Origin of the sequence: Serratia sp. T13T92, from assembly GCF_047530105.1 — a bacterium.
GTDB classification, from domain to species: Bacteria; Pseudomonadota; Gammaproteobacteria; order Enterobacterales; family Enterobacteriaceae; genus Chania; species Chania fonticola.
In genome coordinates this window covers 57,672-115,342 of the sequence record NZ_JBLJAK010000006.1, presented here as the reverse complement: position 1 = coordinate 115,342, position 57,671 = coordinate 57,672, and the positions used below count along the sequence as shown (strand labels likewise).

Sequence of the window (57,671 nt, the reverse complement as noted above, 5' to 3'; positions counted from 1 at the left end):
GCTTTATCTCATGAGAGATAAGGATTGTCATTAGTCGCGAGGATGTAGTGAGAAGGTCAGTGAACCACAGGCGTGTCGAGTCGAAGAACGATTGCGCGCCACCAATTAAGGATTAAATTTTGCTGACTCCGATTATTCGCAAATTCCAGTATGGCCAACACACCGTGACGCTTGAGACCGGTATGATGGCACGTCAAGCCACTGCTGCCGTGATGGTGAGCATGGATGACACCGCAGTATTCGTCACCGTAGTAGGCCAGAAGAAAGCCAAACCAGGCCAGAGCTTCTTCCCTCTGACCGTGAACTATCAGGAGCGTACCTACGCTGCTGGCCGTATCCCGGGTAGCTTCTTCCGTCGTGAAGGCCGTCCGAGCGAAGGCGAAACCCTGACTTCCCGTCTGATTGACCGCCCGATCCGCCCACTGTTCCCAGATAGTTTCCTGAACGAAGTGCAAGTGATCGCCACCGTGGTTTCCGTGAACCCACAGGTAAACCCAGACATCGTAGCGATGATCGGTGCCTCTGCTGCCCTGAGCCTGTCCGGTATTCCGTTCAATGGCCCAATCGGTTCTGCTCGCGTGGGTTACATCAACAATCAGTACGTACTGAACCCAACCACTGACGAGCTGAAAGAAAGCAGCCTGGATCTGGTGGTTGCCGGTACCGCTGGTGCAGTACTGATGGTGGAATCCGAAGCTGACGTGCTGAGCGAAGATCAGATGCTGGGCGCAGTCGTGTTTGGCCATGACCAACAGCAAATCGTTATCGAAAACATTAACGCTCTGGTTGCTGAAGCAGGCAAGCCGAAGTGGGATTGGCAGGCACCAGCGGTTAACGAAGCGCTGCATGCGCGCGTAACCGAGCTGGCCGAAAGCCGTCTGGGCGATGCTTACCACATCACCGAAAAACAAGAGCGTTACGCTCAGGTTGATGCGATCAAAGACAGCGTAGTGGAAACTCTGCTGGCGCAAGACGAGACTCTGGACGCGTCTGAAATTCAGGACATCCTGGGCACCGTTGAGAAAAACGTCGTACGTAGCCGTGTGCTGCGTGGCGAGCCGCGTATCGATGGCCGCGAGAAAGACATGATCCGTGGTCTGGACGTGCGCACTGGCGTTCTGCCACGTACCCACGGTTCCGCACTGTTCACTCGTGGTGAAACTCAGGCGCTGGTTACTGCCACTCTGGGTACCGCGCGTGACGCACAGAACATCGACGAGCTGATGGGCGAGAAAACCGACAGCTTCCTGTTCCACTACAACTTCCCTCCGTACTCTGTTGGTGAAACCGGCATGGTTGGTTCGCCGAAGCGTCGTGAAATCGGTCATGGTCGTCTGGCAAAACGTGGCGTTTTAGCTATGATGCCTAAACCAGAAGATTTCCCGTACACCGTGCGTGTGGTGTCCGAAATCACCGAATCCAACGGTTCTTCTTCAATGGCTTCCGTTTGTGGTGCTTCTCTGGCACTGATGGATGCAGGTGTGCCAATCAAGGCAGCCGTTGCGGGTATCGCAATGGGCCTGGTGAAGGAAGACGAAAACTTTGTCGTACTGTCTGATATTCTGGGTGACGAAGATCACCTGGGCGACATGGACTTCAAAGTGGCCGGTAGCCGCGATGGTATCACCGCGCTGCAGATGGACATTAAAATTGAAGGTATCACCCGCGAAATCATGCAGGTGGCTCTGAATCAGGCCAAAGGTGCTCGTCTGCACATTCTGGGCGTGATGGAACAGGCTATCAGCACGCCACGTGGCGATATCTCCGAGTTCGCACCGCGTATTCACACCATCAAGATCAATCCAGACAAGATCAAAGATGTGATCGGTAAAGGTGGTTCAGTCATCCGTGCGTTGACCGAAGAAACTGGCACCACCATCGAAATTGAAGATGACGGTACAGTGAAGATTGCTGCGACCGACGGCGACAAAGCGAAGTTCGCTATCCGCCGCATCGAAGAGATCACCGCTGAGATCGAAGTTGGCCGTGTGTATCAGGGTAAAGTGACCCGTATCGTTGATTTTGGTGCCTTCGTGGCCATCGGCGGCGGTAAAGAAGGCCTGGTGCATATCTCTCAAATCGCCGACAAGCGCGTTGAGAAAGTGACCGACTATCTGCAGATGGGTCAGGAAGTACCGGTTAAGGTAATGGAAGTTGATCGCCAGGGCCGTGTGCGCCTGAGCATCAAAGAAGCTACAGCGCCAGAATCCGCTGCGGCTCCAGCACCAGAAGCAGAATAACTGTATCAACAGTTTTACAGCTCCCTGCCGTAGGGCAGGGGCTGTTCTTATCACGTGGGTAGGATACTCGCGTATTAGCAAGCGGAGGACAGGACGTTCATCCAATGTTTGTCTTCGGGAGTGGGAAATGAAGCCTTTCTTGCGCTGGTGTTACGTTGCGACAGCACTATTGCTGGCAGGATGCAGCAACCATGATTGGCGTAAAGACGAAGTTCTGGCTATTCCGTTGCAGCCCACGCTGCAGCAGGAAGTGATCCTGGCGCGCATGGAACAAATACTTGCCAGCCGGGCATTAACGGACGATGAGCGAGCACAGCTTTTATATGAGCGCGGTGTGCTGTATGATAGTCTTGGTTTACGTGCTCTAGCGCGCAATGACTTTTCACAAGCGCTAGCGATACGTCCTGATATGCCAGAAGTTTTCAACTACCTGGGCATTTACTTAACGCAGGCAGGCAATTTTGATGCTGCCTATGAAGCGTTTGATTCTGTACTAGAGCTTGATCCAACTTACAATTACGCGCGTTTAAACCGGGGCATCGCACTGTATTATGGCGGCCGCTTCCCGTTGGCGCAGGATGATCTGCAGGCGTTTTATCAAGACGACCCAAACGATCCCTTCCGTTCGCTGTGGCTTTATCTGGTGGAGAGAGAAATCGATCCCAAGATGGCTACCGTATCGCTCCAGCAGCGCTATGACAAATCGGACAGAGGGCAATGGGGATGGAATATTGTCGAATTCTACCTGGGCAAAATCAGCGAAAAAACGCTGATGGAACGCCTCAAGGCAGATGCAACGGATAACACTTCGCTCGCTGAGCATCTCAGTGAAACTGACTTCTATTTAGGTAAGCACTACCTAAGTCTGGGGGACAAGGACACCGCTTCGGCGCTGTTCAAACTGACGGTGGCTAACAATGTTCATAACTTTGTTGAGCACCGCTATGCATTGTTGGAATTGGCGCTGTTGGGCCAAGAACAAGACGACCTATCGGAATCGGACCAGCAATAGCTGACGGACATTTATCAGCCTGATTTACATTGGTTTTTTGACCAAAGTAATCGCCTTAACGGGCGAGGGCTTTTTTGTCTGTTTTATAATCTAATTTGAGCCGGTTCACACTTTTCAATGAAAATGACTGAAAATTTTCTCGACGAGTTATGTAGACTGGCTGCCATTATTAATGAGGCACGTGTACATGACTACTGAGCTTGAAACCTCTTTTGCTGACCTGGGGCTGTCTGCTCCGATCATTGCTGCCCTGACCGATCTGGGCTACGAAAAACCATCACCGATCCAGGCTGAGTGTATTCCTCACCTGTTGAACGGCCGCGACGTGCTGGGCATGGCGCAGACCGGTAGTGGTAAAACTGCGGCGTTCTCGCTGCCCCTGCTGCACAACCTCGATGCAGCCCTGAAAGTACCACAAATCCTGGTATTGGCTCCAACCCGCGAACTGGCGGTTCAGGTCGCTGAAGCCATGACCGATTTCTCCAAGCACATGCATGGCGTTAACGTGGTGGCCCTGTACGGTGGCCAACGTTATGACGTGCAGCTGCGCGCTCTGCGTCAGGGCCCGCAAATCGTAGTAGGGACCCCGGGCCGTCTGCTGGACCACCTGAAACGTGGCACCCTGAACCTGTCTGGCCTGAAAGGCCTGGTTCTGGACGAAGCCGACGAAATGCTGCGCATGGGCTTTATCGAAGACGTAGAAACCATCATGGCGGAGATCCCGGCTGAACATCAGACCGCGCTGTTCTCTGCGACCATGCCGGAAGCGATCCGTCGTATTACCCGTCGCTTCATGAAAGATCCACAGGAAGTGCGCATTCAGTCCAGCATCACCACTCGTCCGGACATTAGCCAGAGCTACTGGACCGTACAGGGTATGCGTAAAAACGAAGCGCTGGTGCGTTTCCTGGAAGCTGAAGATTTTGACGCGGCGATCATCTTCGTACGTACCAAAAATGCGACCCTGGAAGTGGCCGAAGCGCTGGAGCGCAGCGGTTACAACAGCGCCGCACTGAACGGTGATATGAACCAGGCGCTGCGTGAGCAGACCCTGGAGCGTCTGAAAAATGGCCGTCTGGATATTCTGATCGCCACCGACGTTGCCGCTCGTGGTCTGGACGTTGAACGTATCAGCCTGGTAGTAAACTATGACATCCCTATGGATTCAGAGTCTTACGTTCACCGTATCGGCCGTACCGGTCGTGCTGGCCGTGCTGGCCGCGCGCTGCTGTTCGTCGAAAACCGCGAACGCCGCCTGCTGCGCAACATCGAACGCACCATGAAGCTGACCATCCCTGAAGTAGAGCTGCCAAACGCAGATCTGCTGGGTGAGCGCCGCCTGGCCAAGTTTGCCGCTAAAGTTCAGCAGCAGCTGGAAAGCAGCGATCTGGATATGTACCGTGCGCTGTTGGCTAAGCTGCAGCCGGGTGAAGATCTGGATATGGAAACGCTGGCCGCTGCACTGCTGAAAATGGCGCAGGGCGAACGTCCTCTGATCCTGCCACCAGATCCAGTGTTCAAACCGCGTCAACGTCGTGAGTTCAACGACCGTGATGATCGCGGTGGCGAGCGTAGCAACGACCGTCGTCGTGATGCACGTCCAGACAGCCGTGATGGTGGCGCTGAGCGTCCACGTCGCGAACGCCGTGACGTTGGTGAAATGCAGCTGTACCGCATTGAAGTAGGCCGTGATGACGGCGTGGAAGTTCGTCATATCGTTGGCGCGATCGCTAACGAAGGTGACATCAGCAGCCGTTACATCGGTAACATCAAGCTGTTTGCTTCCCACTCCACCATCGAGCTGCCAAAAGGCATGCCGGGCGAGATCCTGAATCACTTCACTCGCACTCGCATTCTGAACAAGCCGATGAACATGCAATTGCTGGGCGATGCGCAGCCGCATGAACGTCGTGAGCGTCCTGCCGGTGGTAACGGTGGTGAGCGCCGTGGCGGTGCCCGTCCATTCAACGGAGAGCGTCGCGAAGGTGCACCAGCACCACGCCGTTCTTTCGGTGAGCGTCGTGAAGGCGGTAATGCTGCCGGTGGCGAACGCCGTGGCGGTAACTTCAACCGTGACAAGCCAGCACCACGCCGTGACGATGCAGCAGCTCCTGCCGCACCACGTCGCCGTTTCGGTGATGCATAATTGCTGACAACCCCTTACGGGTTAACAGCGTAGGGGCGCCGCATGCTGCGCCCTGACATTGATACGTTGTCAGTATGATCAAACCAGTCTTCGGACTGGTTTTTTTTTGCCTGGCATCTCAGTTAATACCGCTAAAGGGCGTATCATTCGCAAGGTTTATCTTACGGATGCACAGGAGCTGCCGTGAACTGGCAACAATTCAAATCTCAATACCTGGTGCGCTTTTGGGCGCCCCTACCGGCGGTGATTGCCGCCGGGATCCTCTCGACCTACTATTTCGGCATGACCGGCACCTTCTGGGCGGTTACCGGCGAATTTACCCGCTGGGGTGGCCATATCTTGCAGTGGTTTGGCTTCCACCCCGAGCAGTGGGGCTACTTTAAGGTGATCGGCCTACAGGGCACACCACTCGACCGTATCGATGGGCGCATGATTATCGGCATGTTTGCGGGGTGCATCGCTGCTGCGCTGTGGGCCAACAACATCAAATTACGTATGCCGCAGCACCGTATCCGCATTGCACAGGCGTTGCTGGGCGGCATTATTGCCGGTTTTGGCGCGCGTTTGGCGATGGGGTGTAACCTGGCGGCCTTCTTTACCGGTATTCCACAGTTCTCTTTACATGCCTGGTTTTTTGCCCTGGCAACGGCGGCCGGTTCTTACTTCGGTGCCAAATTTACCTTGCTGCCGATGTTCCGTATTCCGGTCAAGCTGCAAAGAGTGAAAGCGGCCTCACCGTTGACGCAAAAACCCGAGCAGGCACGCCGTCGTTTCCGTTTGGGTATGGTGGTTTTCTGCCTCACGGTGGCCTGGTCATTATGGACGCTGTTTGATGCGCCGAAACTCGGCATCGCCATGCTGTTTGGTATCGGTTTTGGTCTGCTGATTGAACGGGCACAGATCTGCTTTACCTCGGCGTTCCGCGATCTGTGGATCACTGGCCGTACGCATATGGCCAAGGCCATTATTATCGGCATGGCGGTCAGCGCCATCGGCATCTTCAGCTATGTGCAACTGGGCGTCTCGCCGAAGATCATGTGGGCCGGGCCCAACGCGGTACTGGGCGGCCTGCTGTTTGGCTTCGGTATTGTGCTGGCGGGCGGCTGCGAAACCGGCTGGATGTATCGTGCGGTGGAAGGGCAGGTCCATTACTGGTGGGTGGGGTTGGGTAACATTATCGGCGCTACGCTGCTAGCCTACTACTGGGACGATCTGGCACCAGCCTTGGCGACCAATTACGACAAGATTAACCTGCTGGACACCTTCGGGCCGATCGGCGGTTTGCTGGTGACCTATCTGCTGCTGGCCATCGCCTTTGCCGCGATGCTGTGGTGGGAGAAACGTTTTTTCCGCGCCAAGCCAGATGCGCAGGTGGTGAACTTAAGGAGTGAAGTATGAAACAGACAGAGATCGTGCCGGATTACCGGTTGGATATGGTGGGAGAGCCTTGTCCTTATCCGGCGGTGGCCACGTTAGAGGCTATGCCGCAGTTGAAGCCGGGCGAAATACTGGAAGTGATCAGCGATTGCCCGCAGTCGATCAATAATATCCCGCTCGATGCCCGTAACCACGGCTACAAGGTGCTGGATATTCAGCAGGATGGGCCAACCATTCGTTACCTCATCCAGCGCTGAGCCCCCTCACCCCAACCCTCTCCCGAAGGGAGAGGGAGCTGATAGCCCCTGCTCGTTTGGCCGTAAAGAGATAATCCCAGCAAACTCGATCGTCTCCTCATTCAAGGTGAGTCAATACAATCTCAGCAAACCCGATCGCTTTCTCATCAAAGGTGAATCACACTAATTTCAAACATACTCGATCGGTTCCCTCTCCCTGTGGGAGAGGGTTAGGGTGAGGGGCGTCACCAATATGTAACCCCTATCCCTTCACTAAATCGCCTTTCACCCCGGCAACAATCTCAAACGACCGTAAACGCGCCTGATGATCGAAAATCTGGCCGTTAACCATGATCTCATCCGCATCCGTCTCGCGCAGCAGGCTTTGCAGGCCATGGCGGATGGTACTTTCGCTACCGACGATCGACATGCGTAGCGCCTGATCGACGCCATACTGCTCACCAGCGCTCCACAGCGCATGGATATTATCGACCGGCGGCGGCAGTGGGCCTGGTGAGCCACGGCGCAGGTTGATAAACTGCTGCTGCATAGAGGTGAACAGGAAGCGGGCGTTTTGGTCGCTGTCTGCGGCGACCACGTTGACACACACCATCGCGTGCGGCTGCTGGCACTGCTCAGACGGCTTAAAGTTCTCACGGTACACATTCAGTGCCTGGAACAGCATATCTGGCGCAAAGTGCGAGGCGAAGGCAAACGGCAAGCCGAGCTGTGCCGCCAACTGCGCACTGTACAGGCTGGAACCCAACAGCCAGATTGGCACATGTAACCCTTGGCCCGGTACGGCCTGTACCGCTTGCCCCGGCTGTACTTCGCCAAAGTAATGTTGCAGTTCCTGCACGTCACGCGGGAAGTTATCTACCTCGCCAGAAAGGTGGCGACGCAGCGCCATCATGGTGCGTTGGTCGGTACCCGGTGCACGGCCAAGCCCCAGATCGATACGCCCAGGATAGAGTGATTCCAAGGTGCCGAACTGTTCGGCGATCACCAGCGGCGCATGGTTTGGCAGCATCACGCCACCTGAACCGAGGCGAATGCTTTGGGTACCGGAGGCTAAATAACCCAGTAATACCGACGTCGCGGCACTGCCGATGCCGGTCATATTGTGGTGTTCCGCTAGCCAGTAGCGCTGATAGCCCCACTTTTCGGCATGTTGCGCCAAATCCAGCGAGCAGTGAAACGCATCGCGTGCCTTGGCTCCCTGAGGGATCGGGGATAAATCCAGTACCGAAAGCGGTACCCGTGTGTGTTCAGTCATTTCATCGTCCATTGTGCTTATCAGGTTGATCGCTTAAAGGGCGATTGCAGGGATCTGCAACTAAAAAAGCGATTATGCTTTTTGTGTTAAAAGCATAATCGAAAATACGGTTATAAAAGGGGATATATGTGCTCGCAATATCCTTATGAGAATAATGGTTTTTTTACAGCTATGATGGTTTTTGTTTGCACGCTGATGTTCAAGGGGCTGAAGTAATGAAAAAGAAGACGCTGTTTACCCTGCTGCTGATGGGGATAGCTATCGCCATGGCGGTGCTATTCCGCGCGCATAATCAGGATTTGTTGTTGCAGGGCGAAGTGGATGCCCCCGAAGTGATCGTCGCTTCCAAAGCCAAGGGCCGGGTGATAGAGCGCCTGGTAGAGCGTGGGGACGATGTGAAAACCGGGCAACTGCTGCTACGGTTGGAAAGTCCGGAGCTGATGGCCCAGCTACGTTCAGCGCAGGCGTCAAAGGATGAGGCCCAAGCGCAGTTGGACCAATCGCTGCATGGCACCCGTGAAGAAAGCATCCGTAACCTGCGCGCCAACCTGGCACAGGCCGAGGCGCAATACCAGAATGCCCAACACGATTACGACCGTAACCTGAGCGTCGCCAGCAAAGGCTACGTCTCCAAATCTGAATTGGACAGCTCGCGCCGTGCGCGTGATACCGCCTATCAACAGGTGCAGGCCGCCAAAGCCAATTTGGACGAAGGCATCAACGGCGATCGTATCGAACTGCGGCAGAAATATGAAGCAGCACTGAGGGCCTCCGAGCAAGACCTGCTAGAAATTCAGGCCCAGACCGACGACTTACTGGTTAAAGCTCCGGTTGATGGCGAAGTGGGGCCAATCCCGGCAGAAGTGGGTGAGCTGCTCAACGCCTCCAGCCCATTGATGACGCTGATCCGCGTACCTGACGCCTATTTCGTGTTTAACCTGCGGGAAGATATTCTGGCGCATGTCCGCAAGGGGGATAAGGTCCAACTGCGCGTCCCAGCGTTGAAAGACCAAACGATTGAGGCTGAAGTGCGCTATATCGCCCCTCTGGGTGATTACGCCACCAAGCGGGCCACGCGGGCCACCGGTGACTTTGATCTGAAAACCTTTGAAGTTCGTTTGTATCCGTCGCAGCCGATAGATGGCCTGCGCCCAGGGATGAGCACCTTATGGCAATGGAAAGAGTAAGGGCAGGTTGGCGCTGCTTCAGCCATGCGTTCAGCAACGAGTGCCGCATCGCTTTTCGCCGGCCGGTGGTGCACTGGCTGGGGTGGATCTTCCCATTGATCCTGTTTGGCCTGATCAGCAGTAACTTCTCGGAAGGGACCTTGCTCGATCTGCCGGTCTCGGTGGTGGATAACGATCATAGCCCGCTATCCAAAAACCTGATCCGCAAGCTGGATGCGGGTTCTCATGCCCATGTGCAAGCCTATGACGGCGGTCTTGATGAGTCGTTGCGCCGTCTGCGTAGCGCGCAGGACTACGCTTTGCTGTCTATCCCGGCCGATTTTGAGGCGGACGCGCTGGCGGGCAATCAGCCAAGCGTGGTGCTGTATTACAACGCGCTGTTTTACGGTGCTGGGCTGTATTCCACCCAGGATTTCAGCGGCCTGATGGCTGAGGCCAACGCCAATTACCGCTCGATCATTGCCGGGGCCATGGGCAAGTCGCTGCCACCGCTGGCGGATGTCACCCTCAACTACGGCAGCCTGTTCAATGCCAGCGGCAGCTATATCTATTATCAGCAGTTTGCCGCCACCATTCATATGCTGCAGCTGTTTGTGGTGACCTGCATGATTTACGTGATGGCGCGCAGTAAGTCCTTGCTGAAAGCCAAGCCCTTTAGCCTGGCGCTGCTGGGGAAACTGGCTCCCTACACCCTGTGTTTCACTACCTTGCTGATGGTGGAGATTGCCGCGCTGGTGGGCATTTTTGACGCTCGCGTCAGCGGCAACCCGCTGTTTATGCTGATGATTGGCTTCTTCTATGTGATGGCAGCACAAAGCATCGGCCTGTTGCTGTATACCTTTACCGGCAGCGCCATTACTGCCTACACCCTGATTGGCATGTTGGTGAGTATTGCACTGACTTTCTCTGGCATGGCTGTGCCTGAGCTTTCCATGCCGCTACCGGCGCGCATCATCTCTAATATCGAGCCTCTTACCCACGCGCTGTACGCCATGTTCGACGTCTTCCTGCGGCAGGTGCCCGCCAGCGCTATCCTCAGCGTGTGTGCGCTGTTGGTGGTTTACCCGTTGGTGACTGCACTGTTGGTGCGTAACCGGCTGCTGAAGCGGCTGGCAAAAGAGGAGACGGTAGGATGAAAAGCTATTGGCTCACTTTCCGCAAAGTATTGACGAGCATGTTGGAACGGCCGATGTGGCTGATGTTGATCCTGTCACTGTGCATCATGAGTATGGTTTATGCCAACCGCACGGTGTGGGATCTGCCGGTAGGGGTGATCGATCAGGATCACAGCACCGCCAGCCGCCAGCTTATCCGCCAGTTGGATGCCACCCCTAAGATCGCAATTCAAACCTACGACAACCTGGATGAGGCAAAACGCGATCTGGGTTGGCGCAAACTGTTTGCGGTGATCATCATGCCGGTAGATCTGGAGAAGAAGATCCTCAACGGTAAAAACATCGAGATCCCGGTGTTCGGTGATGCCACCAACCGGCTGGCGAACGGCCAGATCCAACAGGACGTGGTGGCGGCTTACCAGCAGTTGCTGGGCCAGTACAACACCTCGTTGCTAATGCGCAGTGGTTTCAGTGAACGGCAGGCTCAGGTGATCATGATGCCGATCCAGAGCCAAACGCTGGACGTTTTCAACCCCGGTATCAGCTTTGCGGCGATTATCTTCCCGGGTTTGTTGGTGATGTTATTGCAGCACTCGTTGCTGATTGCCTGCGTGCGCGTCAGCATTGTGTTGAAAGGAACTCCGGGCGGCAAGCCGTCGCTTCCTGTTTATCTGGGGGGACTGTCGGCCTTGCTGCCGATCTGGTTGTTCTTGTCGATTGTGTTATTTGTGCTGTGGCCCTGGGTCTTGGGCTATCGACAGACTGCGACGATCCCGGAGATCTTGCTGCTGACCTTCCCGTTCCTGCTTGCGGTGCTTGGGCTAGGCAAGCTGGTGACCGAATGCTTGCGCAGCGTGGAGATGATTTACCTGACGCTGTCGTTTATCACCACCCCGGTGTTTTACCTTTCTGGCACTATCTGGCCGCTGCAAGCGATGCCGCAGTGGGTCAGGGCGATTTCTTCGATGATCCCCTCAACATGGGCAACCAAAGCCATTGCCGGCGTGAATCAGATGGGGCTATCGCTGCGTGATGTCGGCGGGGACGTTGCCATGCTGCTGCTATTGGGGGCGATTTATACGCTGATTGGTATTGGCGTCGGAGCACTACGCAACCGAGTAGGGCTGCGTAATCTATTCCATAAACGTCAGGTGTAGGGAAGACGCTATGGCTACTCCTAAACCGATTTTACGTAGGGGCGCTGCATGCTGCGCCCGGCTTTGCTTTGTCAACAATCCGAATGAAATGTAGTGTTCTGCGATAGAGGATTTATTGCACCAACTCTAATCCGGCTACGCGCCGCCAGTAGCCATTGCATTCGGCATGGTCGGTTAACGTCAGTGGCTGCTTTCCTTGCTCATTAGCCCGGAAGCCGTCGAGCATCGCCAGTGTTTCAACCCCCTGTGGCGATAGACGTACAATATCCACCAACCCCTGCATGCTGGTCAGTTCGTTGCCCAGGTTGTAGCAGTAACCGCTCATGGTCTGGATACCGTTGAGCACAAACACCTGTTGGTTCTCTTGAGAATTGACGATGCGCCCCTGCGGATATTTGATGCAGCAGGTTTCACATTCATCCTTGCCCCGGTTTTCTGAGCGAGCAGTGAAACAGCGCGCCGAATAGGCAAGAGGTAAATGGCCGTAACTCAACACTTCCACTTCAAACCCCTGGCGGAACCCCAATTCATCACATTGCTGCAGTAAATTGGCCAGCCAGTCGCGCGAAAGCTCCACCGGCATGCACCAGCGCATCATGCCTTGCTTGTGCAGCAGGCGCAGAGTGTAGGCGTTGTAACAATTGAGGGCATGCCCGGCGACAAACGGCAAACCGCGATCGGCGGCCATATTCACCGTACCAAGGTCGTTGGCTTCGATCAGGAATTCGCCGTTCTCCACATAACGCTTCAGCTCATTCAGCTCTGAAGGTGCCTGTAGCAAAGCCAGGGTAGAGATCACCACCTGCTTACCCGATTTGGCGATCTCCTGTGCCAGCGCCAGCCAGTCACCTACTTTCATCTCACGCCGTTTGGTGCAGACGCTTTCGCCAAGATAGATGATATCGGCACTGCTGCTCATCGCCTGCTGATAAAAGGCCTCTATCTCGCTGTTTGGCCAGTAGTAGAGCACCGGGCCTAATGCATATTTCATGGTTTCTCCTACTGCCATTTGCGGTGGTACGCGCCAAGCGTGGTCTGGGTACCTTCGGACATTGCGCCGAGCGTTTCCATCCAGGCGGCGTCGGCTTGATAGCCAGCCGGGTTGGCCATACAGCGATCTATGGCCTGGCGCCAGACACGCGCAACTTGACTGACATAGGCAGGGCTGCGTTGGCGGCCTTCAATCTTCACCGAGGCAATATTGGCAGCCAGTAGCTCTGGCAGCAACTCCAGCGTATTAAGACTGGTGGGTTCTTCCAGCGGGTGATAGAGCACGTTATCCACCAGATAGCGGCCTTTGCACAGCGTTGGGTAACCAGCATTTTCGCCGTCCTGATAGCGATCGATCAGCACGTCATTCAGGCGCGATTCCATCCCCTGCGGCGTTTGTTGCCAGCGTACAAAGCGGGCAGGTGAGCAGGCGCCCACGGTGTTAGGCGATTCCCCGGTCAGATAGGAGGAGAGGTAACACCGCCCTTCGGCCATGATGCACAGGCTGCCAAAGGCGAACACTTCCAACGGCACCGGGCTGGTGCGTGATAATTGCTTCACCTGGTGCATCGACAGCACGCGCGGCAGCACTACTCGCGCAACGTCGAAGTGGCGCTGATAAAAACGGATGGCTTCTTCGTTGGTCGCAGAGGCTTGCACCGAAACATGGCGCTCCACCTGCGGATAACGTTCCGCTGCGTACTCCAGCATTGCTAAATCTGCCAGGATCAACGCGTCGGCACCCAACTGGGCGGCCATATCCACGGCGCGCTGCCAGCGGGCGTAGCCATCGGGGTGAGCAAAGGTGTTGATGGCGATATGCAGCTTGCGGCCATGCCGGTGCACATAGTCAGCCGCTTCCTGCAGCTTCTTCTCGGTAAAGTTCAGCCCGGCAAAATGGCGCGCATTGGTATCGTCTTTCAGGCCGATGTAAACGGCGTCTGCGCCATTATCTACCGCGGCTTTCAAGGCCGGCAGGTTGCCAGCGGGGCAAAGCAGCTCCATAGATCTATCCTGATTCCAGCCATATACCTGGCCAGGTATATGCTGTGATAAACGTTGCCGGGCCATTGATTCGCCTGGCAATGATGTAAATGGGGAGACAATTTTAGTGAACCCGAGGTTAACAAGCTTTGATTTGAGGCAGCTTCTGGCGTATTGATATTCAAGCGGTAACTTGAAATCTGTAGGGAAAGATGAGCGTTAATTGCACCATTTGTTGATATAGACCGGTTACGCGTAGCCGCAATGTGGCAAAATAACCTCAGACTGAGTAGAAAGGAGTGAATAACAGTGTTGGAAAAACTACGAGCACGCATTGTGCGTCAAGGGCCGTCGCTGTTGCGCGTACCGTTAAAATTCACGCCGTTTGCTCTGCAGCGTCAGGTTTTGCAACAGGTGCTGAGCTGGCAGTTCCGTCAGGCGCTGGCTGAGGGGGATCTGGAGTTTCTCGAATCGCGCTGGCTGAAGATTGAAGTGCGCGATCTGGCTCTGCAATGGTTTATGACGGTAGAAAACGATAGGCTGGTGGTGAGCCAACAGGCTGAGGCGGACGTCAGCTTCAGCGGCGAAGCCAACGATCTGATCTTGATTGCGGCACGTAAACAAGATCCCGACACGCTGTTTTTCCAGCGTCGGTTGCAGATTGAAGGAGATACCGAATTGGGCCTGTATGTAAAAAATCTGATGGACGCTATCGATCTGGATGCGATGCCTACGCCGTTACGCGTTGGGCTGCTGCGGTTAGCGGACTTTGTGGAAGCAGGTTTGCAGGAGGGCACGGCGCAAACTTCCCGTGTGCCGCAGCCATGCTGATCCGCGTTGAAATTCCGGTGGATGCCGCAGGCATTGATGCGCTGCTGCGTAACGCCTTTGGCCGTGATGACGAAGCCGAGTTGGTGCAACAACTGCGTGAAGACGGGTTGTTGACGCTGGGCATCGTTGCTACCGACGAAGAGGGTGGCGTGGTCGGTTATGCCGCATTCAGCCCGGTTGACGTTGCGGGCGAGGATCGCCAATGGGTTGGCCTTGCGCCGTTGGCGGTAGAGGAAAGCCTGCGTCGCCAAGGGCTGGCCGAAAAGCTGGTTTACGAAGGGTTGGATGCGCTGAATGAGTTCGGCTATGCCGCCGTAGTGGTGCTGGGCGAACCGGCTTACTACGGGCGCTTCGGCTTTAAAACGGCTGCCCAGTTCGATCTGCATTGCCGCTGGCCAGGAACGGAAGCCGCATTCCAGGTTTATCCGCTGGCGGAAGACGCGCTGAATGGTGTGAATGGGCTGGTGGAGTATTCGGCGCCCTTTAGTCGCTTTTAACTACCGGTAGCAGGTATTCCAATGAGAGGGGCGGATTCACTATCAGCTCCTCTTTTTGTTTTTTGCTCAACTGTTTCACCCGATACTCCAGCCGCAAAGCCATTGAGCGATCCCCAACCTGGCAGTGAAAAACCAGATCCAGCTCCCCTTTGCCACGTAGGGCTTTGGCCCCTTTACCGGCCTGATGCTGCGCCGCTCGCCGGGCGACGTCTGTCGTGATACCGGTGTACAGCATCCCGCTTGGCATTCGCAGCATATAGAGATGCCAGGTTGTTTCATTCATAACGGCCTGCGTAAATTTCCAGTGATCATTCTGGCGGATGGATTGCACTATTTTTCAGCGTTACCCACCAGAGTTCAACAGATAAATGACGAAGCTGTAGACCATCAGTTTACTCAAGGTTGAGATATCCAAGTTTGTCTAGCTGGCTCTTAAAGTCATCAAACTGTTGCACCAAAAATGTCAGAGCCTGTGAGATTGCGTCCGGGTTTGGCGCATTTTCGCGACACAGGATATCTAATTGATTACATATGCTCACAATGTCATCTTGATGAATAAAACTAAATGGGCCTTTGAGCCTATGTATGGTTTCGGATAGTAACAGCCAATCCCCATTCTGCTGGTGAAGTTGTGCTTCGCGCCGATCGGCCAACGTACTTTGCCAAAGTGACTGTAAGAATATCGCGACTGCAGATTGCTGATTTGCCAAAGCTTCCAGTAAACGTTGTTGTAAACCTTGGTCTAAACAAAGTTCAGTGCCGGGATTAAGTGGGGATAGACAAAACTGTGGCAATATCTCGGCCCATTTCACCAGACCGATAGGCTTACGTAAACAAAGATCCATCCCCGCAGTTATTGCCTCGTCAAATATTTCAGGTTCTACAAAAGCAGTTAAACCAACGATCGGGACTCTGGTTTCTCCCCGTGTGACTTCACGCTGGCGTATTTTTTCTGCCAACGTCATTCCTGACATTACTGGCATAGCGACATCTGTGATTATTAAGGAAAATTTATTATTAGCCATCAATTCCAGAGCGTGAATCCCGTCATTTGCAGTCGTGACGTTGGCACCGAGTTGCTGCAATTGAGTAGATAGCAATATTCTATTAGCAGAATGATCGTCAACGATGAGTATCGGGGGAGAATCCGGCAATGATTGCACTAAAGTGGCTGCGTCAATTGGCAAAGCGTTCTCAACGGGTTGCACCGCAGGAAATGTGACACAGACATGCAGTTGTGTACCTTTACCTAGTTCACTGTTCAACGTAATGTAGCCTGCCATCATCTCCAATAGGCGTCTGCTAATGGTTAACCCCAAACCGGTACCACCGGCATACCTTGCAGCTTCCTCAATCTGAGTGAATGGCGAGAACAATCTTGGAATATCCGCTGTTGCAATCCCTACGCCTGTATCACTAACTTCGAATGTAACTGTTATGGAATCGCTATCAGGTTTTCTATTGGCCGTGCATTGGAAGGTAATCTTTCCTTGCCGGGTAAATTTCACCGCATTGGACAGCAGATTGGCCAAAATCTGACGCAGTCGCAAAGGATCCGCCAGTAGCCAACAATCTGTCGCATCCCCGTTGAGCTGTAAAATAAAATCAAGACCTTTACTCTTGGCCATAGGAGAAAACATCCGCTCCAACAATCCAAGCTGTTCAGACAGACAGATAGGTTGTGGTTGTAAAACCATTTTATCCGCTTCAATCTTGGATAAATCCAGAAGGTCGTCAATAAGCATTAATAAATGTTGTGAAGACTCATTGGCAATCGTCAATTCATTGCGCTGTTGCAGCGCCAATTCATTACTGTGTAACTGCAATTCCAACATGCCAATGATCACGTTCAACGGGGTACGAATTTCGTGACTTATCGTAGACAGGAATGTTGACTTGGCACGATTCGCCTTGTCTGCGAGTTCCTTAGCCTGGCGCAGCGCTGTCTCAAGACGTGTGCGTTCGCTGATATCCAGCCAACCACTTAGCATACCCGCAATTTCGCCAAGGCTGTTATAGAAAGGAATGCTCCAGGTATATAAATGACTGGTTTCATGTTCGGTAGTAAAACTCAAGTCTTTAAAACAGGCTCTTCCGGCATCCCTCGATTGATGATAGATCTCTCTGAGTTGAGTGAAAAAATGTGGATACTCATGAAGTAAAAATCGAGTGGGGTCATCAGCATCAGAGGCTGGGATCTGCAATAAATCCATAAAAGCAGGGTTGCCCGATTCTATTTTAAAATCAGTTTTCACGACAAACATTGCTAATGGTAAGTTATCAAAAAGCACTCGTTGAAAAGACAGTTCATTCAGTAATTTTATTTCCGTATTCTTTCTTTTTGCTATCTGTATCCACAACAGCTTAACCCAGATGAAAGAGAATAAGATAATAATGAAAACAATAGCGGCACCTACAAGGAGTTTATTTTCATACCTAAGGAATGATGTGTCAGGGAAAGGTGAGTTGGCATCATACTGCTGTTTAAATTCAAAGTAATTACTTGGCAAGCTAAGGATCACTTTGTTCATTATACTCAGAAACTCAGGTTGGTTTTTAGCTACTCCGACACTGTAAGGAACATAACTCGGGGGAGGTAGTGCCGGCCCATCAATCACCAGTTCATTCTGGTAGTTATGTGAAATCTCGTAACTTGCCAGAGTGAAATCGGCGATAACCGCATCGACATTACCTTGGGTTAAAAGCTTTAAGGCATCTGATGTTTTTGCTTGCAACGTCATATTAAAAGGTGACCCCTTGAGTTCCCCTAGTAACACGTGCTTAGGTGATGCTGTTAACGCAATAACCTTTCCTTTTAATGCTGCTATATTCTCAAAGTGTGGCCCTTCTTTACGTGATATGATGACTAGCAATGAATAGTTATAAGGGATAGTGAGCGACAATAAGTCAGATTTATCTTTAGGCAGTTTATATACATAAGGTATAAATGTGCTATTCCCTTGTTGAATATCAGCGAACAACTCTTGCTGTGTGCGCCTTGACCTGCCCTGAAAAACGACACCAATACGTTGACCTAGGTCATTAAGTTTTTCAGCAACAAAGCCTGCGGGCGAGCCTGCAGTTGAGGAAAAAGATAACGGTGTTTCATCATTAGTGATACTATAAAATATTATCGGGTGAGATTTTATCCAATCTTGTTCATCCTGATTGAAAATGATTTCTGACTTCGTTTTTTGCGTATCTCTGAATAGGTAACTCTCAGATTTTAGAAGGGAAGGTGAATAGCTTGATAAACAACATTCTTGTATCAATGTGGATACTGGAAAGGAGGAGGTTACCGTTACAATTGTAGTCAATGGAGGTTTTTTTAGAGGGGCGAAAGCAGTGACACTAAAAGAAGCACTAAGACTAAAAACAACTAAAAAAATAAAATTTATTTTAGCGTTGTTCATAAAACACCCTCCATCTGAAATTCTATAAAAAATCAACCTCCATTGATTAAACCATGAAGTATGGCGAATGAAGCTATCTCTACTGAGCTATTAAGGTTGAGTTTTTTCTTTATATTTAGTTTGTGAGTGCTAACCGTTTTCTCACTTATATTTAACGTCTTCGCAATGCCTATATTGCTCTGCCCTTTAGCGAGAGCAATAAAAATAGTGAGTTCTCGATGTGTCAACCTATTCACTATGTCGCCAGTGTCAGAGTTCTTAACTTCTTTAGTCCATTGAGAATTCGACGGGAAGCAGTTATATCCAGCAAGTACTGAACGCACCATGCTCAATATTTCCTCCGTGGTACAACTCTTACTGATATATCCATTACACCCTATTGCAGCTAGCTTTTCAGCATAAATACGTGGGTCATGACTTGAAAAAATTAAAATCTTTGAGTTTGCTGCATGATTTTTAATGTTGAAAACAAGCTCGAGACCATTGGTGTCAGGTAAGATTAAGTCAAGTATAATTAGGTCGGGCTTTAGCTTTTTGACAGCTAATATGCCTTCTTGGCCATTGCTTGCCTCACCAATGACATCAATATTATTTTCTGTTGATAAGATAGTTCTAAGTGCAAAACGTACTGATGGGTGATCCTCAATAATAACGACTGACTTATTCATCTGAACGTCAAGGGCCATGATACTACTCCAAAACCATATATAATAAAACCGACTTACTAACCCAATTTAAGCATTGTAATTTCTAATGGCTATTATCATTATAGTTCATTTATAGAATTATGCTGTTTTTTAATTAAATGATATCATTTAGGTCCAGTGTGCCAAAAATCTAATACGATTAGCAGCATTCAATAGCTGCTTAACCTATTACCACGCTCGTTTTGTAACAAGAAATGTAGAGCGGATGTACAGAATATGCTCCGCTCTTCTTCCACAAAAACTAATTTTAATGGGCTAGTGAAAAATATGTGAATGATTTCAGTAAGATCATTGATTTATTTCAAATTACATCTTATTAACCATTTAAATCATGTTTTACCTTCTGGCTGACTTGTTTAATATGAAAAAAGCCAACAATTCAGATCATATGTAAATGTGAGAGTGTTCTAACACCTAGTTTTTTTAGAGCATTTTCTTGCTGAGTGTAAACTGTTTTTATGCTCACTGCTAACAGTCGGCTCAGATTGTAGACATCTATTCCCTGAAGTCTATAGCTTAAAACGCTTGCCTCTTTATAGCTCAATTTACACATTTTAGGAAGGTTTGATATAACGTGTCCTTTAACTATGCTTTTAATGTAATTTTCGTCTACCTTGCAGGATAAGAATGAAGAAAATAAATTCGTATTTAGCAATCCATTTTTATCATAGGGAAGTATATATGCGCGACAACAAAAATAATCTAGCATCACTAATATAGACATTGTAAAGTTAAAGCCACCAGCGGCTATCATAAATACATCATCTTCCATTATGAAACCATTTTTATGTGAATTCATCATCATTCTAATGGTAATGAGTTTAACTGAAATTCCGTATTCCTTTTCTACTAAATCATTTAAACCAGCATGGAAATACATATCTTCTGAAAATAAATAAATATTCAAGTTACCCACCTAAAATTACAAATTAAAATTACCCGATTATTGACTCTCATTGATTTCTTATTTTATCCAAGGTACCTCAGAGCAAGATTTCACATTAAAAATCAATAAGTTTAAAATTATAACTCGTTAAACACATAGGTAAGTTTGTTGGTTCCACACCTTAACATAATAAAATCTATTCACATTTATTTTTTGCAGTGCTAAATACCTCAACAAACATCCATTTAAAGTGATTTTTAAAATCATGTATGGATGGATTGAAAATTGGAACCGATAAAAAACTCTTCAACGTCCCCTGGAGGGGAGGCTCAAGAGAAAGATTAGATAAAATATACTAATGGTACCGAAAATAGTGTTGTCTATTGTATAATTAACGCCTGTTTCATGTGGGGGCCTCAAGCTACAATGTGCTCTCATACGACTCTCGTTATGTCTGACTTGCAGTCGTGAGATAATAGCCGTAAAGACCATTTAGGTAGTCGTCATCTTACCTACATAGTGACCCAATCACCCTTTCCTACAGTACAACTACTGAACTTAGGAAGTTCCCAGTAATTTATCAAACTATTGCTTCTGACTATGACTGATAACCCAGTGTTTTACGTTCAATTTTTATTATCATCAAATCATAATCGATTCTTAGTATCCTTACTTATGATACTTAGGTAAATATCAATTGGGTATATATTTTATTATTTAACAAAAAAGAGCACTTTAGTCCTGCAAAACAATTAAGGTGTAGCAATTAATGTTTTTGATTTAATTAAAACAGCATAATATATCAATCGGCATAGGACAAAGCAAATGTTGATAGGTACTCGCTGCAAGTATATGAAATTAGATTTAATTGTAAGTAGTATGTTAAAAATAGGCCGTAATAGCCAAATTAGTCTCTCGTTAAGCTATAACGAGCGGTTCAATATATATAGTCGTGAAAATAGATAGGTAGTAGACGGAGGGGGTTAGCCGCTGACATGAAAGTGCATATCACTCTTATGAGGGTGATATCACGTGGTCATTAGGTTGGGGGGGAACATGAAGAAAATCAAACGGCTGTTTGTGCCGCTATCAGCAATACTCGCTCAACCGATGTGAGAGCTCAGACTTCGACTACCTGGCCTGCGATTGCTACAAAAGACACTACCCACCAATAGGTTGTTACTCCGTTTGGCTGTTTTCAGGTCTACTACGTTGGCTGCATCAAGGGTTTTAGCCACCGGAAAAATCAGCTTGATTGTGTCTATAGCAGGGGATAAAACATTTACCGTCTTGAAATAAACTGACCGTTAAGACGGGGGGATTGGCACCGTTGCCCAATTAAGAGACTTCTCTACCCTGATCGACTGGCAATACCGACAATGGCCCGGTTTAGATACGGAGACTGAAACTACCATGATTTATAACGCCTAAACTTACCTCACCATCTGTATCGGAGTAGATAAATACTCCTATTTTCAGTCAGCGTCAGGTAAAACCGGCGTTGCAATGACATCTGTATCCTATATCGAACGGATGCACGGTATAAATTGGAACATGATATAGCTTTATTTACAAATACGAATGCTTATCAATTAATATAAATACAACGGATATTTCGTTATAAATATAACAAAAACAATAGGATGGTATATTTAACAACGTTGTTCTGAGTAAAAAATAAGTAAAATCCTAGAAAAATTCAGGAAAAGGCTTACCCCAAAATGGGGGATTCATATCTATACACAAATAGGAAAAGATAACTATTATAGTCAGGCATTCAAGGCTAAGTGTGTTCTGCTTTGTCGGGGTGTTGAGTTATTAATATTCCGTAGTTCGCTAGGGAATGACTCAAATGATATGATCTAGTCATAGATTATAGGGAAACTTACTTCTTAAATGGTATTTTAAATGAAAAAAATTGCATTAGCATTATCATTCCTCTTGGCTGGTGCCTCCCATTTAGCAAGTGCTGCGGATGGCCAAGTTAATTTCACCGGTAATATCACTGCAAGCACCTGTTCAATTAATGGTGGCGTTGCGGCTCCGCAATTAGTCAATCTGGGCAGTGTTCCGGCATCATCCCTGATGACTTCTGGACAGACTGCAGGCGCGAAAAACTTCGCAATAGAATTGACAGGCTGTACTGGTGGTAACACCGCGGTTGCCGCTCATTTCGAGTCTCTGACGTTGGGTAACCCGGCTGGCCGCTTGAATCTGGATGCTACCTCAGAAGCCAGTAATGTTGAAATCGCGCTCTATGACAGCATGGGTGCTTTGCAGCCTGTCAACGGTGTCATTCCGGCACAAACCTTCGTTACGCTGACTGGCGGTAATGCGACACTGAACTATGTTGCAGCCTATTACGCTACTGGTGAGGCTGAGGTAGGGACTGCAAATTCTGAAGTATCTTACACTCTGTCATACCAGTAAGTTAGCTAAATTATTATATAGAGGGGGGTACCCCTCTATTCATTTTTAATTTTCACAAGACGAATATGAATAAATTAAAGCCCTATATCATCTTGGCATTGGCATTAAGTAACTATGTCAGTTATGCGTCCGCTAGCGTTATTATACACGGCACGCGTGTGGTTTTTCCTAGCGATAAACAGGAGGTTTCTCTGCGCATTGAAAATGACAATTCATTGCCAGTGCTAGTACAAGCATGGGTTGATGATGGTCATTCAGCCATGTCGGCAAAAATGCCTAAAACACCGTTTGCTATTACACCGCCAATGTTTCGTATGGAACCTAAGCAGGGACAGTCATTACGTATAATTTATAATGGTAGCATATCGGTAAAAGATAGAGAGTCTGTATTTTGGGTTAATGTCTTTGAAATACCGCCAACAGACGCCAATAATAAAGAAAATAGTTTACAGCTGGCATTCAGAAGTAGGATAAAACTATTTTATCGCCCTGCAGAACTGGCAACACCAAAAACGGATGAACTGGCTAAACAGATTAGTTGTACTGGCAACAAAGAGACACCGCAGATGCTGACGCTCAGTTGTAAAAATACATCGCCTTACTATCTGTCTTTTTCTCAGGTTGATGTCATGGTGAATAATAAGCCCGTGTCGGTTTCATTACAACGTTTTGGCATGATCGCACCATTCGGGTCCTTGAGTACCAAGGTTAAAGTGCCAGAAAGTACATTGCCTATGAAACTGAACTACCTTCTCATTAACGATCAAGGTGGTGCAAAGGAATACACTGAAACACTTTTATAACCTGCTTTGAATTATATAAGGACGACATTCTCTCTATGGACCAGATAAATGAAGAAAATACCAGAAATTTAACGTCTAAAGTTGCTCTGGTATTATTGTTAGCCAATATAACTCTGGTGGGGGCAGCCTGGGGTGCTGATGCATCTGTGATACCGCAGGATAGTTCCAAGGGGCAGGCGTACTTATATAACACTAGTTTCTTAGTGGGATCAGAAAAGGTCGATGTTGCTCGTTTTGCATATGGTAATGATATTACACCAGGTAGTTACAGCATGTCTATTCTGGTTAATAAAAAGCTTGTGGGTAAGGTTAACCTACTCATAAAAGATATTGAAAATAAAAAAGTTGTCTGTCTGAGTAAAGAGCTAATAAGATTGCTGGATCTTAAGGTTGAAAATGTGCCGCTTGATTCAGACCCCGGCAGTTGTGTGTTACTCAACTCACTGATACCTACTGCCAGTTATATCATAAACATGCCAGACTTGGCTGTGGATTTTTCGATCCCGCAGGTTTACTTGCAACGTGAATCTCAAGGGGACGTTAGTCAAGAGTTGTGGGATGCGGGTATTAATGCGGGCTTTATTAATTATAATGCAAACTATTATGAGTCCCGTATTAATGGTAATCAACAGGCACTTACTAATTCTAACTTTTTCACCTTACTCAATAGTGGCGTGAACTTGGGTTTGTGGCAACTGAGAAATAATTCCAACTATAGCAGCAGCAATAACGGTATTAGTAAATGGACAACGCTGAACAGTTATCTGCAACGCCCATTACCAGCCTTTAAGGGTATGTTGGTAGCCGGTGAATACAATACATCCGGACAATACTTCGATAGCTTAAGCTTTCGTGGCATCCAACTTGCTTCCGATGACCGTATGCTGCCTGCTTCACAGCAGGGCTTTGCACCGGTAGTACGTGGTGTAGCGCGTACCAATGCACTGGTACAAGTAAGCCAGCGAGGAGTTTTGCTAAATAAAACTACCGTTGCTCCTGGCGCTTTTGCGATCGATGATCTTTATCCTACTGGATATGGCGGTGAACTGGATGTGGTTGTTACTGAAACGGATGGGACGGTACAGACATTTTCAGTACCTTACTCTTCGGTAGCATCATTATTACGCGACAATAGCTCCCGTTATGCTGTGACCTTTGGGCAGTTGAATAACCAAATTTTACGTAGCAAACCTACATTTTTGCAAGCACTCTATTCCCGTGGGGTATCTAATAATGTAACGGCCTATGCAGGGAGTCAGTTCTCAGAAAATTATCAGTCTGCTGTAGTAGGTTCTGCATTCAATACTCGTCTTGGAGCTCTGGGGGTTGATATTACAGGCTCATCGGCAGACCTGCCATCGGGTAACAGCCGAGGTTGGAGTGTTAAAGCCTCTCATAGCAAGTATTTGGAAATTAGCCAAACGTTTTTATCATTAGCGACCTATCGCTATTCTGATAAGGGTTATTATGGTTTCAATGAGGCAGCACAGCAGCGTGAGCTGGATTATAGTCATGTTCTGCGCCAGAAAGGGCGCTTTGAACTGGCAATCAGTCAACAAGTTTTAGATTACGGTAGCCTGTTTATTTCTGGTTCTATCCTATCCTATTGGGATAGGCCTGGCTCATCGAGCAATTATCAGGCAGGATATTCATTTTTAGTTAAGAATATTAATGTCGGCACTTCTATTTCGCGAGTAAGCAATAATTCAGGTGAAAGCGAAAATCAATATATGCTGACATTAAGTATCCCCTTTGGTAGTGAACGTTATGGATATCATAGTGTTACCACCAGCCTTAACACGAATAGTGAAGGCTTGTCGCAAACCACGCTGGGTCTTAATGGCTCACTGGGGCATGATAACTCTCTGTCTTATGGAATGTCAGGCAGTACTGATTCCCACAATCAAAGCTCTGTGTCTGGCAATATGGCTAAAAATCACTCCATGGGGCAGGCATCAGTGTCAGCCAGCCAGGGAAAAAATTTCCGGCAATATGCCTTGGGGATGTCCGGCTCTGCGGTTGTTCATTCAGGTGGGCTGACTTTGGGGCAATATGCTGCAGATGCCATGGCGTTGGTAGAGGCAAAAGATGCCTCAGGTGCCAGAGTGGAAAATATTTCAGGCGTCACTATTGACCGTTTCGGTTATGCGATTGTGCCTTATCTCAGTGCTTATCGCAATAATACTATTAATATCGATCCACAAGGCATGCCTGAAAATACGGAACTTTTAAGCAGTGGTAGCAAAGTTGTGCCCTATAGTGGCGCAATCGTCAAAGTTAAATTCGATACCCGTTCGGGAAATAAGGCGTTCATCGAAAGTACGACACCTGATGGTGAACCTTTACCTATGGGAGCAATGGTTGTGGATGAGAAGGGCAATAATGTCGGTATGGTTGGTCAGGGTGGCGTACTGTATGCCAGTGGCTTGAATGATGATGGACTGCTGCTTGTTTCTTGGCGCTCCGATTTAACCGGACAGTGCCGTATTCGCTATCATTTTGCCAAAGAGAAAGCGACTGACAAAACTCATGGGATGCGCCAATTATCCCTGCCATGTACACCTATGAAATAAGCTGCCAGAGAACAAAAATGAAACTCTTTCTAGTAAATATTATACGTAATGAGCGGGCGATAGGAGCATTCCTTATCACCCTATTATCTGGCCTGCTACCGCAACAGGCACTGGCCGTTCGTGCCTGCGTCTGGACTCCTGGTATTCCGGTACTGAGTCCCTACGTAGAAATACCCTCAGCAAATGGTATTGTCGCTGTAAATGATGGTAAATATCCCAGCCCGACGAATACCACTTATGCCACGCCATCATCGAACAGCGGCAGTGCTGCATGGAGCTTGACCTGTACAGCACCCGTGCAGGTTACTCCGGTGTTACAAACACACTTGATTCCAGATACCCGGTTTACCAATAAGGGTTATCCGAATATGCAGCAGACCACCGCCTATGGTAGTGGCAACTATTACTATTCTGCAGAAATGTGGTACAACAGCCCGGCCGGGGATAAGGTCTGGTTTACCGGTGCTGCAGGTACTAATACTCTGGGCGCACCTTTTATCCTGGCTGCCAACGCAACACCCACTAATCCAGTGGTGATCCGTATGCAGGATTTTGGGATCCAGAATGTGGGCTTTCAGGGGTATCAAACGGCTAACGCCGTAGCTGGTTCGTTTCCTTGGGGAACCGGTGGTCTCCTGCACTATATGCGATTTCGGATGGTTAATTATACCAGTTCGGACAAAACCGCTTATGATGACTTTTATTTTAACTTATACGTTGACCATGTGAATTTTTCGGTCCGTACCTGCGGCATTGTTTCCAGCGATCTGTATAAAACAGTAAATATGGGTAACCGGATTTCCTCTGAATTTTCCAGTCAGAATGTGGGAGCGACCACGACACCGGTATCATTCCAAATTGGCCTGCGTTGCTTGCCGAAAACCGCAGTCATTTATCGAGTTAACGCCAGTCAGGCTGATACCATCAATGATCCTAGCAATACGCGTGGCTTGATTGCATTCAGTGGCAGTAATGTGGCAAAAGGGTTTGCACTTCAGCTTAAATCATTACCTTTTGGGCAGTCTGGTGCGCAATACCAACCCGTTAAATTTGGTGTGGCAAATACCTCTTCCGCACTTGCCGTAGGTGATGCGGTGGGTAGCGTGACTTCAGATGTTATTCGGTTCACGGCTAACTATTACAGGACAGCAAATGCGCAGAGTTCCAGCAGTGGAACTGCGAATGCAACGGCAACTATTGATATCAATTATCAATAGAGGATTTCAGTTAATTTGCTGACCCTTAAAAAGTGGCTATTAAAAATTAATTAGTCCTTTCTTCAAGTAGTGGTTTCTTTATGGATACTATAAATAAAGTCATTAGGCCATCAGTTTATATTATTGATGAGCATCCTATAGTTCGTGATTCTCTAGCGACATTAATCAGTAGCCGTTTGGATATGCGAGTTATTGGCAGTCCTGAAAATAACTTAGATCTCCTTGTGGAGATAGTAAAAGAAAAGCCGGGGTTAATTATTCTGGATGTCAATATGTCAACCATGAAGGTGATTTCCAGTATAAAAAGAGAGTGCAAGAATACTAAAATATTAGTTTATTCTGGAAGTAATGAGGGGGTTTATTCGCGTAGGGTTTCTCAGATGGGGGCTAATGGTTTCATTTCCAGAAAACACTCATTTGAAGTGTTGTTGAATGCAATTAATTTAATTGTTAACGACATTAACTGCTTTCCAAGCTACAGTGATCATAGTGATGGCGTTCAGCTTGGTGTTTTTAGTCAGCTTTCAAAACGAGAGGTTTCTATTGCTATTGCCTTGGCCAAAGGTCTTAAAAACCATGAGATTTCAAAGTTTTTTAATATCAGTGCAAAAACAGTAAGTTCTCACAAGAGAAATATATTAGAAAAGTTGAATATTCATAGCGTAATCGACCTTGTTGGTTTGCTTGAAGTAAATAATATTATCGACTGAATGCTGACTTTTTTAAGTATATACTTCATGGTCAACATGTTTATTATCTTTGGTTTTCCTATTTCATTTTAGCTATTTTTGTAATGATTACGTTGTAAAGATGTCTGTTATGGATAACACGTAAAAACTTAAGGATTTAAAAATGAGTATCACGCATGCTACTATTTTACACCCGTGCCAATTTACCCGACTGGGGTTAAGCGAGCTTCTGCCATCTAGTTGTAGAGTACTCAGTTCTGAAAAAATACATCAATGCCATTTACATCTGCTTTCGGTAAATAAAGCTAATCTTTTTATTATATCCTTGCAAGGTTCAGACTATACCGTAATGGATATTCTGTCTTTTATAGAAATTATTTTCCAAGAAAGTCATCAGCACCGAGTGATAATAATTTTGGATGTATACAGAAGTTCCGGGTTGATAGATTACTTGCTGGAGACTTGTGCACGGATAGGTTTTATTGATACACAAAACTCTCTTTCATCTATCACGCGACAGATTAATGAACTCATGAGTAATGATTTGTCGGAATTTTCAGAGTATTTTAAGAAGGTAGCCAAACCTTTGTCATTACGTGAGAGGCAAGTGTTAAATGGCATTTTAATGGAGTTTGATTATAAAAAGATATCTCAAGTTCTCTCTATTAGCCCTAAATTAGTGGGGCATTATAAACGAAAAGCGTTAAAAAAGTTAGGCGTTAGGACTATTCAGTCACTCTTAATTCCTACTAACCAATTGTTTAGGATCTCCCCTGTTCTGGCGTGCACTCAAATTTGCGCGCGGTTATAACTCGTATTGCTATGAGAGTAATGATATATCCTTAAGGATAAACCTGGCGCTCGCAAAATTCTAACGAATCAACAGTTATTTCAATGATTTGTGTAATTCTCGGCAACGTGACTGGTACATGAAATTACAGTTACTTTATACTTTCCAGTCCTCGCCCGCCTGATTCCAGGCTGGCGAGTCATCGTAAGGATGGAATTTACATCCTTGATGGGGTGAGTGATTTTACTGACTAATAACTCATCAAAAAGAATGGGGTAGCATATCGTTACTTTTCTGGTAACTCTGGGTTAACTCACCTGCACGCATAGCAATGACCATTAAGTCTCTAGTCATCCAAGGGGTTCCCACTGTTAATTATCTCACCATAATCACCAATCGTTGAAATAAACACCATCATCGTCTTGTCAACGCTCCCTTTTATTTTTAATAGTGGATAGTCTTTTGTCGAGTAGGGGGGGATCATGCTTTCCTCAGGATGAAAACTGAAGATTGTTTTTTTTATATCATGCCCAATCGATATGGAGATCAGCGTCTGATTTATAGGCGTAGGATTCTCGATGCGTAGCATCTTCCCACCTTGATTGATTAAGCTAAAGTGTAGTTTTTCCTCTACATGGGAAATGTCCATAGCGTTGACTTTCTTCGGTCGATAAAAAATTTTTATTCGGGTTATAAATGCCAGCTGAACTTCATTCACTGGTACAATGCCTGATGGTTTAGGGGGGATCTCCAAAACATTCAACCAATAGACCGATTCTTTGTCAGCTGGAACGTCGGCATCGCTACCTGTAAACATCACCCGTAACCTTTGCGTCTTTTTCCCATCCAGACGTACGATCGGTGGGGTAATCACAAAAGGAACCGCAATTTTCTCGGGTGAAATACTATTGTCACCGAGGTCTATCCACATTTGCAACAGTACTGGCTGTGCCCCTTCATTACTTACGTTTAATGTGGATTCTTTATCCTTAGCACTGATAATCAGTCGTGTTTGGCCCAGAGAAATAGCCGCCCACGACGGATGAACAGATAACAGAGCCAGGGCTATAATCAGCCCGCGTAACAAAACGGGCACGGTATACAGGTTTCGGCTTAACATTGTCATAGTGGTTACTTATAACTTGCGGTAAAGGTTATCGAGCTCTTGACCAAGCCTGGTGTCACTCCGGCTCCTGTTTGATACAAACCTGCATACAACGGCAGCGTATAATTTCCGTTGCTCACCGCTGGATTGTAACTGGTGAGTGGATAAGTGGTGCCAAAAGTCACCGGTGTCGTCGGATTCAACAATAGTTGCATTCCAACCCCAGTGGCTGTCGAACTACTATCGAGCACCACCACACCATTCGCCGCATTTGCCACAGAGGTGGTTGGCGTAAAGCTGTACTGCACAAGATTCATCCCACTAGAACAATTATTAAATTTCAAAACAAAGGGTGTTAATCCTCCGGACGTCCCGATACCGGTAAACTGGTTTCGCCCGACCTCTGGTAGATTTACGGGCACATTTGGCGTGGTACAGGTTCCTCCAGTTAAGGTAATCAAATTCCCTGGCTGAAAATCGGCGATCATATAGGTGCCGCTACCAACTTGGGTGCCGACGGCGGTTGAAGAGACTTGCTTCCAGCGAACATATATCGGGTCGAACGCACTGGTGGTACCCGCTGTCAACGCCGTGGTGGTCTTGACAAAGAGAACTTGCACATCAACGCCGAAAGTAAAAGACCCATTGGTGTTGGATGTGGTGACTGAAGTAGTTGAATCCTGCTGCCCGCCTTGGGCGATCGTCAGCGGTTGCCAGGCACTGGTGGTGCCATTAATGGTATAGCGCCAACGGACTACATAGCCTAAACCTGCTTTAACGGTAGTGTTGTAGACGGTGTACGTCGATCCGTCCACATTCTTGCTTCCCCAGACGGTATAAGGCGGATAGCCCTGCGTGCTCATTTGTACTACCGCATTGGGATAGCTGGCCACCACTGGCGTACAGTTCCAGGCGACAGGGTCCGATGAATTTATCCAAGTCCCCAGTAAATCCCCTACTTGAGCATTATTACCGATCTGAATTCTTGTAGTATTGAAGAACTGGTAATAGTTGCCCCCATTCCGGAGGCAGTCTACCACGTAACCCTCAGCTTTCGCTGGCGAGTGTATTCCTACCAGGATGGTAGCCAACAGAAAAAGCAGAACCATCCTTGCTCTGTCAATTACCTGTACCGTCAACTGTGGTACAACGCAGTTGGTGACAGCTCGCATAGTCATCATCTTCATTTATTCCTTAATTACTTACAAATAGCATCAAGGCGACGGAAGTCGGCCGCTGTTTTAGCGATAAATTGCGGTAGATTGTACTTAAATTTACAACGTGCCCCAGCCTCATCGCCCCACTGCACGGTTAATTCCCCCTGCTGCTGTTTGACCCTTAATAATCCTTGACCCGACTGTGCGATATAACCGACGTTTCTGTGCTCTGTATCAAATACCGTAGCACCGAAGTGGAGCGGCAATCCACGGATATCTTTAGTATTAATCAGCACGGAATAACCCTCTGCCGTTTCATAGCGCAACAGAGTGACTGCCCCTGCCGTTGGCGCTACGTTCTGGCTAGTGCTTTTGAGTTCGATATCGTGGGAGATCCCTTTGGGGTCAATTTCAACTCCGTTCTGGCGATATGGCGTCAGGTAAGGCACCACGGCGCGACCCCATTTATCCAGCCGCAAGCCGTTATAGTTGGTGACGCGCGCCCCTTGGGCATTTTTGGCTTCAACAATTGCAGCGGTATCCCCCAACAGGGGGGTAAACACCACACCACCACTGTAAGCTACGATGCCCCCAGAAATATCGGCACCGTACTGCTGGTAATTTCGACTGGTAGAGAAACTGCTGCCCAAGGTGGCATAAGGCGCTGACCAGGAAACACTACCTCCTCCTGTGGTGGTATTATGCATATTCTCACCGGAATAGCGGTCGCCATTAGCAAACATATTGTACCCATATTGCCGATCTTCCCCGACATTGCCGGCAACAGAGTTCTGTATACCTCGGTGCTCTTTCTCTTGCGTGTAACTGGTGGTTAAGTAGGGAGTCTTATCGCTGAGACCCAATGGGAGTGATACGGTGAACATCACTTTATTATCCCAGCTATTGGTGTTCAGATCGCGGATACGCCCGACGTTAACTCCATAGTTTATTCTCTTATAATAGTTATTATAACTCATCTGATATTCAGTATCGGTGCCGCTCTGATCCCAATAGTTCTGAATACTGGCATTGACCGAAATACTTCCCCACCCTTCAGGTAAAGCTTGTGACGCATTGATCTGTAGGCGGTTTCGGCGATTTACAGTGTTGTAGTTATAACTGCGATAAGTATCTTTTTGATACCTTTCACGTGTGACCATTGCATCATCCATGCCGTAATAACCAGAGCTCGAGTATTGGTAGCTGGCCAGGGTGATGTTAGTATCGATTATCGGCAATATTTTAGCGTAGGTCAGCCTTATACTTTGACCTTGGTTTGTCTCATCATTTTTTAATTGACTTCTTGATTGAGTAATATCGGCAGAAATAGCGCCAATACCTGTATTGAATGCTAGTCCGGCGGAGAACGACTGATAATTGGTTGAACCAATAGCCCCGGAATAGCCGGTAATAATGTTCGAGAATCCTCGCCTTACGGTTCCCAACAATAAGGGGGGAGCCGAGGAAACCGCAGAGTTGTGATAGGTTCCGGAAACCACCGAATAGTGTGTTACCCCTGGGCGTAACAACTCGGGGATAGATGAATAAACCACCGTAAAACTATGCTCATTACCGTTCGCCTCTTTTACGGTGATCAGCAGGTCCCCTCCAGCACCAGAAGGATAGAGATCATCTATCTGGAATGGGCCTGGGGGAACGGTAATTTCGTAAATCTGGTTACCACGCTGAGAAACCTTTACCAGGGCCGTGGTATTAGCAACGCCACGGATCACCGGGGCAAACCCACGCTGCGAGTCGGTATACATACGATCATCGGAAGCAACCTGAGCACCAATATAACCAATGCTGTCAAAAACCTGTCCATCGGTAGTTGACTGACCAAGCACCAGTTTGCTGCGCCAGTCAACTAACGCACGCTCTGTATATAATTCCGATCCCCGATAACTTGAGCCTTGCCCATTACCCCAGTTTGCTGTCGCACGGTAGCGCAAGCGCCAAACATCCCAGTTCAGTCCACCCCGTAAGCTCAAATACTGTGACGTCTGAGCCGATGCCCTTGATTGCTCCGCATGATAGGCATTATAACTGTACTGTAACATCGCGGCAGTGATGCCTTTATCCCATAATGCCGGGTTGACATAGCCTCTGGCGTGACGTTTGAGGATAATTTGTGGGGCTGAAACATTAAATTGTTGGCTACCGCTATCATAAGCCGCAGAAGTACCAGGTACTAACTCATTCAATGCAACGCACTGCTCAGTAGAAGCCAGCTTGGCCTGAATCTCCTTGTCGACCTTATCCAGATCAAAGCCCAGCAGATCCATCAGCTTCAGCGTATAACAAGGTTGAGCAACCGTTGATGTAGCAACAGGCATCGCAAAGTTGATATCTTCACGGCCCACCCATTGGTCATTTAAATAAATATCGACGCGGTGCATACCCGCAGATACCGGGTTACCCTGTTCAAATAAACGGACATTGACTGGTGACCGGAGGAATGAATCATTAAATTCCACTGTCTCTGCTGCGGATACAAATGAGCTAAAAAAAAGCGCTAGCGGTGTTAGCGTGAACATACCTGCAAGTTGAGTCAACTTTGGTCGGTTTAAGCGGCCACTATTGGCTGATTTTGTTATCGAGCTTCCATTCATTATGTCTATCTCCACCAAAATCATCAATTACACTGTAAAAAATTGCGGCGCCAGCCTGCGGTTGGCCTTTTAAGCCCTCTAGTGTAAATTTCAACTCATTGAACGGTGATATCATCCGTGGCTGTTTACCTATGGTCCCAAGAGTTGGCGATTCCTTTTTGTTTTTGAGTTCTAGACCACGTAGGGTAATAAAATAGGGCGAGGGATTTTTTACCCAAACCACGTAGTTTATTCCTTCCTTCTTTACGTTGAATGATAGCTTTTCATAGGCTTGAGTTGGTGTCAGAGCCAAATTGGCGGGGCGATAAAACACTTTTATCCTGCTGCGAAAGGAGAATTGCATCAGATTAACGCCCGCAGCTATTTGCTGTGTCGGTTTTGGCGGGACTTCAAGTACATTAAACCAGTATAGAGTTTCGCGATCTGCTACTGTAATTGGCTTGGTACGAGCAATTCTCAGTGCCTGTCCCTTACCCGGGTCAATACGTGCAATTGGCGGCATTATCGTAAAAGGACTTTGTGCCGTGTTTGGCGTTGATTTTAAATCACCATCATCAATCCAGGATTGGATCAACAGTGGGTCCTTTCCTTTATTTTGCAATTGCAAAACGGACTCACTATCTTGTTGGTTATAAATAACACGAGTCGCGTTAATCACCACCGCCGCTTGAGCAAGAGGGTAATTAAAAAATGAAAATAAGCTGATTATGATAAAAGCTGTTTTGCGGAGCATACTCCACCCCTTATAGAAAGGTGGGGAAAACCCCCACCTGATACTAGTTATTATTATAGATAAATGATGGTGTAATCGACCTGGGTATTAACTGAACCTGCTTCGGCAGCCGCTGTTGCATAGTAACGGGCAAAGTAATTCAACGTGGTAGTGCCAGCAGTGTTATTAACCTCGATATCGCCTTGCAGAGCGTCTGTTGCCCCAGCTTTAATCGGGCTTAATGCGGAGTTCAGCAGTTCAACTTGCACGTTAGTAGCGCCGCCAGAGCTGTCCGAATTGTTCAGACGGCCTGTAGTCATATCAACCATAGAGCCAGCTTCAAAGAAGGTATGTGCAGTAGTAAAGGTAGTACCTGAACAGTCTGACAAAGCAATACTGAAAGGCGTGGTACCCGCAGTATTACCCGCCTGAAGTAACGCACTTGCAGGTACCGTCGGCAGAGTGATCGTAGCGATGTTACTCTGACCATTTACACTGATATTACAGGTGGTATCGGTAATTTTACCGATAATACTGATGGTGCCACTAGTCGCTAAAGCAGAACCAGCAAATGCCAAGCCGATTGCGCCAAGTAACAACGTGGATTTATTAAATTTCATAATGATTGCCATTCCATTTACATTATTTAAATTGGTTAGCGAGAACGGATTGAACCAATTTCATTTGCAGAAGAAATCAATTTCTTCACCAGTTTACTTTTGAATCCATCACAACAGAGACTCCCTAACCTGTCGTTGGCCTGGTACTTTAGTCATTTATTAAAAAACCTTGACGCTAGAGCTGGTGTTGGCGAATAGGTTAATAATAAATGACCATTGAGTACCAAGCTTGGAGCATAAGATAGAGGGGGCGCTTAATTCTGTCAATTATCTTGCTAATGCGTAGCCTTCTCTATTTTATTGTTTTTTTTAAAAGTCCTTAATTTATCCTGGGAAAGTAAGTTATTAATGGTGAGAAAATTCTCATTTATAAACATGAAAAACCTTAATTTAAACCAAGGGAATTCTTGTTTATATAAGTAAGTTATACAGGATGCCATGAACCTAGAGTTTTATACCTGCGTTTATACTTATTTTGTTTTTTTTTATATAAATACAGTGAGTGGTAGTCATTTATACTGACACAGTCAATTTATAGTGGTTTTTTTCGTAAAAAAACCGAGTGTTGCTAAAGTTCTATTTTTAACCAATTGAAAAATATGAGATTTATTTGGTGAGCGTTATGTAATGTCAAAGTTTGTTGATTTATGAATATATTTTTCAAAATACCTTGTTCTGGAAGCTTATTGTTGCATTGTTTTTAATAGATATATTTCCAATCTCCGTAGTGTTGGTCTGGCCGAAATGAAGCTGAAAATGTAGCTTGATGTCGCTTAGGCGCTGTTGAATCAATAGGGGGGCCATCAAAATTAAAACCTCTATCAATTAAAAATCAATAAGTTATGCTAAGAGCAATTCGAGTTTCTTGAGGAAAAGATGGTAATACGCGTGGAAATCACACTGTGTGTGGAGGGCAGGGCAGAAGTAGCCTGCGTGCGGGCACCGAATGTTGCCCCGCGAGCTCACTGCTCCCAAAAAGGACCCGGAACCACCGAATCCCTAACCAGCAGCTCAGAAACAAAAACGTTGTCCTTCGACAGATAGCCACCGTCTAGCATAGCGATCAGCCGGTCGATTACTTCGCTCATCATATCGCTCACCGGGTCTTTAACGCTGGATAACGCCGGGGATAGATACGGAGCCGTAGGGATATTATCGAAGCCGATAACCGAGACGTCATTGGGGACGGCAATACTCGCCTCGTTCAATTTCTTGATGGCACCAACGGCCATATCATCGTTGCTGGAGAGTACTGCGCTAAAGGTGATTTTATCCTTGAGCAAGGACTCCATCGCTGCCGCACCGCTGGCTGGCGTCCACTTTCCCTTGATGATGAGTTTATCATCCAACTCAATATCATATTGATTTAAGGCTTCTTTATAGCCGGATAGTCGCTCAATCGCCGTTGGTGAATCCAGTGAGCCGGTAATAAAGGCGATATTCCGGTGGCCCTGCTCAATCAGGTATTTTGTTGCCTTAAAGCTGGCCCCTTTGTGGTCGCAGCAGATGCAATGGCTTTGGTGTTTTCTCAGCCTGCGATTCACCACCATGATGGGTTGCTTGTGCTGCTCGATGATGTCGTCCATCGCTTCGATGGTTAAGAAACGCGGGTAGATGATGATGGCGTCGCAGCGTAAATCGAGCAGGAATCGGATCGCCTCTTGCTCTTCTGCGGCGCTGTGCTTGCCGTCCACCAGGATCAACTGGCGACCGTTGTCTTCCAGCTTTTGCGCGGCCTGAGAAAGTATCTCGCTGAAATAACTGCCGTTATAGAGGGTGTTGGTGACTACCAGGCCAATGCACTGGGATTTATTGGTGGCCAGATTTCTCGCCAGCAGATTGGGACGATAACCCGCCTCTTCTATGGCTTTAAACACCTGATCTTTGGTGGCTTCGCTGACGTACCCTTTGCCGGAAAGAACGCGCGAAACAGTGGCTTTTGAGACGCCTGCTTTTTTTGCCACTTCCTGCATGGTAGACATAGGGTTTTCCCGGCTTTTAACAATTATCCCCATTCTACACATTCAATCGCATTAGAGCAGACCCTTTGCAGCTTCTCGAACCCATTCATGTCGATCACAATCACAAAATAGACAATAAAAAAAATTATAGATTGATCTTCGATATGAATATCAACAATCCTGTGTGGAACCGGTTACCTATCAATGAGAGTTGTCCTCATGTCTAAGAATTATGCGGCGGTATCAAGATCGATAGTGGATGCAGTTGGGGGAGCGAGTAACGTCGCGGCGGTGACTCATTGCATGACGCGTTTACGCTTTGTGCTCAACGACGACACCCTCGTCGATGCCGTCAGGCTGAAGGCAATTGGTGGCGTACTGGGTGTGGTAAGAAGTGAAAATCAGTGTCAGGTGATCATTGGCAACACCGTTTCACAGGCCTATGCCGAAGTGTTGAAACTGTTGCCCGAAGGGGCGGTAGCCCAGCAACCGGCGCCGCAAAAGAACAAGATCACTCTCAAACGTATCGGTGCGGGGATCCTGGACGCGCTGATTGGCACCATGTCACCGCTGATCCCGGCCATTATCGGCGGCTCGATGGTGAAACTGCTCGCCATGATCCTGGATATGACCGGCGTGTTCGGCAAAGGCTCCTCGACGCTGATTATCCTCAACGTCATTGGCGACGGGGCGTTCTTCTTCCTGCCGGTGATGGTTGCCGCTTCCGCAGCGGTAAAATTCAAAACCAATATGTCACTGGCGATTGCGATTGCTGGGGTACTGGTTCATCCCGCATTTATCGATCTGATGGCGAAAGCCGCGCAGGGCCAACAGGTTGAATTTATGGGTATCCCGGTCACGGCGGTGAAATACACCTACACGGTGATCCCGGCGTTGTTCATGACCTGGTTGCTCTCATACATTGAAAGATGGGTCGATCGCATCACGCCAGCCGTGACGAAAAACTTCCTCAAACCGATGCTGATCGTGCTGATCTCTGCGCCGATCGCCATCTTGTTGATTGGCCCGCTGGGCATCTGGATTGGTAGCGGTATTTCCGCGCTGGTGTACACCATTCACAGCTATCTGGGGTGGTTATCCGTAGCGATTATGGGCGGGCTATGGCCGCTGCTGGTGATGACCGGGATGCACCGCGTCTTTACGCCAACCATCATTCAGACCATCGCGGAAACCGGCAAAGAAGGCATGGTGATGCCCTCTGAAATTGGTGCCAACCTCTCGCTGGGCGGTTCATCGTTGGCGGTAGCCTGGCGGACCAAAAACCCGGAGCTGCGTCAGACGGCGCTGGCCGCTGCGGCATCGGCGATTGTTGCCGGGATTTCAGAACCCGCGCTTTATGGTGTGGCAATACGCTTGAAGCGCCCGCTTATCGCAGCGCTGATCAGTGGTTTTGTCTGCGGCGGCGTGGCCGGAATTGCCGGATTGGCGAGCCACTCGATGGCCTCACCAGGCCTATTTACCAGCGTGCAGTTCTTTGATCCGGCCAACCCAATGACCATTGTCTGGGTGTTTGGCGTGATGATTTTGGCGGTGGTGCTTTCCTTCATCCTTACGCTGTTGCTGGGCTTTGAAGATATCCCGGTCACCGAAGATGCGGAAAGTGAAAAAGCCAAATCGGCGCCCGCGTTATCCGTATAACCTGTTGTAAAAATGTATATTTGAGAAGAGGTATCTTATGCCAGCATCTGTTTTCCCCGCAGACTTTTTATGGGGTGGTGCACTAGCGGCTAACCAGGCCGAAGGCGCTTATCTTGAGGGCGGCAAAGGGCTGACCACGGTTGATATGATCCCTCATGGTAAAGATCGGCTGGCGGTAAAACTGGGCCAGGAAAAGCGCTTTGAGCTGCGGGAAGGCGAGTTCTATCCCAGCCATGTTGGCATTGATTTTTATCATCGCTATAAAGATGACATTGCCCTGATGGCAGAGATGGGGTTCAGCGTATTCCGTACTTCGATCGCCTGGAGCCGTCTTTTCCCTAACGGGGATGAAACGGTGCCGAATGCGGAAGGGATTGCTTTCTACCGCGACGTTTTCACCGAGTGCAAAAAGCACGGCATCGAACCGCTGGTCACGCTGTGCCATTTTGATGTGCCGATGCATCTGGTGCGGGAATACGGTTCGTGGCGCAACCGGAAAATGGTGGAGTTCTTCACCCACTACGCCCGCACCTGTTTTGAGGCCTTTGATGGGCTGGTGAAATACTGGCTGACGTTTAATGAAATCAATATCCTGCTGCACAGCCCGTTCTCCGGCGCGGGGCTGGTGTTCGAGCCAGGCGATAATCAGGAGCAGGTGAAATATCAGGCTGCGCATCATGAACTGTTGGCCAGTGCGTTAGCGACCAAAATCGCCCATGAGGTTAACCCGCACAATCAAGTTGGCTGCATGCTGGCTGGGGGCAATTTCTACCCTTGGTCCTGTAAACCTGAAGACGTCTGGGCTGCGCTGGAGAAAGATCGCGAGAACCTGTTCTTCATCGACGTTCAGGCTCGCGGCGCTTACCCGTCATACACCAAGCGTCTGTTTAAGGAAAAGGGTATCACTATAGCAATGGAGCCAGGCGACGGTGAGATCCTCAAAAACAGCGTCGATTTTGTCTCCTTCAGCTATTACGCCTCCCGTTGTGCCTCGGCTGAAATGAACGAGCACAACAGCAGCGCAGCCAACATCGTCAAATCGCTGAAAAACCCACATATCCAAGCCAGTGAGTGGGGCTGGGGTATCGATCCGTTGGGCCTGCGCATCACCATGAACATGATGTATGACCGTTATCAGAAGCCGCTGTTCCTGGTGGAGAACGGGTTGGGGGCGAAGGACGAAATCAATCCGCAGGGCGAGATCGACGACGAATACCGCATCAGCTATTTACGTGAGCATATCAAAGCCATGGCAGACGCTATCGAAGATGGCATCCCGGTGATGGGTTACACCTCCTGGGGCTGCATCGATTTGGTTTCTGCCTCTACCGGGGAAATGAGTAAGCGCTATGGTTTTGTCTATGTGGACCGCGATGATCAGGGCAATGGCACCTTGGCCAGAACCAGAAAGAAATCGTTTTACTGGTATAAGAAGGTGATCGCCAGCAATGGGGCGGATTTGAGTTAGTCAAATGTCCCCTCTCTCAAATTAAGAGGGGATTTTAACGTGCTACAAATTATCTCCTGCGCCTGACAGCGGCTCTGGAGCAGCTCCCTCTCCCCAGACAAGTGTTCATGAGGCACTCGATCTGTACGGTGGGAGAGGGTTGGGGTGAGGGGAAATTGCTGGCCATAATTGACCAGCATTGCGCCGAAGCACTCTTCACTCAGCTATGTTTTTCAGTCATCTCAAAGCGAGGTGAAACCAACCCATACAACGTCCAGCCGAAGAATGTAGCAATAGCGCCCCACATCATCGCCTCTTCACCGGAACTGTACAGCGCATAGAAGCTATACAGTGCCCCAATCACGGCAATCACGTTGGCAATACGCGCCTTGTTCTCCGGTACTTTGGCTACTTTCTGGATAATAATCAGCGCGGCCATCGACAGGATATACGGAATAATATTGGTCACTACGGCCAGGTTAACCAGCACGTTAAACTGCTTATTCAGCGACGGGCTGATGGTCATCAGCGACATCACGCTCTGAATAATCACGATGGTCAGCATGCCCTTCACTGGCGCACCTGATTTACTGACTTTAGAGAAAATTTTCGGGAAGAAACCGCTGTCGGCAGAGGATTTGAATACCTGCGCGATAGTGAACTGCCAGCCCAGCAGCGAACCCACGCAGGACATGATCATCAATGCCATGATGATTTTACCGACCGTTGGGTTGAACATATGTGAGAACGCCAGGCCAAACGGCGCGGTGGAGTTAGCCAGTTCCATATTTGGCACGATACCGGCGATCACGTTGGTAGAAACAATGTAGATCACTGCGGCACCCAGTGTGCCCCCGAGTACGGCGATAGGCACGTTACGTTCCGGGTTTTCTACCACATCGGTATTGGCACAGGCAGATTCAAGACCCAGGAAGGCCCACAGAGTCATCGAGATAGAAGACCCGATGGCTTCAAAGGTAGGCACTGCATGCGGGTTCCAGGCTGCTAGATAAGCGGTACCGCTGAACCAATACCAACCGATAATCGAGATGCCGACCACTGGGATAATTACTCCCCAGACGGTGATCCCGCTGATCTGCCCGGTGATGCGTGCGCCACCGAAGTTGGCAACGGTAGCCAGCCACAGCACGGCGATAGTGGCTATACAGATGCCCAATGGAGGCAGGGCAACGCCGAACAGTTCGGTGCCATAACCCACGGCAGAAATGGCGATGGCGATATTGGCGATCAGCAGCGAAACGCCGTAGGTGTAGTTGGCCATAAAGTTGCCGGATTTCCCGAAGGCATACTCGGCATAGCCACCCATCCCGCCGGATTTACGGCTGAACATGCCGCATTTGGCAAACGCATAGGCCAAGGCCATCGAGCCTACGGCGGTCACCAGCCAGGAAACGATGGAAATTGTCCCCACTTCGGCCAGCTTGGTTGGCAGCATAATTATGCCGGATCCCATCATATTGACTGCTGTCAGGATCGTTAATTGCACAACCCCCATCTTATTATTGGATTTGCTCATGATTATTCTCACTTTTATATCCCTAGAATTTCGTGCAGCCGTATGATCTCGGATTGAAATTCGAGGAATATCTAAATATGTCTGGCGGCAAGAATATGCCGCCTCCCTGAAGTTAATTATGCTTTCATGACATAACCGTAAGCCCGGTTCCAGCCATCTTCATCCTGCTGGATATAAACGCCTTGTAATTCAGGAGCAAATCCGGGTAATAAATTAATCCCTTCTTCCAACGCCAGGAAATAGCGTTGAGCAGACCCCCCCCAGATTTCCCCTGGGACTACGCACAGCACACCCGGTGGGTAAGGCAACGCGCCTTCAGCGGCAATGCGGCCTTCGGCTTTAGCGAGAGAAACCAGTTCCACCTTGCCACGGACAAATTCGGTATTGGCGGTTTGTGGATCCATGGCGACGCGTGGGAAATGGCTTTTACGGAACATTTCCTTCTGCAATTCTTTCACGTTGTAGCTGACGTACAGATCGTGCATCTCTTGGCACAGCTGGCGCAGGGTGTAGTTCTGGTAACGTTTTTCGTTGTTCTTGTACACGGTTGGCAGGACTTCACTCAGCAAAGAGTCTTGTTCAACGTGTTTTTCGAAGCGGGCAATCAGCGCCACCAGATGCTGCATTTTGGCGATATCTTCCGCCGGGGTGAGCAGGAACAGGATGGAGTTCAGGTCACACTTCTCCGGCACAATACCGTTTTCGCGCAGGTAGTTAGCCAGAATGGTGGCCGGGATACCAAAGCTGCTGTACTCGCCGCTGGCGGTATCGATGCCCGGCGTGGTCAACAGCAGTTTGCAGGGATCCACAAAGTATTGTGACTCTTCATAGCCTTCGAAGGCATGCCATTTTTCGCCAGGGATAAAGTTAAAGAAGCGCAGATCGTTGGCCATGGCTTCGGTGCTGTAGGACTGCCAAGGTTTACCGTCGATTTGCTCCGGTACGAAAGGTTTGATCATGGTGCAGGTGTCCAACAGCATTTTGCGCGACTCAATGCCGATGCGCACACACTCTTTCCACAGGCGTTGGCCGCTCTTGCCTTCGTGCATTTTGGCGTTCACATCCAGTGCGGCAAACAGTGGGTAGAACGGGCTGGTGGACGCGTGCAGCATAAAGGCGTTATTGAAACGCTTATGGTTGCAGTAACGATCTTGTCCTTTGATGTGTTTGTCTTTTTTATGGATCTGCGAGGTCTGTGAGAAACCGGCCTGCTGTTTGTGTACCGATTGGGTAACGATGATCCCCGGATCGTTTTCGTTCAGCTCCAGCAACAGCGGCGAGCAGTCTTTCATCATTGGGATGAACTGCTCATAGCCGACCCAGGCGGAGTCAAACAGGATGTAATCACACAGGTGGCCAATCTTGTCGACGACCTGGCGGGCGTTATAGATCGTGCCGTCGTAAGTCCCTAGTTGGATAATCGCCAGGCGGAATGGCCGAGCATCGTTGGCGCGTTCCGGTGCGGTCTCACGGATTTGCTGGCGCAGGTAGCCTTCTTCAAAGCAGTGAGCGTCGATGCCACCGATAAAGCCGAACGGGTTACGTGCCGTTTCCAGATATACCGGCGTTGCTCCGGCCTGGATCAGCGCGCCATGGTGGTTGGACTTATGGTTGTTACGGTCGAATAGCACCAGATCGCCACGGCTCAGCAGGGCGTTGGTTACCACTTTATTGGAAGCTGAAGTCCCGTTCAGCACGAAATAGGTTTTATCGGCGTTGAACACCTTGGCGGCGTGTTTTTGGGCGTCACAAGGCGCGCCTTCGTGGATTAGCAGATCGCCCAGCTTAACGTCGGCGTTGCACATATCGGAGCGGAACAGCGTTTCACCATAGAAATCAAAGAACTGGCGGCCTGCGGGGTGTTTACGGAAGAACTCACCGCCCTGATGGCCTGGGCAGGCGAAGGTGGCATTACCCATCTCTACATATTGGGTCAGGGTATTAAAGAACGGCGGTAGCAGCTCGCTTTCATATTTTACCGCTGCGGCTTCCAGCTGTTTGCCGTAAAACTGAGTGTTCTTGCCGCAGAGTTCAAATACGCCGTTCAGCGCCGGTAATACGGCATTATCCAACTCTTCTTCACAGCAGACAGCGACAAAGATCGGAATGTTTAAACCGGTTTCTTCCAACTGTGCTACCAGGCCTTGCTGTACGTCTTCCACGGAAAGCACGATAGCGGCTACGTCATTAAAGTCGCTGTGGTGCACGTCGCTAATTTCGCGTGTGGTTTCAAAGCAAGAGAGAGTTTTTTGGTTCGCTGCAATTTTTAATTTGTTCATTTTGTCATTCTTCAGGCGAAAATATCCCGCCGGCAAATAAGACCTTTGCCAGAAAATATTTTCGTTAAAATAAAGGTATGCGTGAGCGTAATCATGTTCATCGAACATAATTAGGTTACGAGTTTATTTTGACGAAATTTCTATTTGGTTCTTAAACGAAGTTGCAATTATGCCGCTCCGCGCTGTTTTTAATCAAAACAGAGCGATACCGTCGCCATCAGGCGCAAGGAGGATCGTTGGCATAGGTCTAGCTGCAAGACGCAATAAGAACGCAGAGGAGGGAGTTTATCTGAAGTTAAAAAAGGCAAAGCTAAAGCAGCTGCGGTGAGCCATCATCATAATATGTGTAGTTCGTCGGATGTGAGCCATCTTTCTGTTGTTGTTTTCCATTTTCCATTTACCTATGGGTTTCGGACTTGGCGCTATTTTATCCCCTAAACACGGAAATAAAGTGATGCAGATCACGTTAATTGAGCGATTTCTACTTAACTATTCATTTTCTATGCACCAGAGTGAATAGCTATGAACTCTGCAGCGAGGGTATATGTGAAGTAATTGCTACAAATGGAACCAGCGGACTGGATAAATTTGGCTTAGGCTAACCCAACCCCTGAAAATCGCTTTCAATATAAACAGGTAATAGCAGAAATAGAGCTAGGATGTTTTTTATTTGTTATTACTACGCTCAGGCTTATCTTGCATAAAGATGCATGGATTGCTAATTAATATGCTATTTTTATGTTGAGCATAATTTGTCGCTAATTGTGACTGCCTTCAAATCTGCGGGTAAGATAGCGGAGGTGAAAAGGAGAACTTACGTTGAATCAGAGCGAAGATCGGCTGCACATTATCCGTTTTCTCAGTAAGCAGCATGTGCTCACGCTGTGTGCCGGTGATGGCACGGCGATGTGGTGCGCCAACTGCTTTTACGTATTCGATGCCGAGCGCATGGCGCTATGGCTGATGACCGAGCCGCACACTCGCCACGGCGAACTGATGCAACGCAACAATCGGATAGTGGGCACTATTGCGCCGCAGCCCAAGACCGTTGCGCTGATCAAAGGGGTACAATACGCGGGTGAAATCACGCTGTTGGCCGGGGACGAGGCGGAACTGGCCCGTACGCGTTACTGCAAACGCTTCCCGGTGGCCAAGGTGATGAAAGCGCCTATTTGGCAGATCGCGTTGCAGGAAGTGAAGATGACAGATAACACCCTGGGCTTTGGCAAAAAGCTGCACTGGGCACGTTGATTATCGAGCTGAATATTAAGGATAGATGGATTGAAAAACAACGAGATAGCCGCATTATCGCTACTGGCGGCATTGGTTTCTCCTGCGATGGCGCAAGACAGCGGCGTTTCCTTCGGCCATAAGAACTGGGAGCTGGCTTGTGACAACACCAATACCTGTCGCGCGGCGGGCTACGCTAATGAAGATGAGCCAAGCGCTTCGAACGGTTCGGTGCTGCTCACGCGCATTGCAGGCCCTGGCACCGTCCCAACGGGGGAAGTGACCTTGGCGGATTACGAAGAGGGTGATGCAGCCGCGGTGGCAAAGCTGACGTTGTGGATCAACGGCAAGGCGGCTGGTGCGCTCAAACCGACCAAGTATGGAAACTGGAACCTGTCAGCAAGCCAGACTCTGGCACTGATCGGCGCAATCAAAGGCAGTGGCACGGTTGAATTTAAAGGCGGCCCCGCACCTTTCGTGCTGTCAGGAGAGGGGGCTTCGGCCACCTTATTGAAGATGGACGATGTGCAGGGGCGTATCGGCACGTCCGGTGCTTTGACTAAAAAAGGCGACAAGCCGGAAAGCAGCGTGCCAGCAGCCATTCCTGCCCCGGTGATCCAGGCAGTGAAGGTGCCCAAGGCGGTAGAACGCCCGCTTACGGCCCCTGAAATCGCTGCGCTGACCCCCAAACTGCTGGCAACGCTGCAACCGGATGATTGCGACCGCATGCAGTCCCCACAGGATAATGACGGTGCAAGCGAGGATGGCATCACGCTGACCCCGCTCGGCAATGGCCATGCCCTGATCACCGCCGTGTGTTGGCGGGCGGCCTATAACGAAGGTTACGGTTATTGGGTGATCGACAGCGCCCTGAAGCAGGCCCCGGTATTGGTGACCAATTCCGGCTCTGGCTATGATGAAGGGATAATCTCAATGGGGCAAAAGGGGCGAGGATTGGGCGATTGCTGGTCCACCGCCAGTTGGGTATGGGATGGCACGGCGTTCCGTCAAAGTAATGAGGCCACCACCGGCCTGTGCCGTTTAATCCATGCGGGCGGAACCTGGGATTTACCGACGTACGTCGCCGAGGTGAAGGCGGCGCAGTAAAGGAACTAGAGAGTCTCCACGGGCGGTTCTGTGCCTTGGGTAAACAGAGGGTGAGGAGGAAAACATATGGCACGGGTACTGATCACAGGCGCCAGCGGGCTGGTGGGGAGTGAACTGCTGCGTCTGCTGTTGGCAGATAGGCAGGTCACTTCGGTAATTGCCCCTACGCGTAAGGCGCTCCCGCCACACGCCAAATTGCATAACCCGGTCGGGGGTGATCTGCACGAGTTGTTGACGCAGTTGGCACAGCCGGTCGATGCGGTATTCTGCTGCCTGGGCACCACGCGCAGTCAGGCTGGGAGCGCAGAGGCATTCCGCCATGTTGACTATCAGTTGGTGGTTGAAACGGCCCTTACCGGGCAGCGCCTTGGCGCGCAGCATTGCCTGGTGGTGAGCGCAATTGGGGCCAATTCGAAATCCTTATTTCTGTATAACCGCACCAAAGGGCAGATGGAGCAGGCGCTACGTGCACAGAACTGGCCGCGCCTGACGTTGGTTCGTCCTTCAATGTTGTTCGGTTCCCGTGCTGAGCCGCGTTTGTTGGAGCGACTCAGCCAGCCGTTGTTTGGCCTGCTGCCTGGCAAATGGAAGGGCGTTGCTGCCAAAGACGTGGCGCAAACGCTGCTGACACAGGCCTTCAGCCCAGGCAGCGGGGTCAAGATTTTAGAATCCGACCAGTTGCACTGCTCGCACCGTTTATAGCTCGACGCAGAGATTATCGAATGCCAGCTCCATGCCGGGCGGCAGTTCGTTGGCCATCAACCATAAATCGAGGTGATGGCTGATGTGCGTCAGCAGCGTACGCCGTGTCTGCAAGCGTTGCTGGATCTCCTGCGCGCGGGGCAGATCGTTATGATTACGCGGCGTCTGTGGCTGCGGCGGCAGGCTGCAATCCAACACCAGTAAATCGAGGGTGACCTGTTGCAGATAGCGTGTGGTTTCTGGCGGCAGGCCGACGGTGTCGGTCAGATAGGCTAGGGCTTTGCCTGGGGCCTGGACCAGATAGCCGTGGGTGAGTTTGGAGTGGATCAACGGCAACGGCGTGACGTGCAGCCCGCCTAATTCCACCGTTTCAAAGGGGGGTAGCGGGGGTTGGAACGCCAGAATCCCAGGATGTTTGAACAGGTCGTCGCAACCCTGTTCATCGGCCGGGCCATAGACCGGGATCGCATTTCCGCACCCCCAGCGTAAAGGAAATAACCCCTGAACGTGATCCATGTGATAATGTGTCAGTAAAAAACGTTGAATTTCCCCCGCCGCAAAACGCCTTTCCAATGAGCTCAATCCCGCATCCAGTAACGTTGTTTCCCCCTGAAATTTGATCATTGCGCTGCATGGCCGCCGCCGGAACGCCGGTTCACGCCGCGCCCGTTGGCACACCAAGCAGTCGCAGCCAAAGGCGGGCACCTGTTGTGCCCCGCCGGTACCAAGAAAGGTCAGTTGCATGTTGGTTTCCTCTTGTTGACGGTATGGATCTCCCCTCACCCCAACCCTCTCCCAAAGGGAGAGGGAGCTGGTACGGTGCCGTTTTGGTGCATTGAGCTCTCCATCAATCCCAACCGATACGGAGCTGAAGACAGGTTCGGAAGCGAATTTGTGGCGCGTTCTGTCCCCTCCCAAAGGGAGAGGGAGCTGGTACGGTGCCGTTTTGGTGCATTGAGCTCTCCATCAATCCCAACCGATACGGAGTTGAATACAGGTTCGGAAGTCAATTTGTGGCACGTTCTGTCCCCTCTCCCTTTGGGAGAGGGCTAGGGTGAGGGGCGTCACTGTGCTCAAACTTGACTGCTCACCTCATGACAGAGTGTCCTGTGGTTGTTTTTCGGTTAAGGCCAGTAGTGCGTCAAGGGTATGCCCGAGATCGCCATTGTTATCCAGCAGGTGGCAGCCAACCGGCAGGGTTTGCTGATAGCTGGCCGCCCGCGCCAGCCGTTGCTCGATCTGGATCGCGTTCTCCCGCCCGCGCTGTTCTAGCCTTTGGCGCAGCACCGCCGGGGAAACCTGCAAACAGACCGGCAGCAGTTGGGCACCGTAGCGTTGTAGCGCCTGTGGTAGATGAGCGCGGGATCCGTTGACCACCACGTCGATGCCTTGCAATAACCACAGATCGACCTCAATACCAAAGGCGTAATGGTGCTCATGCGCCTGCCAGTCCAGGGCGAACAACCCTTTGGCACGGCGGCGGAGAAACTCCTGTTCGCTCAGGGCGATATGGTTCTCGCAGCCAGCATTGGCCGGGCGGGTGATGTAACGGTGCGCCACCAGCGGCCCGGCACCGGTGGCTGCCCGCAGCCGTTCGAGCAGGCTGTCCTTGCCTGCTCCGGATGGGCCCATCAGGTAGATGAGATAGTCCATCAGAACACCTGCTTGCCCTGGCGCCAGACGTTTTGCACGTAGATATGCTCGCCGTGCGGCTTGGCCAATACCAGATCTGCGCGCAACCCCTCGGCGATCAGGCCACGATCCTGCAAGCCCAACGCCCGTGCCGGGTTGCGGGTGATCAGCTGTACCGCCTGCGGCAGGCTGAAAGCATTGCGATCGTCGTTTGCCAGACGAAACGCCGCATCCAACAGGCTGGCCGGGTAATAATCGGAAGATAGGATATCCAGCACGCCAAGAGCCGCCAGATGATGTGCCGCCACGTTGCCGGAGTGTGAACCCCCGCGCACAATATTCGGCGCCCCCATCAGCACCTGCAAACCTTGCTGATGTGAGGCCCGAGCTGCTGCTTCGGTGGTCGGGAATTCGGCAATTACACTGCCCAGCGCACTGGATTCGCTGACGTGTTCGGCGGTGGCATCGTCGTGGCTGGCCAGGGCGATATTACGCGCCCGGCAGTGGGCGGCGATCGCCTCACGGTTTGGCGTAGCCCAGCGTTCTGACAGACCTATCTGCTCCACCTCAAATTCGCTCATCTGCTGGTCATTGAGGTGATATTTGCCCTGGTAGTATTCACGGTATTTCTCACGCGAGGCGAACTGCCGCTGACCCGGTGAATGATCCATCAGCGACACCAAAGACACGCCCGGTTTATCCATCAACTGTTCGAACAGCGGCAGGGTGCTGCTATGGGGCAGCTCACAGCGCAGGTGCAGACGGTGTTCGGCCCGGTTCACTCCGGCTCGCTGGCTGTAGATCACCGCGTCGATCATTTTTTGCAGGTTTTCCAGCCGGTGCCCGCCGTCGCGCACGTCACCGATCGCCACCGCATCCAGCACCGTGGTGATGCCGTTGGCGACCATCAGCGCGTCGTGACTGCTCATGGCCGAATGTGCTGGCCAGTCCACGTTGGGGCGCGGGGTGAAAAACTTGTCCAGATTGTCGGTATGCAGTTCAATCAACCCGGGCAGCAACCAACCGCCTTCGCCATCCAGCGCCTGCGGTAACTGGCTTGGGGTATCGGCAAAGCTGCGGATCACGCCGTCGGTCATTTCCAGTGAACCTGCAACGATCTGGTGTTCCAGCACCAGCTTGACGTTATTGATAATCATGGCGTCTCCAGAACCTGTGGGGCCTGCATGGTATGTAAACGGTCTGCCACCTGCTGACGGGTGCCTGCGTCGTGGAAAATACCGACGATGGCTGCGCCACGCTGTTTGGCCTGTTCGATCAGGTTCACCACCGCCGCGCTGTTGCGGCTGTCGAGGGAGGCGGTCGGCTCGTCCAGCAGCAGGATGGGGTAATCCTTGATAAAGCCACGGGCGATATTCACCCGCTGTTGCTCACCACCGGAGAAGGTCGAAGGGGCCAACTGCCACAGGCGCTGCGGCACGTTGAGCTGGTTAAGTAGGGCTTCGGCACGTTCACGGCATTCGCTACGCTCAACGCCGGATTCCAGCAACGGCTGCATCACCACTTCCAGCGCGCTGATACGCGGTATCACCCGTAGAAACTGGCTGACCCAGCCGATGGTGTGGCGGCGCACAGCCAGGATCTGACGAGCCTCGGCCTGAACCAGCTCCAGCCAGTCGTTTTGGTGATGGATCCAGATTTTTCCGCTGTCTGGCAGATAGTTGGCATACAGCGAGCGCAGCAGGGTGGATTTCCCGCTGCCGGAGTGACCATGCAGCACCACGCATTCGCCGCTGCTGACGGTCAGGTTGGCATCCTGCAACACTGGCAGGCGGGTGCCGTGCTGTTGGTGCAGGACAAAGGTCTTACTCAGGTGTTCAACCCGGATTTTAATTGTCATGATTTCACCTGTGTTACGACAGAACCGAAGAGACCAGCAGTTGGGTGTACGGATGGTGCGGGTCGTCTAGCACCCGATCGGTCAGACCACTTTCCACCACTTCACCTTCCTTCATCACCAGCAAACGGTGGGCCAGCAGGCGTGCGACCCCCAGATCGTGAGTGACGATCACCGCCGCCAACTGCATTTCCACCACCAGATTGCGCAGCAGATCCAGCAGGCGCGCCTGCACGGAAACGTCCAGCCCGCCGGTCGGCTCATCCATAAACACCAGCTTGGGGTGGGTCACCAGATTGCGGGCGATCTGCAAGCGCTGCTGCATACCGCCGGAGAAGGTGGTGGGCAGATCATCCAGACGAGAAACCGGGATCTCCACGTCTTCCAGCCATTGTTTGGCCTGCTGGCGAATATCACCGTAATGACGCTGGCCGATGGCCATCAGGCGCTCACCGATGTTGCCACCGGCAGACACCTGTGGCCGCAGACCGTCGAGCGGATGCTGATGGACCACGCCCCAGTCGGTGCGCAGCAGGCGGCGGCGATCGCTTTCTGCCATGGCGTACAGATCCTGTTGTTGCCCCGGTTGTGGGCGGTAAAGGATCTGCCCCTGTTGCGGGGCCAGCCGGGCAGAGATCGACTTGAGCAGCGTGGTTTTACCCGAGCCGGATTCGCCGACGATGCCCAGCACTTCACCGGGATAGATATCGAATGACACGTTGCTGAAACCCTTGCCCGGCGCGTAAAGGTGGGTGAGGTTGTCGACCGTCAGCAACGGCGTGGCACTCAATGGAGCGGAAGTCATCAGTGCGGTACCTCTTGGTTGAGTTGTTGCTGGCAGAAATCGGTGTCTGAGCAGACGAACATCCGGCTGCCTTGGTCGTCGAGCACCACTTCATCCAGATAGCTGTGGCGCGAACCGCATAGGGCGCATGGCTCCTCCCATTGCTGCACGCTGAACGGATGGTCGTCAAAGTCCAGGCTTTCCACCTTGGTAAACGGCGGCAGGGCGTAAATGCGTTTTTCACGCCCGGCCCCGAACAACTGCAATGCGGGCATCATGTGCATCTTCGGGTTATCGAATTTAGGGATCGGCGAGGGGTCCATCACATAGCGATCGTTAACCTTCACCGGATAGGCATAGGTGGTGGCGATATGGCCGTAGCGGGCGATATCTTCATACAGCTTCACTTGCATCACGCCGTACTCTTCCAGCGCGTGCATCTTGCGCGTCTCGGTCTCACGCGGTTCGATAAAGCGCAGTGGCTCGGGGATGGGCACCTGATAAATCAGGATTTGATCCGCCTGCAATGGCGTTTCCGGAATACGGTGGCGGGTCTGGATCAGTGTGGCCTCTGGCGTGCGCTCGGTGGTAGCAACACCGGCTACGCGCTGGAAGAAGCGGCGGATGGAGACCGCGTTGGTGGTGTCGTCGGCGCCCTGGTCGATTACCTTCAGCACGTCGGTGCGGCCAATGATGCTGGCGGTGATCTGGATGCCGCCGGTGCCCCAGCCATAAGGCATCGGCATCTCACGGCCACCAAACGGCACCTGATAGCCGGGGATCGCCACCGCCTTGAGGATGGCGCGGCGGATCATGCGCTTGGTTTGTTCATCCAGATAACCGAGGTTATAGCCGGTCAATACTTCACTCATGGCGGTTCTCCTGAAGAGCGGCAAATTCCTGCTGCAGGCGTTTGAGCAACTCCAGTTCGGCCTGGAAATCGACGTAGTGCGGCAGCTTGAGGTGGGAGACAAAACCGGCGGCCTCCACATTATCGGCGTGCGCCAGCACAAACTCTTCGTCCTGCGCCGGGCCTGCTACGTCCTCGCCGTACTCGGCGGTTTGCAGGGCGCGGTCCACCAGTGCCATCGCCATGGCTTTACGTTCCGAGCGGCCAAACACCAGCCCATAGCCACGGGTGAAGTGCGGTGGCCGGTCCTGCGGGTCGACAAAACCGTTCACCATCTCGCACTCAGTCAGTAGGATCTCGCCGATATCGATGGCGAAACCCAACTCTTCCGGCACGATCTCCACGGTAACGTAACCGCTGCGGATCTCTCCGGCGAACGGATGATTACGGCCATAGCCGCGCTGGGTGGAGTAGCTCAATGCAAGCAGAAAGCCCTCATCGCCACGCACCAATTGCTGCAAGCGCGCCGAGCGGGAGCAGGGGTAAACCGGTGGGTTGCGGGTAATATCGTCCGGAGTGCTGCCGTCATCTTCTTCTGCCAGCGCCAGCCGTTGCTGGTTAAGCAGGTCGAACACGTGGGCGCAGCTCTCTGGCAGCGGCTCATCCGCCTGTGGTGCCGGAGGTGTTTCACCGTTGGCCAACAGCGTAAAATCCAGCAGGCGGTGGGTATAGTCGTAGGTCGGGCCAAGCACCTGCCCGCCGGGCAAGTCTTTGTAAACCGCCGAGATGCGCCGCTCCAGCCGCATGTTCTCGCTAGCCAGCGGTTCGCTGACGGCCAGGCGCGGCAGGGTGGTGCGATAGGCGCGCAGCAGGAAAATAGCCTCTACCAGATCGCCGCTGGCCTGCTTGATGGCGAGTGCCGCCAGTTGGCGATCGTAAATACCGCCCTCCGTCATTACCCGGTCAACCGCCAAGCCAAGTTGTTCACCGATTTGCTCTGCGCTGAGCGCTGGGACAGCTTCGTCACCCCGGCGCAGATTTTCCTGTAGTTGATGGGCAGCCTCGATGGCCTTTTCGCCCCCTTTCACCGCAACGTACATCAGCACTCCTCCACGCGGGTGGTTCTTGGCAGCGCCATCAGGCGCTCACCGCAGGTCAAGATAATGTCCAGACCTAGCGGGAAGCGCTGAGGCCGTTCGAGTAGATAAGCCCGTAGCGCAGCTGGCAACGGCGGGGCGATTTCCCGTTGTTTTTCAATGCCGGGGCCGGAAAGGCGCAGTGTGTGGCTGCCTGCCAATGCTGCAACCTGCACTACCAGCGTGGCACCGAACTCCGGTGAGTCTTCATTGCCGTGTGGCAATGCGCTCAGCTCGGCAGGCTGTAACTGGTCATCCCATACCGCCAGATGGATATCTTTCTGCCGGGTCGCCAGCGGAGCACCGGTATGAAAACGGATGTTAGTTAGCACTTGCTCACTTTTAAGGTCGGCACAGAGCTGGAGCGGGGTTTCCTGATCCGCCAGCGTCAGTATCACGGCGGTGCTGGCGGCGTTCAGTGCACCCCATGCCGGGCAATTTGGCAGTTCAACAATCACGCCAGGTTCACTCAACGCCTTTAAAATCAAACGGAAAGCAGACTGGGATTGCTCAATCGGCTGGTCAAAACCGGCTAATAACGTCATGGCTTAATCCCCTCGCACCAGCGTAAAGAAGTCCACCCGGCTGGCTGCTACGGCACGGGCGCGCAGTTGGCGCTGCTCCTGTTGTAGTGCGGCCAGGGGTTCGATTAGTTGAAGCTGTAGCAATTCATGGTTGGCGGGTTGTTGTAGCAGGGCGTCGATCAGCGCACAGAGTTCGGCATGTTCCTTGTCACGCCCGGTTATGTAGCTGTAGCCCTGGCCGCCGTTTTCCAACTGCACCACGGCGCGGGTTACGGTCATATCGCCCAACACAAAGCGGCGGCCGGTCGCTCCCATCCGTCCTAGCAGCTGTGTCAGGCCAATCTCAGGGGCGCGTAGGCGCTGGTAGCTTGGGTTGAGGCTCAGCGCCTGCCAGTGGCTGCGCAGCTGGGCGGGTTGGCTATGCGCCAGGACCGACATCCAGCGTTGTCTCTGCTGTAAGGATTGCATTCAGTGCTCCATCGTCAGTTCGATCATGTCGGCGCGCGCCAGGCTGACGGAGTATTCCGCCACCAAATCGCTGCCGATACAGGTATTTAGGGTGCGCACGCATAGCAAGGGGGCATGGGTGGCGATCTCCAGCAGGCGGCTCTCTTTGGCCTGGGCACGCCGTGCGCTGATGCGGGTCTGGCGGCGGGTCAGCGGCTGGTGGATCTGCTGTTGGATAAACTCATGCAGGGAGCCGCTGCGGAACTGTTGTAAGGCGGGCCACCAGTCGAGATCGGGCAGATAGTGGTCGATCACGCTGAGAGGAACGCCGTTCACCCGGCGCAGGGTGCGCAGGTGGATGATGGTTTCCCCCTCTTCGCGGCTGAGCGCGCTGGCGATATGCCCATTACACGGGCGTAAAACAGCAAGTAAGCGCTCACTGGTGGGATGACTGCCCTGCTCGAACAGGTTCTGGCTGAAGCGGGTGTTGGCGTGCAGCGGATAGTTATACGGGCGTAGCAGCACCAGAATGCCGATGCCGTGGCGGCGTTGCAGCCAACCGCGTTCAACCAGCTCGTCTACGGCGCGGCGCAGCGTATGGCGATTGACCTCAAAACGCTCGGCAAGCTGTTGTTCTGAAGGCAGATAATCTCCACAGCGGTATTGATTGGACAGTTCCTGCTCTAGCTGGGCGGCGATCTGCTGATATCGAGTGGGGTAACTGGTCGGATGTCTAGATAAGTGCGTCATAGCCAATACCTCGGCACTTCGGTTGGGGGAGAAAGCGAAAAAGCGGCGATAGAATTCATGATCGGCACTCGGTAACAAAGTTGGGCTAATGTTGCCGGGGGCAGATGACAATCAGGTGACGCGTAGGTGGCGAACTGATGAACAATTTGGGACAGGGAGATGATGATCTAAAGAAATGGAATTGGCTTATTTGCTAGAAAATAAGGCATTTCAGATGATTTTGAAGTCACAAATGAGCTAACTTTAGTGAATCAAAGTGTCGGGTAAATAGGAGCTTTGCAAATGGCAAACCATAATCAGTTTTGCACGAAGAACGAGACCAAACTGTTAGCGCAGAAAACGGTAGGTGAACACGAAGGCTGGTTGAAGGAAAAGGTGGATGCAGCCTTTGCTCGCTTACATGGAGAAGAGAGTGCTTATCTTACTCTCCGGCAAGCTGAAGAACGGATGGACGAGTTTAAAGCCAAAATCAGAGCAAAAAATCACTTCGAATGAGGTAATAAAGGTTTTAGCCGTCGCCCATCAGCGTGAAAAATTCCCCAATTAACGCAGTTTATGCACCATCTGGTTAGCGCTACCGCGCCAAATCAGCGCCGGGTCTTTTAAATCCTGCACAAACTTACCATCTATCAACACGTTAATCCGATCGACGATCTGCATCTGCTCGCTATCCAGTTCATCCAGCTTATAGCCGGTCCACAGCCAGATATCTTTGCCGGGACATTCGGCATGCACTCGTTTGACCAACTGCAGCACGGCGGCGACGTTTGCCGGGTGCAGCGGATCGCCACCGGACAGCGACAACCCTTGGCGTGGAATACGCGTGTCGTTGAGATCGGCTATGACCTGATCTTCCATCTGCTGGGTAAACGGCAGGCCAGAGTTCAGCCGCCAGGTGCTTTTGTTATAGCAACCGGGGCATTGGTGCACACAGCCTGCGACAAACAGCGTACAGCGGGTGCCGGGGCCGTTGACCACGTCGATAGGATAATACTGGTGAAAATTCATAGTATTGCGATCTTTTATATGGCCCCTCACCCCAACCCTCTCCCACGGGGAGAGGGAGCTGGTACGGTGCGGTGGTCAGGTGCAGAAGTTACTCTGCAACATTGTTACCAAGGGCGAGTGCAGTAATTAAGTTGTGGCACTTTCTGTCCCCCCTCTCTGTGGGAGAAGGAGCAGGTACAGTGCGGCAGTCAGGTATGGAAGTCACCTGTGACGTATTTGGCCCCATCCTCTCACTTGTTACCAAGGACGAGTGCAGTAATTAAGTTGTGGCACATTCGGTCCCCTCTCCCTGTGGGAGAGGGTTAGGGTGAGGGGTCACTAGCTAAAGTTAACCGATCTGCCCATTGCCCAGATGTTTCACCCGGCGTTTCACTTCTTCCTGCTTACCGGCGTTGAACGGCCGGGCATCCGGGCTGCCCAGATAGCCACACACGCGGCGGGTCACCGACACTTTTGCCGAATCGTGGTTGCCACATTTCGGGCAGGTGAAGCCCTTGCTGGTACAGGAGAACTCACCGGTGTAGCCACACTCGTAGCACTCATCGATCGGCGTGTTGGTGCCGTAATAAGGCACGCGGGTGTAGCTGTAATCCCACACGTCTTCCAGCGCCTTCAGGTTGTGCTGCAGGTTCGGGTATTCGCCGTAACAGATAAAACCACCGTTGGCCAAAGGTGGGTATGGCGCTTCGAAGTCCAGCTTGTCGTACGGATTAACCTTTTTCTCCACGTCGAGGTGGAAACTGTTGGTGTAATAACCCTTGTCAGTCACCCCGGCGACCACGCCAAACTCGCTGGTATCCAGGCGGCAGAAGCGATCGCACAGGTTCTCACTTGGCGTGCTGTACAGGCTGAAGCCGTAGCCGGTTTCTTCCTTCCAGCTTTCGGTGGCGTTTTTCAGACGCTCAACGATGGCGATGGCTTTGGCACGCAGTTGCTCGTCGTCGTACACGTGTTTTTCTGAGCCAAACAGTGCGTTGATGGTTTCATGCACGCCGATGTAGCCCAACGAAATCGAGGCGCGACCGTTCTTGAAGATCTCCGCAATATTGTCGTCGGCTTTCAACCGCACGCCGCAGGCTCCTTCCATATACAGGATCGGTGCCACGCGGGCCTTGATGCCTTCCAGGCGGGCAATGCGGGTCATCAGGGCTTTCTTGGCCAGCAGCAGACGCTCATCCAGCAACTGCCAGAAGCGGTCTTCGTTACCCTGGGCTTCCAGAGCAATACGTGGCAGGTTCAGGCTGATCACGCCGATATTGTTGCGGCCATCGTGGATCTGCTCGCCGTTTTCTTCATAGGTGCCGAGGAAGCTGCGGCAACCCATCGGCGTTTTAAACGAACCTGTGACCTTGACCACCTGATCGTAATTGAGAATGTCCGGATACATGCGTTTGCTGGCACATTCCAGCGCCAGCTGTTTGATGTCGTAGTTAGCGTCACCAAACTTGTGGTTCAGGCCGTCGCGGATAGCGAAGACCAGTTTCGGGAACACGGCGGTTTTACGATTTTTACCCAGCCCGGCGATACGATTTTTCAGGATCGACTGCTGGATCATGCGCGATTCCCAACTGGTGCCCAAACCGAAACCGAAGGTGACAAACGGCGTCTGGCCGTTGGCGGTATGCAGAGTGTTGACTTCATATTCCAGCGACTGGAAGGCGTCGTAACACTCTTTCTCGGTGCGGGTCATCGCATAGCCTGCCACGTCTGGGATCTGCCACTGCTGCGCTACCTGCTGGTGCTTGTGGAAGCTCTCGGTGACGAAGGGGGCCAGGATCTCATCAATGCGGTTGATGGTGGTACCGCCATAAATATGGCTGGCGACCTGAGCGATGATCTGCGCGGTCACGGCAGTGGCGGTGGAGATCGACTTCGGCGGCTCGATCTCGGCGTTACCCATCTTGAAGCCGTTGGTCAGCATGCCTTTCAGATCTATCAGCATACAGTTGAACATCGGGAAGAACGGTGAGTAGTCGAGATCGTGATAGTGGATTTCGCCGC

At 50.7% G+C, this 57,671-nt stretch carries 51 protein-coding genes (1 of these 51 only partly in view); 23 read left to right on the top strand and 28 right to left on the bottom strand.

Features of this window, described 5'->3' with window-relative positions; translation table 11 throughout:
- The first annotated feature begins 119 nt into the window (after window positions 1-119).
- The 6 genes from pnp (at window position 120) to yedF (ending at window position 7,032) form a co-directional block, all read left to right on the top strand.
- Window positions 120-2,240: a polyribonucleotide nucleotidyltransferase gene (gene pnp / locus ACMV5I_RS08975; RefSeq protein WP_121608524.1), complete on the top strand. Its 2,121-nt coding sequence runs from the start codon at window positions 120-122 to the stop codon at window positions 2,238-2,240.
- Window positions 2,241-2,367: 127 nt separating this feature from the next.
- The gene (gene nlpI, locus ACMV5I_RS08970) at window positions 2,368-3,252 is read left to right on the top strand and encodes a lipoprotein NlpI (protein ID WP_021179056.1); all 885 of its coding nucleotides are present in this window, start codon (window positions 2,368-2,370) and stop codon (window positions 3,250-3,252) included.
- Between the two features lie 117 nt (window positions 3,253-3,369).
- Complete coding sequence (gene yrbN, locus ACMV5I_RS08965) at window positions 3,370-3,450, top strand: protein YrbN (protein ID WP_096335046.1); 81 nt, start codon at window positions 3,370-3,372, stop codon at window positions 3,448-3,450.
- Complete coding sequence (locus ACMV5I_RS08960; RefSeq protein WP_121608525.1) at window positions 3,440-5,398, top strand: DEAD/DEAH family ATP-dependent RNA helicase; 1,959 nt, start codon at window positions 3,440-3,442, stop codon at window positions 5,396-5,398. Before yrbN ends, ACMV5I_RS08960 begins: the two co-directional genes overlap by 11 nt.
- A 183-nt stretch (window positions 5,399-5,581) precedes the next feature.
- Window positions 5,582-6,796 (top strand): selenium metabolism membrane protein YedE/FdhT, encoded by a 1,215-nt coding sequence (gene yedE, locus ACMV5I_RS08955; RefSeq protein WP_202728021.1) that lies wholly within the window; start codon window positions 5,582-5,584, stop codon window positions 6,794-6,796.
- A complete protein-coding gene (yedF, locus tag ACMV5I_RS08950; protein WP_021179059.1) occupies window positions 6,793-7,032 on the top strand; it encodes a sulfurtransferase-like selenium metabolism protein YedF in 240 nt (79 codons plus the stop codon). The genes yedE and yedF overlap by 4 nt, the downstream gene beginning before the upstream one ends.
- A gap of 241 nt (window positions 7,033-7,273) precedes the next feature.
- Here the strand turns inward: yedF and ACMV5I_RS08945 are convergent, their stop codons facing one another.
- Window positions 7,274-8,287, bottom strand: a complete 1,014-nt coding sequence (locus ACMV5I_RS08945; RefSeq protein WP_414824173.1) for a luciferase-like monooxygenase — start codon at window positions 8,285-8,287, stop codon at window positions 7,274-7,276.
- Between the two features lie 215 nt (window positions 8,288-8,502).
- On the opposite strand from ACMV5I_RS08945, the gene ACMV5I_RS08940 reads away from it, so the two are divergent.
- From ACMV5I_RS08940 to ACMV5I_RS08930, 3 genes are read left to right on the top strand one after another with little or no spacing between them, the layout of a single operon-like run.
- Window positions 8,503-9,474 carry an HlyD family secretion protein gene (locus tag ACMV5I_RS08940; protein ID WP_094981882.1) on the top strand — a complete coding sequence of 324 codons (972 nt, stop codon included), beginning with the start codon at window positions 8,503-8,505 and terminating at the stop codon, window positions 9,472-9,474.
- Entirely contained in the window at window positions 9,456-10,610 is a 1,155-nt protein-coding gene (locus ACMV5I_RS08935; protein WP_202672582.1) for an ABC transporter permease, read from the top strand. The genes ACMV5I_RS08940 and ACMV5I_RS08935 overlap by 19 nt, the downstream gene beginning before the upstream one ends.
- Window positions 10,607-11,746 (top strand): ABC transporter permease, encoded by a 1,140-nt coding sequence (locus ACMV5I_RS08930; protein ID WP_202810393.1) that lies wholly within the window; start codon window positions 10,607-10,609, stop codon window positions 11,744-11,746. The genes ACMV5I_RS08935 and ACMV5I_RS08930 overlap by 4 nt, the downstream gene beginning before the upstream one ends.
- Before the next feature lie 112 nt (window positions 11,747-11,858).
- On the opposite strand, the gene ACMV5I_RS08925 is transcribed toward ACMV5I_RS08930, so the two are convergent.
- Together ACMV5I_RS08925 and ubiU are read right to left on the bottom strand one after the other, a co-directional pair.
- Window positions 11,859-12,737, bottom strand: coding sequence for a U32 family peptidase (locus ACMV5I_RS08925; protein WP_414824171.1), 879 nt, complete (start codon window positions 12,735-12,737; stop codon window positions 11,859-11,861).
- Window positions 12,738-12,745: 8 nt separating this feature from the next.
- Window positions 12,746-13,741 (bottom strand): ubiquinone anaerobic biosynthesis protein UbiU, encoded by a 996-nt coding sequence (gene ubiU / locus ACMV5I_RS08920; RefSeq protein ID WP_021179065.1) that lies wholly within the window; start codon window positions 13,739-13,741, stop codon window positions 12,746-12,748.
- A 288-nt stretch (window positions 13,742-14,029) separates the two neighbouring features.
- Between ubiU and ubiT the strand changes: the two genes are divergently transcribed.
- Together ubiT and ACMV5I_RS08910 are read left to right on the top strand one after the other, a co-directional pair.
- The gene (ubiT, locus tag ACMV5I_RS08915; RefSeq protein ID WP_024483381.1) at window positions 14,030-14,551 is read left to right on the top strand and encodes a ubiquinone anaerobic biosynthesis accessory factor UbiT; all 522 of its coding nucleotides are present in this window, start codon (window positions 14,030-14,032) and stop codon (window positions 14,549-14,551) included.
- Window positions 14,545-15,048 carry a GNAT family N-acetyltransferase gene (locus ACMV5I_RS08910; protein ID WP_414824170.1) on the top strand — a complete coding sequence of 168 codons (504 nt, stop codon included), beginning with the start codon at window positions 14,545-14,547 and terminating at the stop codon, window positions 15,046-15,048. The genes ubiT and ACMV5I_RS08910 overlap by 7 nt, the downstream gene beginning before the upstream one ends.
- Here ACMV5I_RS08910 and ACMV5I_RS08905 read toward each other — a convergent pair.
- The 4 genes from ACMV5I_RS08905 to ACMV5I_RS08890 all read right to left on the bottom strand — a co-directional run bounded on the left by ACMV5I_RS08905 (window position 15,035) and on the right by ACMV5I_RS08890 (window position 20,075).
- Window positions 15,035-15,331 carry a GIY-YIG nuclease family protein gene (locus tag ACMV5I_RS08905; protein WP_174334800.1) on the bottom strand — a complete coding sequence of 99 codons (297 nt, stop codon included), beginning with the start codon at window positions 15,329-15,331 and terminating at the stop codon, window positions 15,035-15,037. The two genes, ACMV5I_RS08910 and ACMV5I_RS08905, sit on opposite strands and share 14 nt — an antisense overlap.
- Window positions 15,332-15,440: 109 nt before the next feature.
- Entirely contained in the window at window positions 15,441-18,461 is a 3,021-nt protein-coding gene (locus ACMV5I_RS08900) for an ATP-binding protein (RefSeq protein WP_414824169.1), read from the bottom strand.
- A gap of 32 nt (window positions 18,462-18,493) precedes the next feature.
- Entirely contained in the window at window positions 18,494-19,147 is a 654-nt protein-coding gene (locus ACMV5I_RS08895) for a response regulator (protein WP_414824168.1), read from the bottom strand.
- Between the two features lie 400 nt (window positions 19,148-19,547).
- On the bottom strand, window positions 19,548-20,075 hold the full coding sequence (locus ACMV5I_RS08890; protein ID WP_414824167.1) for a helix-turn-helix transcriptional regulator: 528 nt from the start codon (window positions 20,073-20,075) through the stop codon (window positions 19,548-19,550).
- A gap of 1,887 nt (window positions 20,076-21,962) precedes the next feature.
- Between ACMV5I_RS08890 and ACMV5I_RS08885 the strand changes: the two genes are divergently transcribed.
- The 6 genes from ACMV5I_RS08885 (at window position 21,963) to ACMV5I_RS08860 (ending at window position 28,577) form a co-directional block, all read left to right on the top strand.
- Complete coding sequence (locus tag ACMV5I_RS08885) at window positions 21,963-22,484, top strand: fimbrial protein (RefSeq protein ID WP_260513169.1); 522 nt, start codon at window positions 21,963-21,965, stop codon at window positions 22,482-22,484.
- A 65-nt stretch (window positions 22,485-22,549) separates the two neighbouring features.
- Window positions 22,550-23,287, top strand: a complete 738-nt coding sequence (locus ACMV5I_RS08880) for a molecular chaperone (RefSeq protein ID WP_414824166.1) — start codon at window positions 22,550-22,552, stop codon at window positions 23,285-23,287.
- A 35-nt stretch (window positions 23,288-23,322) separates the two neighbouring features.
- Entirely contained in the window at window positions 23,323-25,860 is a 2,538-nt protein-coding gene (locus ACMV5I_RS08875) for a fimbria/pilus outer membrane usher protein (RefSeq protein ID WP_414824165.1), read from the top strand.
- Between the two features lie 17 nt (window positions 25,861-25,877).
- Window positions 25,878-27,077 carry a fimbrial protein gene (locus ACMV5I_RS08870; RefSeq protein WP_414824164.1) on the top strand — a complete coding sequence of 400 codons (1,200 nt, stop codon included), beginning with the start codon at window positions 25,878-25,880 and terminating at the stop codon, window positions 27,075-27,077.
- Window positions 27,078-27,157: 80 nt separating this feature from the next.
- A complete protein-coding gene (locus ACMV5I_RS08865) occupies window positions 27,158-27,787 on the top strand; it encodes a response regulator transcription factor (protein WP_202672593.1) in 630 nt (209 codons plus the stop codon).
- Between the two features lie 142 nt (window positions 27,788-27,929).
- Window positions 27,930-28,577 (top strand): LuxR C-terminal-related transcriptional regulator, encoded by a 648-nt coding sequence (locus tag ACMV5I_RS08860; RefSeq protein WP_414824163.1) that lies wholly within the window; start codon window positions 27,930-27,932, stop codon window positions 28,575-28,577.
- A gap of 325 nt (window positions 28,578-28,902) precedes the next feature.
- Here ACMV5I_RS08860 and ACMV5I_RS08855 read toward each other — a convergent pair whose 3' ends face one another.
- The 6 genes from ACMV5I_RS08855 to ACMV5I_RS08830 form a co-directional block, all read right to left on the bottom strand.
- A complete protein-coding gene (locus tag ACMV5I_RS08855; RefSeq protein ID WP_414824162.1) occupies window positions 28,903-29,682 on the bottom strand; it encodes a molecular chaperone in 780 nt (259 codons plus the stop codon).
- Between the two features lie 5 nt (window positions 29,683-29,687).
- Window positions 29,688-30,848 (bottom strand): fimbrial protein, encoded by a 1,161-nt coding sequence (locus tag ACMV5I_RS08850; protein WP_414824161.1) that lies wholly within the window; start codon window positions 30,846-30,848, stop codon window positions 29,688-29,690.
- An 11-nt stretch (window positions 30,849-30,859) separates the two neighbouring features.
- Window positions 30,860-33,430 carry a fimbria/pilus outer membrane usher protein gene (locus ACMV5I_RS08845; RefSeq protein ID WP_414824160.1) on the bottom strand — a complete coding sequence of 857 codons (2,571 nt, stop codon included), beginning with the start codon at window positions 33,428-33,430 and terminating at the stop codon, window positions 30,860-30,862.
- A complete protein-coding gene (locus tag ACMV5I_RS08840; protein ID WP_414824159.1) occupies window positions 33,396-34,163 on the bottom strand; it encodes a molecular chaperone in 768 nt (255 codons plus the stop codon). The genes ACMV5I_RS08845 and ACMV5I_RS08840 overlap by 35 nt, the downstream gene beginning before the upstream one ends.
- Before the next feature lie 53 nt (window positions 34,164-34,216).
- Window positions 34,217-34,762: a fimbrial protein gene (locus ACMV5I_RS08835; RefSeq protein WP_414824204.1), complete on the bottom strand. Its 546-nt coding sequence runs from the start codon at window positions 34,760-34,762 to the stop codon at window positions 34,217-34,219.
- A 962-nt stretch (window positions 34,763-35,724) separates the two neighbouring features.
- The gene (locus ACMV5I_RS08830; protein WP_414824158.1) at window positions 35,725-36,744 is read right to left on the bottom strand and encodes a LacI family DNA-binding transcriptional regulator; all 1,020 of its coding nucleotides are present in this window, start codon (window positions 36,742-36,744) and stop codon (window positions 35,725-35,727) included.
- A gap of 198 nt (window positions 36,745-36,942) precedes the next feature.
- Between ACMV5I_RS08830 and ascF the strand changes: the two genes are divergently transcribed.
- Together ascF and ACMV5I_RS08820 are read left to right on the top strand one after the other, a co-directional pair.
- Entirely contained in the window at window positions 36,943-38,382 is a 1,440-nt protein-coding gene (ascF, locus tag ACMV5I_RS08825; RefSeq protein WP_414824157.1) for a PTS cellobiose/arbutin/salicin transporter subunit IIBC, read from the top strand.
- Between the two features lie 37 nt (window positions 38,383-38,419).
- A complete protein-coding gene (locus ACMV5I_RS08820; protein WP_414824156.1) occupies window positions 38,420-39,850 on the top strand; it encodes a 6-phospho-beta-glucosidase in 1,431 nt (476 codons plus the stop codon).
- A gap of 199 nt (window positions 39,851-40,049) precedes the next feature.
- On the opposite strand, the gene potE is transcribed toward ACMV5I_RS08820, so the two are convergent.
- The 3 genes from potE to speFL all read right to left on the bottom strand — a co-directional run bounded on the left by potE (window position 40,050) and on the right by speFL (window position 44,035).
- The gene (gene potE, locus ACMV5I_RS08815) at window positions 40,050-41,366 is read right to left on the bottom strand and encodes a putrescine-ornithine antiporter (RefSeq protein WP_414824155.1); all 1,317 of its coding nucleotides are present in this window, start codon (window positions 41,364-41,366) and stop codon (window positions 40,050-40,052) included.
- 116 nt (window positions 41,367-41,482) lie between these two features.
- Window positions 41,483-43,645 (bottom strand): ornithine decarboxylase SpeF, encoded by a 2,163-nt coding sequence (gene speF / locus ACMV5I_RS08810; RefSeq protein ID WP_024529040.1) that lies wholly within the window; start codon window positions 43,643-43,645, stop codon window positions 41,483-41,485.
- A 285-nt stretch (window positions 43,646-43,930) separates the two neighbouring features.
- A complete protein-coding gene (gene speFL / locus ACMV5I_RS08805) occupies window positions 43,931-44,035 on the bottom strand; it encodes a leader peptide SpeFL (protein WP_112363015.1) in 105 nt (34 codons plus the stop codon).
- 429 nt (window positions 44,036-44,464) lie between these two features.
- Here speFL and ACMV5I_RS08800 point away from each other — a divergent pair, with 429 nt between their 5' ends.
- The 3 genes from ACMV5I_RS08800 to ACMV5I_RS08790 all read left to right on the top strand — a co-directional run bounded on the left by ACMV5I_RS08800 (window position 44,465) and on the right by ACMV5I_RS08790 (window position 46,684).
- Window positions 44,465-44,896, top strand: coding sequence for a YhbP family protein (locus tag ACMV5I_RS08800; RefSeq protein WP_174334794.1), 432 nt, complete (start codon window positions 44,465-44,467; stop codon window positions 44,894-44,896).
- A gap of 30 nt (window positions 44,897-44,926) precedes the next feature.
- The gene (locus ACMV5I_RS08795) at window positions 44,927-45,982 is read left to right on the top strand and encodes a DUF1176 domain-containing protein (RefSeq protein ID WP_414824154.1); all 1,056 of its coding nucleotides are present in this window, start codon (window positions 44,927-44,929) and stop codon (window positions 45,980-45,982) included.
- 66 nt (window positions 45,983-46,048) lie between these two features.
- Window positions 46,049-46,684 (top strand): NAD(P)H-binding protein, encoded by a 636-nt coding sequence (locus tag ACMV5I_RS08790; protein ID WP_024483390.1) that lies wholly within the window; start codon window positions 46,049-46,051, stop codon window positions 46,682-46,684.
- Here the strand turns inward: ACMV5I_RS08790 and phnP are convergent.
- From phnP to phnF, 10 genes are all read right to left on the bottom strand, one after another.
- Entirely contained in the window at window positions 46,679-47,428 is a 750-nt protein-coding gene (gene phnP, locus ACMV5I_RS08785) for a phosphonate metabolism protein PhnP (RefSeq protein ID WP_414824153.1), read from the bottom strand. The two genes, ACMV5I_RS08790 and phnP, sit on opposite strands and share 6 nt — an antisense overlap.
- A 348-nt stretch (window positions 47,429-47,776) precedes the next feature.
- Window positions 47,777-48,337 carry a ribose 1,5-bisphosphokinase gene (phnN, locus tag ACMV5I_RS08780; RefSeq protein ID WP_414824152.1) on the bottom strand — a complete coding sequence of 187 codons (561 nt, stop codon included), beginning with the start codon at window positions 48,335-48,337 and terminating at the stop codon, window positions 47,777-47,779.
- Window positions 48,337-49,473, bottom strand: coding sequence for an alpha-D-ribose 1-methylphosphonate 5-triphosphate diphosphatase (gene phnM, locus ACMV5I_RS08775; protein ID WP_121608537.1), 1,137 nt, complete (start codon window positions 49,471-49,473; stop codon window positions 48,337-48,339). Before phnM ends, phnN begins: the two co-directional genes overlap by 1 nt.
- Window positions 49,470-50,174, bottom strand: coding sequence for a phosphonate C-P lyase system protein PhnL (gene phnL, locus ACMV5I_RS08770; protein WP_021807493.1), 705 nt, complete (start codon window positions 50,172-50,174; stop codon window positions 49,470-49,472). Before phnL ends, phnM begins: the two co-directional genes overlap by 4 nt.
- A 13-nt stretch (window positions 50,175-50,187) precedes the next feature.
- Window positions 50,188-50,976 carry a phosphonate C-P lyase system protein PhnK gene (gene phnK, locus ACMV5I_RS08765; protein ID WP_024483394.1) on the bottom strand — a complete coding sequence of 263 codons (789 nt, stop codon included), beginning with the start codon at window positions 50,974-50,976 and terminating at the stop codon, window positions 50,188-50,190.
- A complete protein-coding gene (locus ACMV5I_RS08760; protein ID WP_024483395.1) occupies window positions 50,976-51,827 on the bottom strand; it encodes an alpha-D-ribose 1-methylphosphonate 5-phosphate C-P-lyase PhnJ in 852 nt (283 codons plus the stop codon). Before ACMV5I_RS08760 ends, phnK begins: the two co-directional genes overlap by 1 nt.
- Complete coding sequence (locus ACMV5I_RS08755; protein ID WP_414824151.1) at window positions 51,820-52,905, bottom strand: carbon-phosphorus lyase complex subunit PhnI; 1,086 nt, start codon at window positions 52,903-52,905, stop codon at window positions 51,820-51,822. Before ACMV5I_RS08755 ends, ACMV5I_RS08760 begins: the two co-directional genes overlap by 8 nt.
- A complete protein-coding gene (gene phnH / locus ACMV5I_RS08750) occupies window positions 52,905-53,486 on the bottom strand; it encodes a phosphonate C-P lyase system protein PhnH (RefSeq protein WP_414824150.1) in 582 nt (193 codons plus the stop codon). The genes ACMV5I_RS08755 and phnH overlap by 1 nt, the downstream gene beginning before the upstream one ends.
- 3 nt (window positions 53,487-53,489) lie before the next feature.
- Window positions 53,490-53,933: a phosphonate C-P lyase system protein PhnG gene (gene phnG, locus ACMV5I_RS08745; protein ID WP_414824149.1), complete on the bottom strand. Its 444-nt coding sequence runs from the start codon at window positions 53,931-53,933 to the stop codon at window positions 53,490-53,492.
- A complete protein-coding gene (gene phnF, locus ACMV5I_RS08740; RefSeq protein WP_414824148.1) occupies window positions 53,934-54,662 on the bottom strand; it encodes a phosphonate metabolism transcriptional regulator PhnF in 729 nt (242 codons plus the stop codon).
- Window positions 54,663-54,944: 282 nt separating this feature from the next.
- Here phnF and ACMV5I_RS08735 point away from each other — a divergent pair, with 282 nt between their 5' ends.
- Window positions 54,945-55,157, top strand: coding sequence for a hypothetical protein (locus tag ACMV5I_RS08735; RefSeq protein ID WP_121608544.1), 213 nt, complete (start codon window positions 54,945-54,947; stop codon window positions 55,155-55,157).
- Between the two features lie 48 nt (window positions 55,158-55,205).
- On the opposite strand, the gene nrdG is transcribed toward ACMV5I_RS08735, so the two are convergent.
- A complete protein-coding gene (nrdG, locus tag ACMV5I_RS08730) occupies window positions 55,206-55,670 on the bottom strand; it encodes an anaerobic ribonucleoside-triphosphate reductase-activating protein (protein WP_024483401.1) in 465 nt (154 codons plus the stop codon).
- Between the two features lie 328 nt (window positions 55,671-55,998).
- Window positions 55,999-57,671 carry the 3' portion of an anaerobic ribonucleoside-triphosphate reductase gene (gene nrdD / locus ACMV5I_RS08725; protein WP_121608545.1) on the bottom strand. The gene runs 466 nt beyond the window's last position, so only the last 1,673 of its 2,139 coding nucleotides appear in the window; the start codon falls outside the window, past its right edge — the gene reads right to left on this strand; it ends in the stop codon at window positions 55,999-56,001.

Excerpts from the sequence above, each read along its gene's own strand:
- nlpI (WP_021179056.1), top strand. The coding sequence starts at position 2,368 with ATGAAGCCTTTCTTGCGCTGGTGTTACGTTGCGACAGCACTATTGCTG.
- yrbN (WP_096335046.1), top strand. The coding sequence starts at position 3,370 with ATGAAAATGACTGAAAATTTTCTCGACGAGTTATGTAGACTGGCTGCC.
- ACMV5I_RS08960 (WP_121608525.1), top strand. The coding sequence starts at position 3,440 with ATGACTACTGAGCTTGAAACCTCTTTTGCTGACCTGGGGCTGTCTGCT.
- yedF (WP_021179059.1), top strand. The coding sequence starts at position 6,793 with ATGAAACAGACAGAGATCGTGCCGGATTACCGGTTGGATATGGTGGGA.
- ACMV5I_RS08945 (WP_414824173.1), bottom strand. The coding sequence starts at position 8,287 with ATGACTGAACACACACGGGTACCGCTTTCGGTACTGGATTTATCCCCG.
- ACMV5I_RS08940 (WP_094981882.1), top strand. The coding sequence starts at position 8,503 with ATGAAAAAGAAGACGCTGTTTACCCTGCTGCTGATGGGGATAGCTATC.
- ACMV5I_RS08935 (WP_202672582.1), top strand. The coding sequence starts at position 9,456 with ATGGCAATGGAAAGAGTAAGGGCAGGTTGGCGCTGCTTCAGCCATGCG.
- ACMV5I_RS08930 (WP_202810393.1), top strand. The coding sequence starts at position 10,607 with ATGAAAAGCTATTGGCTCACTTTCCGCAAAGTATTGACGAGCATGTTG.
- ACMV5I_RS08925 (WP_414824171.1), bottom strand. The coding sequence starts at position 12,737 with ATGAAATATGCATTAGGCCCGGTGCTCTACTACTGGCCAAACAGCGAG.
- ubiU (WP_021179065.1), bottom strand. The coding sequence starts at position 13,741 with ATGGAGCTGCTTTGCCCCGCTGGCAACCTGCCGGCCTTGAAAGCCGCG.
- ACMV5I_RS08910 (WP_414824170.1), top strand. The coding sequence starts at position 14,545 with ATGCTGATCCGCGTTGAAATTCCGGTGGATGCCGCAGGCATTGATGCG.
- ACMV5I_RS08905 (WP_174334800.1), bottom strand. The coding sequence starts at position 15,331 with ATGAATGAAACAACCTGGCATCTCTATATGCTGCGAATGCCAAGCGGG.
- ACMV5I_RS08900 (WP_414824169.1), bottom strand. The coding sequence starts at position 18,461 with ATGAACAACGCTAAAATAAATTTTATTTTTTTAGTTGTTTTTAGTCTT.
- ACMV5I_RS08895 (WP_414824168.1), bottom strand. The coding sequence starts at position 19,147 with ATGGCCCTTGACGTTCAGATGAATAAGTCAGTCGTTATTATTGAGGAT.
- ACMV5I_RS08885 (WP_260513169.1), top strand. The coding sequence starts at position 21,963 with ATGAAAAAAATTGCATTAGCATTATCATTCCTCTTGGCTGGTGCCTCC.
- ACMV5I_RS08880 (WP_414824166.1), top strand. The coding sequence starts at position 22,550 with ATGAATAAATTAAAGCCCTATATCATCTTGGCATTGGCATTAAGTAAC.
- ACMV5I_RS08875 (WP_414824165.1), top strand. The coding sequence starts at position 23,323 with ATGGACCAGATAAATGAAGAAAATACCAGAAATTTAACGTCTAAAGTT.
- ACMV5I_RS08870 (WP_414824164.1), top strand. The coding sequence starts at position 25,878 with ATGAAACTCTTTCTAGTAAATATTATACGTAATGAGCGGGCGATAGGA.
- ACMV5I_RS08865 (WP_202672593.1), top strand. The coding sequence starts at position 27,158 with ATGGATACTATAAATAAAGTCATTAGGCCATCAGTTTATATTATTGAT.
- ACMV5I_RS08860 (WP_414824163.1), top strand. The coding sequence starts at position 27,930 with ATGAGTATCACGCATGCTACTATTTTACACCCGTGCCAATTTACCCGA.
- ACMV5I_RS08855 (WP_414824162.1), bottom strand. The coding sequence starts at position 29,682 with ATGACAATGTTAAGCCGAAACCTGTATACCGTGCCCGTTTTGTTACGC.
- ACMV5I_RS08850 (WP_414824161.1), bottom strand. The coding sequence starts at position 30,848 with ATGAAGATGATGACTATGCGAGCTGTCACCAACTGCGTTGTACCACAG.
- ACMV5I_RS08845 (WP_414824160.1), bottom strand. The coding sequence starts at position 33,430 with ATGAATGGAAGCTCGATAACAAAATCAGCCAATAGTGGCCGCTTAAAC.
- ACMV5I_RS08840 (WP_414824159.1), bottom strand. The coding sequence starts at position 34,163 with ATGCTCCGCAAAACAGCTTTTATCATAATCAGCTTATTTTCATTTTTT.
- ACMV5I_RS08835 (WP_414824204.1), bottom strand. The coding sequence starts at position 34,762 with ATGAAATTTAATAAATCCACGTTGTTACTTGGCGCAATCGGCTTGGCA.
- ACMV5I_RS08830 (WP_414824158.1), bottom strand. The coding sequence starts at position 36,744 with ATGTCTACCATGCAGGAAGTGGCAAAAAAAGCAGGCGTCTCAAAAGCC.
- ascF (WP_414824157.1), top strand. The coding sequence starts at position 36,943 with ATGTCTAAGAATTATGCGGCGGTATCAAGATCGATAGTGGATGCAGTT.
- ACMV5I_RS08820 (WP_414824156.1), top strand. The coding sequence starts at position 38,420 with ATGCCAGCATCTGTTTTCCCCGCAGACTTTTTATGGGGTGGTGCACTA.
- potE (WP_414824155.1), bottom strand. The coding sequence starts at position 41,366 with ATGAGCAAATCCAATAATAAGATGGGGGTTGTGCAATTAACGATCCTG.
- speF (WP_024529040.1), bottom strand. The coding sequence starts at position 43,645 with ATGAACAAATTAAAAATTGCAGCGAACCAAAAAACTCTCTCTTGCTTT.
- speFL (WP_112363015.1), bottom strand. The coding sequence starts at position 44,035 with ATGGAAAACAACAACAGAAAGATGGCTCACATCCGACGAACTACACAT.
- ACMV5I_RS08790 (WP_024483390.1), top strand. The coding sequence starts at position 46,049 with ATGGCACGGGTACTGATCACAGGCGCCAGCGGGCTGGTGGGGAGTGAA.
- phnP (WP_414824153.1), bottom strand. The coding sequence starts at position 47,428 with ATGCAACTGACCTTTCTTGGTACCGGCGGGGCACAACAGGTGCCCGCC.
- phnN (WP_414824152.1), bottom strand. The coding sequence starts at position 48,337 with ATGGACTATCTCATCTACCTGATGGGCCCATCCGGAGCAGGCAAGGAC.
- phnM (WP_121608537.1), bottom strand. The coding sequence starts at position 49,473 with ATGATTATCAATAACGTCAAGCTGGTGCTGGAACACCAGATCGTTGCA.
- phnL (WP_021807493.1), bottom strand. The coding sequence starts at position 50,174 with ATGACAATTAAAATCCGGGTTGAACACCTGAGTAAGACCTTTGTCCTG.
- phnK (WP_024483394.1), bottom strand. The coding sequence starts at position 50,976 with ATGACTTCCGCTCCATTGAGTGCCACGCCGTTGCTGACGGTCGACAAC.
- ACMV5I_RS08760 (WP_024483395.1), bottom strand. The coding sequence starts at position 51,827 with ATGAGTGAAGTATTGACCGGCTATAACCTCGGTTATCTGGATGAACAA.
- ACMV5I_RS08755 (WP_414824151.1), bottom strand. The coding sequence starts at position 52,905 with ATGTACGTTGCGGTGAAAGGGGGCGAAAAGGCCATCGAGGCTGCCCAT.
- phnH (WP_414824150.1), bottom strand. The coding sequence starts at position 53,486 with ATGACGTTATTAGCCGGTTTTGACCAGCCGATTGAGCAATCCCAGTCT.
- phnG (WP_414824149.1), bottom strand. The coding sequence starts at position 53,933 with ATGCAATCCTTACAGCAGAGACAACGCTGGATGTCGGTCCTGGCGCAT.
- phnF (WP_414824148.1), bottom strand. The coding sequence starts at position 54,662 with ATGACGCACTTATCTAGACATCCGACCAGTTACCCCACTCGATATCAG.
- ACMV5I_RS08735 (WP_121608544.1), top strand. The coding sequence starts at position 54,945 with ATGGCAAACCATAATCAGTTTTGCACGAAGAACGAGACCAAACTGTTA.
- nrdG (WP_024483401.1), bottom strand. The coding sequence starts at position 55,670 with ATGAATTTTCACCAGTATTATCCTATCGACGTGGTCAACGGCCCCGGC.